Source organism: Azospirillum terrae (genome assembly GCF_053470425.1).
In genome coordinates, this window is record NZ_JBPXMR010000010.1 from 113,224 (window position 1) to 168,300 (window position 55,077).

General features: G+C 69.4%; 56 protein-coding genes (2 of these 56 cut by a window edge). 29 read left to right on the forward strand and 27 right to left on the reverse strand.

Features of this window, described 5'->3' with window-relative positions; translation table 11 throughout:
• From ACSVDD_RS22310 to ACSVDD_RS22330, 5 genes are all read right to left on the reverse strand, one after another.
• On the reverse strand, positions 1–425 hold the beginning of the coding sequence (locus ACSVDD_RS22310) for a cupin domain-containing protein (protein WP_448191599.1). Its footprint begins 790 nt before the window's first position; 425 of the gene's 1,215 nt are visible here — the first part of the coding sequence; the start codon lies at positions 423–425; the stop codon falls past the left edge of the window.
• A 21-nt stretch (positions 426–446) separates the two neighbouring features.
• Complete coding sequence (locus ACSVDD_RS22315) at positions 447–1,310, reverse strand: thiopeptide-type bacteriocin biosynthesis protein (protein ID WP_448191600.1); 864 nt, start codon at positions 1,308–1,310, stop codon at positions 447–449.
• Positions 1,216–3,417, reverse strand: coding sequence for a lantibiotic dehydratase (locus ACSVDD_RS22320; protein WP_448191601.1), 2,202 nt, complete (start codon positions 3,415–3,417; stop codon positions 1,216–1,218). Before ACSVDD_RS22320 ends, ACSVDD_RS22315 begins: the two co-directional genes overlap by 95 nt.
• Complete coding sequence (locus tag ACSVDD_RS22325) at positions 3,414–5,207, reverse strand: MBL fold metallo-hydrolase (protein ID WP_448191602.1); 1,794 nt, start codon at positions 5,205–5,207, stop codon at positions 3,414–3,416. The genes ACSVDD_RS22320 and ACSVDD_RS22325 overlap by 4 nt, the downstream gene beginning before the upstream one ends.
• A gap of 77 nt (positions 5,208–5,284) precedes the next feature.
• Positions 5,285–5,539 (reverse strand): hypothetical protein, encoded by a 255-nt coding sequence (locus ACSVDD_RS22330; protein ID WP_448191603.1) that lies wholly within the window; start codon positions 5,537–5,539, stop codon positions 5,285–5,287.
• Positions 5,540–5,793: 254 nt separating this feature from the next.
• Between ACSVDD_RS22330 and ACSVDD_RS22335 the strand changes: the two genes are divergently transcribed.
• Positions 5,794–7,008, forward strand: a complete 1,215-nt coding sequence (locus ACSVDD_RS22335) for a hypothetical protein (protein ID WP_448191604.1) — start codon at positions 5,794–5,796, stop codon at positions 7,006–7,008.
• Between the two features lie 29 nt (positions 7,009–7,037).
• Here ACSVDD_RS22335 and ACSVDD_RS22340 read toward each other — a convergent pair whose 3' ends face one another.
• The 5 genes from ACSVDD_RS22340 to ACSVDD_RS22360 all read right to left on the reverse strand — a co-directional run bounded on the left by ACSVDD_RS22340 (position 7,038) and on the right by ACSVDD_RS22360 (position 10,357).
• Entirely contained in the window at positions 7,038–7,469 is a 432-nt protein-coding gene (locus tag ACSVDD_RS22340) for a hypothetical protein (protein ID WP_448191605.1), read from the reverse strand.
• A 69-nt stretch (positions 7,470–7,538) separates the two neighbouring features.
• Positions 7,539–7,721, reverse strand: coding sequence for a hypothetical protein (locus ACSVDD_RS22345; protein ID WP_448191606.1), 183 nt, complete (start codon positions 7,719–7,721; stop codon positions 7,539–7,541).
• Positions 7,722–8,009: 288 nt separating this feature from the next.
• Positions 8,010–8,435: a ComEA family DNA-binding protein gene (locus ACSVDD_RS22350; RefSeq protein ID WP_448191607.1), complete on the reverse strand. Its 426-nt coding sequence runs from the start codon at positions 8,433–8,435 to the stop codon at positions 8,010–8,012.
• A complete protein-coding gene (locus ACSVDD_RS22355) occupies positions 8,435–9,457 on the reverse strand; it encodes a cation diffusion facilitator family transporter (RefSeq protein WP_448191608.1) in 1,023 nt (340 codons plus the stop codon). Before ACSVDD_RS22355 ends, ACSVDD_RS22350 begins: the two co-directional genes overlap by 1 nt.
• Positions 9,458–9,505: 48 nt before the next feature.
• Positions 9,506–10,357 (reverse strand): LysR family transcriptional regulator, encoded by an 852-nt coding sequence (locus ACSVDD_RS22360; protein ID WP_448191609.1) that lies wholly within the window; start codon positions 10,355–10,357, stop codon positions 9,506–9,508.
• 156 nt (positions 10,358–10,513) lie between these two features.
• Here ACSVDD_RS22360 and ACSVDD_RS22365 point away from each other — a divergent pair, with 156 nt between their 5' ends.
• The 4 genes from ACSVDD_RS22365 (at position 10,514) to ACSVDD_RS22380 (ending at position 12,844) form a co-directional block, all read left to right on the forward strand.
• On the forward strand, positions 10,514–10,738 hold the full coding sequence (locus ACSVDD_RS22365; RefSeq protein WP_448191610.1) for a hypothetical protein: 225 nt from the start codon (positions 10,514–10,516) through the stop codon (positions 10,736–10,738).
• 145 nt (positions 10,739–10,883) lie between these two features.
• Entirely contained in the window at positions 10,884–11,372 is a 489-nt protein-coding gene (locus ACSVDD_RS22370) for an HPP family protein (protein ID WP_448191611.1), read from the forward strand.
• Between the two features lie 237 nt (positions 11,373–11,609).
• Entirely contained in the window at positions 11,610–12,242 is a 633-nt protein-coding gene (locus ACSVDD_RS22375; RefSeq protein WP_448191612.1) for an MBL fold metallo-hydrolase, read from the forward strand.
• A 5-nt stretch (positions 12,243–12,247) separates the two neighbouring features.
• Complete coding sequence (locus ACSVDD_RS22380) at positions 12,248–12,844, forward strand: hypothetical protein (protein WP_448191613.1); 597 nt, start codon at positions 12,248–12,250, stop codon at positions 12,842–12,844.
• Between the two features lie 92 nt (positions 12,845–12,936).
• Here the strand turns inward: ACSVDD_RS22380 and ACSVDD_RS22385 are convergent, their stop codons facing one another.
• Positions 12,937–13,569, reverse strand: a complete 633-nt coding sequence (locus ACSVDD_RS22385) for a 3'-5' exonuclease (RefSeq protein WP_448191614.1) — start codon at positions 13,567–13,569, stop codon at positions 12,937–12,939.
• Between the two features lie 149 nt (positions 13,570–13,718).
• Between ACSVDD_RS22385 and ACSVDD_RS22390 the strand changes: the two genes are divergently transcribed.
• Positions 13,719–13,988, forward strand: a complete 270-nt coding sequence (locus tag ACSVDD_RS22390; RefSeq protein WP_448191615.1) for a hypothetical protein — start codon at positions 13,719–13,721, stop codon at positions 13,986–13,988.
• A gap of 18 nt (positions 13,989–14,006) precedes the next feature.
• On the opposite strand, the gene ACSVDD_RS22395 is transcribed toward ACSVDD_RS22390, so the two are convergent.
• Together ACSVDD_RS22395 and ACSVDD_RS22400 are read right to left on the reverse strand one after the other, a co-directional pair.
• Positions 14,007–17,150, reverse strand: coding sequence for an efflux RND transporter permease subunit (locus ACSVDD_RS22395; RefSeq protein WP_448191616.1), 3,144 nt, complete (start codon positions 17,148–17,150; stop codon positions 14,007–14,009).
• Positions 17,147–18,247: an efflux RND transporter periplasmic adaptor subunit gene (locus tag ACSVDD_RS22400; protein ID WP_448191617.1), complete on the reverse strand. Its 1,101-nt coding sequence runs from the start codon at positions 18,245–18,247 to the stop codon at positions 17,147–17,149. Before ACSVDD_RS22400 ends, ACSVDD_RS22395 begins: the two co-directional genes overlap by 4 nt.
• Positions 18,248–18,342: 95 nt before the next feature.
• Here ACSVDD_RS22400 and ACSVDD_RS22405 point away from each other — a divergent pair, with 95 nt between their 5' ends.
• The 3 genes from ACSVDD_RS22405 to ACSVDD_RS22415 all read left to right on the forward strand — a co-directional run bounded on the left by ACSVDD_RS22405 (position 18,343) and on the right by ACSVDD_RS22415 (position 20,790).
• Complete coding sequence (locus ACSVDD_RS22405; protein ID WP_448191618.1) at positions 18,343–18,972, forward strand: TetR/AcrR family transcriptional regulator; 630 nt, start codon at positions 18,343–18,345, stop codon at positions 18,970–18,972.
• 247 nt (positions 18,973–19,219) lie between these two features.
• Positions 19,220–19,741, forward strand: coding sequence for a Cache 3/Cache 2 fusion domain-containing protein (locus tag ACSVDD_RS22410; protein WP_448191619.1), 522 nt, complete (start codon positions 19,220–19,222; stop codon positions 19,739–19,741).
• Positions 19,742–19,863: 122 nt separating this feature from the next.
• A complete protein-coding gene (locus ACSVDD_RS22415) occupies positions 19,864–20,790 on the forward strand; it encodes a DUF5996 family protein (RefSeq protein WP_448191620.1) in 927 nt (308 codons plus the stop codon).
• 3 nt (positions 20,791–20,793) lie between these two features.
• Here the strand turns inward: ACSVDD_RS22415 and ACSVDD_RS22420 are convergent, their stop codons facing one another.
• From ACSVDD_RS22420 to ACSVDD_RS22435, 4 genes are all read right to left on the reverse strand, one after another.
• On the reverse strand, positions 20,794–21,975 hold the full coding sequence (locus tag ACSVDD_RS22420) for an extracellular catalytic domain type 1 short-chain-length polyhydroxyalkanoate depolymerase (protein WP_448191621.1): 1,182 nt from the start codon (positions 21,973–21,975) through the stop codon (positions 20,794–20,796).
• 84 nt (positions 21,976–22,059) lie between these two features.
• Positions 22,060–22,479 carry a ribbon-helix-helix domain-containing protein gene (locus tag ACSVDD_RS22425; RefSeq protein ID WP_448191622.1) on the reverse strand — a complete coding sequence of 140 codons (420 nt, stop codon included), beginning with the start codon at positions 22,477–22,479 and terminating at the stop codon, positions 22,060–22,062.
• Between the two features lie 59 nt (positions 22,480–22,538).
• A complete protein-coding gene (locus ACSVDD_RS22430; protein ID WP_448191623.1) occupies positions 22,539–23,603 on the reverse strand; it encodes a DUF808 domain-containing protein in 1,065 nt (354 codons plus the stop codon).
• Positions 23,604–23,685: 82 nt separating this feature from the next.
• Positions 23,686–23,949 (reverse strand): hypothetical protein, encoded by a 264-nt coding sequence (locus tag ACSVDD_RS22435; RefSeq protein WP_448191624.1) that lies wholly within the window; start codon positions 23,947–23,949, stop codon positions 23,686–23,688.
• Positions 23,950–24,147: 198 nt separating this feature from the next.
• Here ACSVDD_RS22435 and ACSVDD_RS22440 point away from each other — a divergent pair, with 198 nt between their 5' ends.
• Complete coding sequence (locus ACSVDD_RS22440; RefSeq protein WP_448191625.1) at positions 24,148–24,666, forward strand: hypothetical protein; 519 nt, start codon at positions 24,148–24,150, stop codon at positions 24,664–24,666.
• Positions 24,667–24,681: 15 nt separating this feature from the next.
• Here the strand turns inward: ACSVDD_RS22440 and ACSVDD_RS22445 are convergent, their stop codons facing one another.
• Positions 24,682–25,095, reverse strand: a complete 414-nt coding sequence (locus ACSVDD_RS22445; protein ID WP_448191626.1) for a cupin domain-containing protein — start codon at positions 25,093–25,095, stop codon at positions 24,682–24,684.
• 292 nt (positions 25,096–25,387) lie between these two features.
• On the opposite strand from ACSVDD_RS22445, the gene ACSVDD_RS22450 reads away from it, so the two are divergent.
• The 6 genes from ACSVDD_RS22450 to ACSVDD_RS22475 are packed head-to-tail and all read left to right on the forward strand — an operon-like array spanning position 25,388 to position 32,987.
• Positions 25,388–25,720, forward strand: a complete 333-nt coding sequence (locus tag ACSVDD_RS22450) for an acyl carrier protein (RefSeq protein WP_448191627.1) — start codon at positions 25,388–25,390, stop codon at positions 25,718–25,720.
• Complete coding sequence (locus tag ACSVDD_RS22455; protein ID WP_448191628.1) at positions 25,717–26,877, forward strand: acyl-CoA dehydrogenase family protein; 1,161 nt, start codon at positions 25,717–25,719, stop codon at positions 26,875–26,877. Before ACSVDD_RS22450 ends, ACSVDD_RS22455 begins: the two co-directional genes overlap by 4 nt.
• Before the next feature lie 2 nt (positions 26,878–26,879).
• Positions 26,880–27,788, forward strand: a complete 909-nt coding sequence (locus tag ACSVDD_RS22460; RefSeq protein WP_448191629.1) for an amino acid--[acyl-carrier-protein] ligase — start codon at positions 26,880–26,882, stop codon at positions 27,786–27,788.
• Positions 27,789–27,791: 3 nt separating this feature from the next.
• A complete protein-coding gene (locus tag ACSVDD_RS22465) occupies positions 27,792–28,754 on the forward strand; it encodes a DUF1839 family protein (RefSeq protein WP_448191630.1) in 963 nt (320 codons plus the stop codon).
• Between the two features lie 4 nt (positions 28,755–28,758).
• Positions 28,759–31,215 (forward strand): glycoside hydrolase family 2 protein, encoded by a 2,457-nt coding sequence (locus ACSVDD_RS22470; RefSeq protein WP_448191631.1) that lies wholly within the window; start codon positions 28,759–28,761, stop codon positions 31,213–31,215.
• Positions 31,212–32,987: an alpha/beta fold hydrolase gene (locus tag ACSVDD_RS22475; protein WP_448191632.1), complete on the forward strand. Its 1,776-nt coding sequence runs from the start codon at positions 31,212–31,214 to the stop codon at positions 32,985–32,987. The genes ACSVDD_RS22470 and ACSVDD_RS22475 overlap by 4 nt, the downstream gene beginning before the upstream one ends.
• Before the next feature lie 27 nt (positions 32,988–33,014).
• Here ACSVDD_RS22475 and ACSVDD_RS22480 read toward each other — a convergent pair whose 3' ends face one another.
• Entirely contained in the window at positions 33,015–35,189 is a 2,175-nt protein-coding gene (locus ACSVDD_RS22480) for an ATP-binding protein (protein ID WP_448191633.1), read from the reverse strand.
• Positions 35,190–35,654: 465 nt separating this feature from the next.
• Here ACSVDD_RS22480 and ACSVDD_RS22485 point away from each other — a divergent pair, with 465 nt between their 5' ends.
• Positions 35,655–36,056 carry a hypothetical protein gene (locus ACSVDD_RS22485; RefSeq protein ID WP_448191634.1) on the forward strand — a complete coding sequence of 134 codons (402 nt, stop codon included), beginning with the start codon at positions 35,655–35,657 and terminating at the stop codon, positions 36,054–36,056.
• A gap of 4 nt (positions 36,057–36,060) precedes the next feature.
• The gene (locus ACSVDD_RS22490) at positions 36,061–37,236 is read left to right on the forward strand and encodes a DNA polymerase IV (protein WP_448191635.1); all 1,176 of its coding nucleotides are present in this window, start codon (positions 36,061–36,063) and stop codon (positions 37,234–37,236) included.
• A gap of 12 nt (positions 37,237–37,248) precedes the next feature.
• Here the strand turns inward: ACSVDD_RS22490 and ACSVDD_RS22495 are convergent, their stop codons facing one another.
• The gene (locus ACSVDD_RS22495) at positions 37,249–38,454 is read right to left on the reverse strand and encodes an NnrS family protein (RefSeq protein ID WP_448191636.1); all 1,206 of its coding nucleotides are present in this window, start codon (positions 38,452–38,454) and stop codon (positions 37,249–37,251) included.
• A 61-nt stretch (positions 38,455–38,515) separates the two neighbouring features.
• Positions 38,516–39,028: a DUF2249 domain-containing protein gene (locus ACSVDD_RS22500; RefSeq protein ID WP_448191637.1), complete on the reverse strand. Its 513-nt coding sequence runs from the start codon at positions 39,026–39,028 to the stop codon at positions 38,516–38,518.
• A 186-nt stretch (positions 39,029–39,214) separates the two neighbouring features.
• Between ACSVDD_RS22500 and ACSVDD_RS22505 the strand changes: the two genes are divergently transcribed.
• The 4 genes from ACSVDD_RS22505 to ACSVDD_RS22520 all read left to right on the forward strand — a co-directional run bounded on the left by ACSVDD_RS22505 (position 39,215) and on the right by ACSVDD_RS22520 (position 42,222).
• Positions 39,215–39,940: a Crp/Fnr family transcriptional regulator gene (locus ACSVDD_RS22505; protein ID WP_448191638.1), complete on the forward strand. Its 726-nt coding sequence runs from the start codon at positions 39,215–39,217 to the stop codon at positions 39,938–39,940.
• A gap of 13 nt (positions 39,941–39,953) precedes the next feature.
• The gene (locus ACSVDD_RS22510) at positions 39,954–40,223 is read left to right on the forward strand and encodes a hybrid cluster protein-associated redox disulfide (seleno)protein (RefSeq protein WP_448191639.1); all 270 of its coding nucleotides are present in this window, start codon (positions 39,954–39,956) and stop codon (positions 40,221–40,223) included.
• A gap of 52 nt (positions 40,224–40,275) precedes the next feature.
• Entirely contained in the window at positions 40,276–40,479 is a 204-nt protein-coding gene (locus ACSVDD_RS22515) for a hypothetical protein (protein ID WP_448191640.1), read from the forward strand.
• A gap of 102 nt (positions 40,480–40,581) precedes the next feature.
• Positions 40,582–42,222 (forward strand): 3-(methylthio)propionyl-CoA ligase, encoded by a 1,641-nt coding sequence (locus ACSVDD_RS22520; RefSeq protein WP_448191641.1) that lies wholly within the window; start codon positions 40,582–40,584, stop codon positions 42,220–42,222.
• Between the two features lie 4 nt (positions 42,223–42,226).
• Here ACSVDD_RS22520 and ACSVDD_RS22525 read toward each other — a convergent pair whose 3' ends face one another.
• Positions 42,227–42,565, reverse strand: a complete 339-nt coding sequence (locus ACSVDD_RS22525) for a cupredoxin domain-containing protein (RefSeq protein WP_448191642.1) — start codon at positions 42,563–42,565, stop codon at positions 42,227–42,229.
• Positions 42,566–42,577: 12 nt separating this feature from the next.
• On the reverse strand, positions 42,578–43,522 hold the full coding sequence (locus ACSVDD_RS22530; protein WP_448191643.1) for a metallophosphoesterase family protein: 945 nt from the start codon (positions 43,520–43,522) through the stop codon (positions 42,578–42,580).
• Positions 43,523–43,702: 180 nt separating this feature from the next.
• Here ACSVDD_RS22530 and ACSVDD_RS22535 point away from each other — a divergent pair, with 180 nt between their 5' ends.
• The 4 genes from ACSVDD_RS22535 to ACSVDD_RS22550 all read left to right on the forward strand — a co-directional run bounded on the left by ACSVDD_RS22535 (position 43,703) and on the right by ACSVDD_RS22550 (position 49,448).
• The gene (locus ACSVDD_RS22535) at positions 43,703–44,272 is read left to right on the forward strand and encodes a sigma-70 family RNA polymerase sigma factor (RefSeq protein WP_448191644.1); all 570 of its coding nucleotides are present in this window, start codon (positions 43,703–43,705) and stop codon (positions 44,270–44,272) included.
• A complete protein-coding gene (locus ACSVDD_RS22540) occupies positions 44,262–45,068 on the forward strand; it encodes an anti-sigma factor family protein (RefSeq protein WP_448191645.1) in 807 nt (268 codons plus the stop codon). Before ACSVDD_RS22535 ends, ACSVDD_RS22540 begins: the two co-directional genes overlap by 11 nt.
• A gap of 61 nt (positions 45,069–45,129) precedes the next feature.
• Positions 45,130–46,299, forward strand: a complete 1,170-nt coding sequence (locus ACSVDD_RS22545) for an efflux RND transporter periplasmic adaptor subunit (protein WP_448191646.1) — start codon at positions 45,130–45,132, stop codon at positions 46,297–46,299.
• A 5-nt stretch (positions 46,300–46,304) separates the two neighbouring features.
• Positions 46,305–49,448 (forward strand): efflux RND transporter permease subunit, encoded by a 3,144-nt coding sequence (locus ACSVDD_RS22550; protein ID WP_448191647.1) that lies wholly within the window; start codon positions 46,305–46,307, stop codon positions 49,446–49,448.
• A gap of 6 nt (positions 49,449–49,454) precedes the next feature.
• On the opposite strand, the gene fghA is transcribed toward ACSVDD_RS22550, so the two are convergent.
• The 3 genes from fghA to ACSVDD_RS22565 all read right to left on the reverse strand — a co-directional run bounded on the left by fghA (position 49,455) and on the right by ACSVDD_RS22565 (position 51,671).
• Positions 49,455–50,309: an S-formylglutathione hydrolase gene (gene fghA, locus ACSVDD_RS22555; RefSeq protein ID WP_448191648.1), complete on the reverse strand. Its 855-nt coding sequence runs from the start codon at positions 50,307–50,309 to the stop codon at positions 49,455–49,457.
• Positions 50,309–51,418: an S-(hydroxymethyl)glutathione dehydrogenase/class III alcohol dehydrogenase gene (locus ACSVDD_RS22560; protein WP_448191649.1), complete on the reverse strand. Its 1,110-nt coding sequence runs from the start codon at positions 51,416–51,418 to the stop codon at positions 50,309–50,311. Before ACSVDD_RS22560 ends, fghA begins: the two co-directional genes overlap by 1 nt.
• Positions 51,419–51,485: 67 nt before the next feature.
• Complete coding sequence (locus tag ACSVDD_RS22565) at positions 51,486–51,671, reverse strand: hypothetical protein (RefSeq protein WP_448191650.1); 186 nt, start codon at positions 51,669–51,671, stop codon at positions 51,486–51,488.
• A gap of 478 nt (positions 51,672–52,149) precedes the next feature.
• Between ACSVDD_RS22565 and ACSVDD_RS22570 the strand changes: the two genes are divergently transcribed.
• Positions 52,150–53,529 (forward strand): ribonuclease J, encoded by a 1,380-nt coding sequence (locus ACSVDD_RS22570; RefSeq protein WP_448191651.1) that lies wholly within the window; start codon positions 52,150–52,152, stop codon positions 53,527–53,529.
• A 334-nt stretch (positions 53,530–53,863) separates the two neighbouring features.
• On the opposite strand, the gene ACSVDD_RS22575 is transcribed toward ACSVDD_RS22570, so the two are convergent.
• A complete protein-coding gene (locus ACSVDD_RS22575; protein WP_448191652.1) occupies positions 53,864–54,253 on the reverse strand; it encodes a hypothetical protein in 390 nt (129 codons plus the stop codon).
• A gap of 151 nt (positions 54,254–54,404) precedes the next feature.
• On the opposite strand from ACSVDD_RS22575, the gene sciP reads away from it, so the two are divergent.
• On the forward strand, positions 54,405–54,647 hold the full coding sequence (gene sciP, locus ACSVDD_RS22580; RefSeq protein WP_448191653.1) for a CtrA inhibitor SciP: 243 nt from the start codon (positions 54,405–54,407) through the stop codon (positions 54,645–54,647).
• Between the two features lie 243 nt (positions 54,648–54,890).
• On the forward strand, positions 54,891–55,077 hold the 5' portion of the coding sequence (gene recD2, locus ACSVDD_RS22585) for an SF1B family DNA helicase RecD2 (protein WP_448191654.1). 2,072 nt of this gene lie beyond the right edge of the window; only the first 187 of its 2,259 coding nucleotides appear in the window; it begins with the start codon at positions 54,891–54,893; its stop codon lies off the right edge, out of view.

Here is a 55,077-nt window from a genome sequence, read left to right on the forward strand (position 1 = left end):
TCGCCGGTGCGCAGCAGTTCGCTGTCGCGGCAGCGGATCTCGCCGACCAGCAGGCGGGCGTCGATCTTTTCCCGCTGCTCGAAGTCGTAGCGGCTGTGCAGGCTGGAGCCGGCGAACACCTGGAAGGCGCCGGAAAAGCCGTGCTGATGGATCTCGGTGGTGGCGTCCAGCCACGTCAGCGCGGTGATGGTGAAGCCCGAGCCCATGTAGACGGGGACCGGCGGCTGGCCGACCTGACCGGGGGTCTGCGGCAGCCACCGCGTCGCCGACAGGGTCCATCGCGCCAGATCGTCGAAGCCGGCGCGCTGGTGCAGCGCGTGGTCGCGCAGCGCCGCGGCGGCGATGGCGGGGAAGCGGTCGAGGTCGTTGCGGGCGGCGGTCCAGCGGTCCTGGATGTCGTCGCCGAGGCGGGTGAATGGGTCCATGGCGGTGCTCCTTGACGGGGGCTAAGGGGTGGCTGCGCGGAGAAGGGGGCGGTCGAACAGCGCCGGGCGGGCGGTCATGCCGGCGAGCAGGTGCCGGCGTTCGGCCTGGCCCAGGCGTAGGCGGTTCCAGTGGAACAGCGCGACGATTGCGAGGAAGCGCCGCTGTCCGCCTTGCAGCCGGCCGCCGCTCCAGGCGCGCCCGAGCGCGCTGGCAAGCGCCGCGTTGGCGCGGGCCATCCCGGCCAGGCCGCGGCGCAGCCGGTCGCCCTCGGCGTCGCGCGGGCAGAGGCTGGCGAGCCGGGCCAGCGACGGCGGGTGCAGCGGCGAGGCCGCCGGTGTCGGCGGCTGGCCATGCATCTCGGCCAGATGGCACCAGACGTCCCAGACCTCCTCGGGGTTGTCGGGAAGGGCACGGGCGAACAGGTCGTCGAGCAGGGCGAGGCTGAGCACCGTCGGCGACCACAGGCGCCCGTGCAGGGCCGGCGCGGCCAGCGCGTGCAGGCGGGCATCGGCGGCGGCGTGGCGGTGGAAGGCCGCTGCGGTCACAGGCCCGCCCAGCGCATGGATCTCCGGCTCGTAGCGGCTGGCAAACCAGCACTCCACGCCGCCGTCGCGGCGCAGGGACCGCAGCCGCGCGACCATGGCCGCGACGACCAGATCGCGCAGGCCGCGGCGCGGGAGGATGCGCAGGCGCAAGCCGGGTTCCTTGCACTGCCAGAACCACAGGCTGGCGGCGCCCTCGGCGCGCAGGAACTCGGCCGTTTCGCCGAACATCGCCAGCACCACCATCTCAGCCCCCGCCGCCGGCGCGGCGTTGAACTGCAGCCAGTCCTGCCGGCGCAACGCCGGCAGCGGCACGCCAGGGCAGTCCGATCTCGGTGGCATAGCGTCGTCCTTTCGCATCGGTGAGGAGGAAGCCATCGGCGGGCAGGGTCAGCACCAGCAGCGGCAAGTCGGGTCCGCAGCCCTTCAGCGCCGCGTCGAAGGCCAGCGGGCTGTCGCGGTGGATCAGGATCGGTGCGTCCTCGGCCGGGGTGAGGACCACCAGCTCGGGCAGGTGGTGGCGGGCGGCCAGGCGCTGCCACGCGCGAAAGCGGCTCGCCGCCGAGCCGACCAGCAGGGCGGTCAACTCCTCGCCGCGCAGATGCAGGCGGGACGGCCGCACGGCGGTGCCGCCGGACAGGCGGAGGGCCGGCGAGACGCGCCCGCCGGTGCGCTCGGATGGGAACGGCACCAGTTCCTCGGCCAAACCGGGGACATGGACGCGGCCGGAGCTGAACAGCAGCGCCTCGCTGGCCGGGTCGCCGCCGCCGAGATCGAGCACCGAGAACAGCGACACCACCAGCCGGCTGCCGTCTTCGGTGGCGACCACCATCTGGCCGTCGGCGGTGTCCGGGGTGGGAACCAGATGGCGGCAGGGCAACTGGTCGGGCTCGACGCCCCAGTAGTCGAGGACCGGCAACCGGCCGAGTTGCGGCCGCGCCAGGGTGTTGTGGACCGTGCCCTTCGGCGGCACCAGTTCGCACGCCTGTGCGCCGCGCGCCTGGGCCGTCTCCGTCACCGTGCGGGCGGCCCAGGCAACCAGCGCCCGCCAGCCGCCGGTGGTGCCGAACAGGCCGGTGAAACGGCCGAACGCCAGGGCCGGCTCGGCGCTCGACCCGGCGATGGCGGCCTCGCCGGCGCCCAGCCGCAGCATCAGCGTCCCGGCGGCGGCGGACGAAACGAAAGAGGCGGCGGGCGGCGCATCGAGCCGGCCGTCACCGCCGAGAGCGTGTTCGAGGTGCTCGATGCGGGCGAGCGCATCATGGTCCGCCCCCGCCGCGGCGAGCAGGTCGCGCCAGTCCGCGCCGGGCGAGGGAGGCTGGGCCTCGCCGCCCTCCAGCCGGCGCCGCGCGTAGAGCCGGGCGGCCATGGCGGTGACCGACTGTCCGGCCTCGAACCGCTCGGCGTCGGCCAGCGCGTCGGTGAGTCGACGGCGCCAATCGGTCCCCAGGGTAACGCGGAAGGGAAGGGCGGCGTCGCAACGCAACCCCGCGGCGGCCGGCTCCGGCACCCCGAACTGTCGGGCCATGCCCCGCAGTCCATCGAGAAGCCGCTCCTGCGCGGTCAGGATCGTGGGGGCGGAGGCGTCGCCGTCCACCGCGCGGCAGATCCGCCGGGTTTCGGCGACCATCCGGCGCCAGGCACCGCGTTCCGGTTCGGCCAACTGGTCGCCGGCCCGCTTCAACGCCTCCCATACGGTGGCGAACCGGCGCGGAAAGGTCACGCCGCCGACCAGCAGGCCGGCGTCCAGCAAGCCGCGGCAGCAGGCGGCTCCGGCCAGCCGGGCGCATTCGGCGAAGCGGCGCGGCCGTCCGTCCGCCAAGGCGGCGATGGCGGCATCGAGCGCCGGGGTGCCCCTGGCGGCGCGCCAGACGTTCCCCTGCTGGAAATACCAGTGGGGTTGCGGCGTCCCGCCCCGCCGCAGGGTTGGGTTGAGTTTGAAGCGCCCCCGCATGGCGTAGGCCGGGCGGCTTGTCAGCGCGGCGAACAGCGCCGCGAAGGCGGCGAGGTCGGGGGTGACGCAGCGACGGCCGGGCACGGGCACTATGGCGGTGTGCGTCCCCCAGGCGGCGAGCGCCGTTCCCGCCCACAATCCGTAGGGGGTGGTTCGCCACACCGCACGGGCCAGATAGCGGTAAAGGGTGCGCTCGGTCTGGCGGCTGCGCTTGTCGCGGTCGGGCGTCATCGGCCGGGCCGCGAGGCGGCGATAGGCGGTCGGGTTGGCCAGCGCCAGGGCGGCGGCAAATCCCGGATCGTCGATGGTGGCAGTGGCGAGCCGCCGCTGCTGGCGGCGCATCGCCTCGGCATGCAGGCCGGCGAATGCCTCGTCGGTGACGGCACCGCGGGCGGCGTCCGCCAGGGCGGGATCGCTCAAGCCGCACAGGGTTTCGATGGGCCACAGCGCGGCGCGCACCACGACCCGCGGCGCCAGTTCGTGAGGCGCGGTCATGGCTGCACCTCCGCCGGCATGGCCTGAAGGGCCAGCTGCGTGGGCAGGCGCCGCTCGATCTCCGCGGCGAAGTGGGATTCGAGCGCCAGACCGCGAGCCCAGTCCCACATCAGCTCGGCGAAGGCCGTGTCGGCGAGGCCGTGCTCGGACAGCCACGCGCGCATGCTGTCGGCCCGCTCCAGGCCATACAGCGTGCGAAGCTGGTCGGCCAGCCGTTGCGCCGCCTCGGGCGCCACCGCCAGCCCGAGAGCGTCGAGGGCATAGGGGGCGAGGATGCGCAGCAACACCTTCTTGCGCGCCAGCAGCAACTCCTCGCCGCTGGTCGCCACCCCGGCCGCGTAGGGCCACGCATGGTCGGGCCGGCGCTCGATGGCGGGGACGGAACCGTCGAGGCGCAACCCGTCGCCCGGCCGCAGCGTCAACACCGAAACCGGCGACGGTACCGGCTCGTCTTGCCACGTCGAGCGCCGCGCCGCGGCGGCGACGAGCGTCTCTGGCAGCGGATCGGTGTGCGGGTCGCCGGCCGGGGCCGAGCCGTCGAGCACCGGTCCAAGCCCCTGCCGCCAGTACCACGGGGCGCCACCATCGGCATAGCCGACGAGGTGGCGCGCACCCCAGCACTCGGCGACGTCGAGCGCCTCGTCCGGGCCGTTCATCAGCGACTGGCGCACCGAGCGCAGCGACGGAGGCACGAACAGGGCGTACCGCGTGACCGAGCTGCCGACCAACTGCGCGGGGTAGACCGCCCAGTTGCGGTAACCGCAGAAGACGACATTGGCGGGGCCATGGGTTAGGCACGCCGCCTGCGCCACCGCGCGGGTGTCGCCGAGGGCGTCGCGCCCGGCGTCGGCGGCGAAGGCATAACGCCGCCCGCCCGCCTCGACGAGGTAGAGGTTGCCGGCGTTGCGGACCTCGGGATGCAGCACTTCGGCGGCTGACGGCTGCTCGCCGTGGAAGGGCAGGGCGGTGACGCGGCAATCGCCGATCATGGTCTGGGCGTGCCACCCCAGGGTTTCGACCCGGCGGAAGCCGAGTTCGCGCAGCCGCGCCGCCATGGCGATGGACAGGGCCGACTCGCGCGCCACCTCCGGCACCAGGATGCGGGTGTCGGGGGCGAAGCGCAGCAGGGTGCCGGGATGGAAATGGTCGGGATGGGAATGGGTGATCAGGATGGCGTCCACCGGCCAGCGGGTCTGCGGCATCGGCCGGTAGCCACGGGCGTGCGCCGGGTCGCCGGGCAGCAGGAACGGATCGACGAGGATGCGGGTGCGCCCGGAATTGACCAGGACGGTGGCGTGTCCGACGAAGGTCAGCGGCGCGTCGGGAACGGGGGCCTCGGCGGTGACCGGCGTGAAGGCGCCGGCGGCCTCCAGCCGGTCGAACAGGGCGCGGGCCGGACCGGTGCGCGGCGGCTGCGCCGCGACTTGCCACTCGGAGATCCAGGCGGCCAGCTCGGGGACCAGACCGGGCGGCAGCGCCACCGTGGCCCGGCGCTCGGTGGCGGCGTCGGAGACCGACAGCGCCGTCGGCACCACCAGGGCCGGGTCGGGATACAACAGGTCCGGCTTCAGCCGGGTCGCCGTGTCGTAGCAGTCGCCGAAGCCCTCGGGCGCCGCCAGTGCCGCCCAAAGATCGCCGTGGGAAAACGGCCGCGGCACGCGGTCGAGCACGCGAGCGGCGCGGTCGCACAGCGTCGCTTCCATCCGTCCCGAGATCATGCTGCCGTAGGGCGTGTCGTCGCTGTAGGCGAGACTGAGCAGGATGGTCTCGCCGATCTGGCGGCTGGCCATTGGTCCCTCATCAGGCGGTTGGGAGACAGCGGGAGCCGGCTCATGACGGACCGGCTCCCGCGGGGGACGCGTCCCGGTCAGCGCAACCGGAACAGGTTCCGAGCGATGGGGAGCTTCGGCCCACCCGGCGGCTTGGGGCTGCCGCCGCACATCACCGTCTGCTCCATGCGCGGTTCGCCGAGCTTGGGAATGAGCGGGCTGATCGTGGTTTCCCCGAGAGGGCGGATGGCGATCCCGCCCGAGAGCGCGCCGGAGCGCAAGTCGGCGCCGCCGACGACGGTTTCCAGGTCCTCGATTTCAATGCGGACGGGTTTGGCTTCCTTCGACTTCATCACACTCTCCGTTTGCTGGGTTCGAACCGGCGTCTTGCCGGGCCGGTCACGTCCTGTTCGACGCGACGACCAGAGCTTAGGAGGGGTGAGAAGCCCCCGATGTTAGCCAGCCCACATTTCACCGAGCCTTCTGCCGGAGGCGATACGGGCGAGCCGGTGAACGCTCCTTCCCGCGTTTTGTGAGTGCCGACACAGCGCCGGTACGATGGGGCGTGTTCTCCTCGCCCGCGCCCGCCTCAACCGAAGGACGCCCCATGGAAGCCTTTACAAAACTCGGCGACGACGTGCTCCAACGCTGGTCGGCGAAGCGCTTCGACCGCGCCGCCTTCCCGGCCATCGCCGCCGCAGCACTTGCCGATCACGCGCTGCACAGCCGCTTGACCCATGAGGACATCATCCAGGATGTGCTTGCCGATCCGCGCTGGCCCGTGCAGTTCGGGTCCGCCTTCGGGCAGCCGCCGTTGAACCTCTATGTCGGCCCCGGCTTCTACATCGAGGTGCTGACGTGGATGGACGCCACCACCGACATCCACCAGCACAACTTCTCCGGTGCTTTTCAGGTGTTCGCCGGGTCGAGTCTGCACAGCCGCTACGACTTCGATCTGGCCGAGCGCATCGACCCGCACATCGTCCGCGGCGCCGTGCGGTTTGGCGGTGCGGAGTTGCTGAAACAGGGCGACATCCGCGAAATCCGCAGCGGTGCGGGGTTGATCCACGCCCTGTTCCATCTGCACCACCCCTCGGTCAGCGTCGTGGTGCGCACCGACGATGACGCCAGTGGACCGCAATTCAGCTATATGAAGCCGTGGTTCGGCATCGATCCCTTCCACAAGCCGGAACCGTTCGCCACGCAGACGCGCCTGCTGGTCATGCTGGCCGCGCAAAAGCACCTGCGCCTGCCCGAATTTGCCCGAACGGCGCTGGCAAGCGGCCATCCCTGGCTCACGCTGCGCACGTTGGAGGCCGTCGCCCCGGTGCTGGATGCGGCGACGCTGGCCGACCTTGCCGACACCGCCGCCCGGCGCACCGGAGCGTGGGTGCGCGACACGCTGCCCTGCCTGACGGAGTTGCGGCGGGAGGCCAACATCGCCGCGCGCCGTGCCGCGATCACCGACGCGGATCACCGCTACCTGATGGCGCTGTTGCTCAATCTGCCGCACCGCGACGCCATCCTGGCGATGATGAACGCCCGCCATCCGGGCGAGGACCCGGTCGCCCGCATCGTTCGGACCATCGGAGCCCTGGCGGCGGAACAGCGCGTCGGCCTGCAACTCGACGCGGTGTCGCTGGCGGTGCTCGACGGGTTGCTGCGCGGGCACGGGCTGGATCGGATCGTCGGCGACCTGTCGCGCTGTTACGGCGCCCGCGAGGTTGCGGCGAGCCGCCCGGCGCTGGAGGCGCTGTGCGACGAATTCCACCGCTCCAGCCTGCTCGGTCCACTTTTTACCGGTGCCGGTGCCGCGGGGTGATCCTGGGCGGATAGACCGAACCGCGTGCTTCAGCGAGCCGGGACGGCCCGCCATCCGGTCGGGCATTCCGGCACGTAAGGGTAATAGCCCGGCGGACTCGGGCAATAATAATAGGAGGGCTGCGGCGGCGGCGGAGCCACCGGCGGCAGATACGGATCGGGGTACGGATAGACCGGCACCGGGTAGAAGTACCAGACACCGCCGACGATCCACCACCAACCCCGGCGCCCGTCGTGGTGGCCGTGGTACCAGCGGCCACCGCGCCAGCGGTCCAGGTCATGCTCACGGAAACGCGCAATGTCACGATCGCGGAAGTGCTCCTCGCGCCGGTGCTCTTCGATCCGCCGCTCGTCGCCCCGATGCTCGCCCCTGTGCTCGTGCCAGCCCTGAGCGTAAGCCGGGACGGCGATGCCGAGAATCACCGCGAGAGCGAAACCTCCGCAGAGTGCATGGGCTTTCATGTGTCCTCTCCTGCTGTCGGCGCATGGCGGCTTATGAATGGATGAATAGAGCCTTCGGCGCCGTCCGCGCTAGCGGAAGTGGCGATGCCCCCATCCCCAGCCGCGCCCACCGTAGACGCCGACGCCCCCGTAGACCGGCGCCGGACCAACCACCACCGGCCCCGGATAGGCAGGGTAAGGCTCGTAGACCGCACACCCGCCCAGTGCGAGGACGCCGCAGATCAGGATGATCGTTGTTCGGACGAATTTCATGACTTCAGCCTCTGTCAACGGTGCTTCGTACGCTCAAGTACACGAACGCCCGCTGCTGGCCCTTATTCCGCCCGCTGGAAGCCATCTCTCGGAAATAATTGTAACAAACGGTAACATGACTTCGGCTCACCGAAGATCTGGTGTTCGAGGATGTCGGTGCATGCAGGCCGCGCGGAGCGCGGTTTTCCGGTCGCGACGACGCGGTGATCCGACGATCTGGGTGAAGGCGCCGGACCCGCCGTTAAATCAGGCGGGTCCGGCACGAAAGCGTCGCTTCATGAGCGGTCGTTATTTCTTCATTTGAACGGCGGCAACTTTGTCTTTTATGTCATTGTAAACGTTCTGGGGAACGATCTTCTTGGTAATGAGCTCATCCTTGCTCTTGTAGGGCCGGTTCTTGATGATCGCATCCGCGCGAGCCTCGCCGATGCCGGGCAGCGTGTCCAATTGCTCCTTGGAGGCCGAATTCAGGTCGATAAGCGCGCTCCTGGTCGTGCCTGCCGACGTGTTGGCCGAAGGGGACGACGTCGTTGAGCCAGAGTTCTGATTTGCCGAAGTGGCGCCCGGTTTCGCGGCAGGAGCGTTGCTGGGCGGCGGAGCCGTTGCCGTCGAATTCTTGCTGGTCGACGGGCTGGTTGACGGCGATTGGGCCATGACAGGGAAAGCCAGGACCAAGCCCAGCATCGCAACAGTCGCAAAGCGCAGCTCTTTCATCACACATCTCCTCCAGGTCTTCGAGACGGGTCGTTTTCCCGCGCCCGCTCAACGCTGCATGTCCTTGCAAAGATCCCTTCTGCTTTCGTCTCCACCACCTCCGGCACAAATCGCGTGCCGTAGCTGGGGCGTACGATCACCATCACCATCTCCGGATGGGCCTCCCGCACACGCCGCTCGATCGCCTCGGCCGCACTTTCCACCTGGGACGACGTAAGCGTGTCGGAGAAGTCCACGCCGACGATGCCCACCACCTGATGCGGCGCGAGATGCACCGTCAACTGAGTGCGCGCGTGATCGACGCCGGGGTGCGACGCCGCGATGGCTTCCAGCGCCCGGCGCAACTCGGGGCGCGCCGCTTCACCCATGAGCAGCCCCTTGGTCTCGCGCGCCAGCAGCGTCGCCGTGACGGCCAGCACCAAGCCGATGGCGATCGAGGCCGCACCGTCCAGCATCGGATTGCCGAGGATCTCGGCGCCGACCGTTCCCAGGAGGGCGATGAACAGGCCAAGCAGCGCCGCGCTGTCCTCGAACAGCACGGTGAAGGTGGTCGGGTCCTTGCTCTCCCGCACTGTCTGGAACCAGCCTCGGCTGCCCTTCACAGCCCGAAGGGCCTTGTACGCCACCCGCCAGGAGGCGCCCTCGAACAGCATCGCCAGCCCAAGCACGATGTAATTGGCCAGCGGGTTGGTGATGTGGACGGGGTTGCGGATGTGGGAGATGCCCTCATACATGGAAACGCCCGCGCCCAGGGCGAACACCAGCAACGCGACGATGAAGCTCCAGAAATACAGCTCCCGGCCATGCCCCAGCGGGTAGGCGTCGTCCGGCGGCTGGGCGGCGCGGCGCATGCCGTACAGCAGCAGGCCCTGGTTGCCGGTGTCGACGAGGGAGTGGACTCCCTCGCTCAGCATCGCGGAGCTGCCGGTGTAGATCGCCGTTGCGAATTTGGTCAGGGCCACCAGAAGGTTGCCGGCCAGCGCCGCATAGATGACCTTGCGATTTCCCAAATGCGCCGCCATTCCAACTCCTTCCCGGGTTGCGGCCGGATATCTCTCTCGCCCCTCTGGCTACTCCCCCAGCTCCATCCCTGCGACACGCACGCGCAGGCCGGAGAAGGCGGCCTCCAGCACACCGGCATCCGCATCCGTGGGATGGATGGCGTAGATGGGCAGCCGGTAAGGGCGCACCTCCTCCAATATGCGGGCCGAGCCGGCCTCGACCAGCGGCTCGGCCAGCGCCTTGGGGAAATGCCCGGTCCCGCCGCACTGGACCAGGTAGTCGAGGCCCAGCGTGCCCATCGCGATGGACAGCGGCGGCATCGGAGCCTCGACATTGTGGAGCTGGTACTGACGGCGGAAATCGTCGCCCCAGTCGATATGGACGTAGTCGCCGGCCCCGCTGTCCTGCCCCTCGACGCTCAGCAGCACCATCTCCTCCTCGCACAGGAGCTGGACGCGCAGCCCCGGCGCGCTGCGAGCCGTGTAGGCGACGGCAAGGTCCAGCGTGCCCTCCTGCACCGCAGCGATCAGGTTGGACGCCAGTCCGACCTCACAGCGTAGCGCGATGTCGGGGGCGTTGTGCCGCATCCACGGGATCCAGCGGTGCAGCAGGCGGTTCCACAGGCCGGCCTCGCTGCCGATGCGCAGCAGGGCGCGGTGGCCGGCGGGCAGGGCGGCTTCCTGCCGGGCGCGTTCCCAGATGCGCACCAAGGCGATGGCGTGGCGCTGGAACTGCATGCCGGTTGGAGTGAGGCTGGCGCCGGTCTTGTTGCGCACGAAAAGGCGGCAGCCCAGCAACTCCTCCAGCTGGCGGATGCGCGTGCTCACCGTCGATTGGGTGACGTGCAGCCGCTCCGCCGCGGCGATGAAGCTGCCGGACGTGACCACCTCCAAGAAGGTGCGGGCGAGGTCGAGATCCATGCGGCGCACGGCCTTTTTATAGAAAATATCGATTTCATCTATCGAATGAATTCGTTTTCGTCAAGTTTCGACGCGGCTTATTCTCCGCCGCGCTTGCGCTAGGCGGTGGCCACGGTGCCGGCGATGTGTGATTTCCGACCAGGAAGGACCGAAGGAATGTCCGTTCAATCCATGGAAGCCGTGTGCCGCGCCGACACGCCCGCCGAGGAGGCGGAGGCAACCGGACGCCGCTTCGACCACCCCTTCATCGTCTTCCCGGCGCTCGTCCTCCTGCTGATCATGCCGTTGGCGATCGTGTTCCACCCTGTCTGGCTGCCGACCATCGCTGAGGTCGGCGTCGCCATCATGTTCATCGCCATCTTCCGCATGAGCCGCATGTGACCGGCGCCGTGCTCGATTGGCATCCGGAGGACGCTCGGTCCCCGGAGGCCGGGTTCGTCGTCGCCCTGCTGCTGCTGGCCTGTGCTGCCGGGATGCTCGGCTGGGTGCGGACGCCATGAGGCGGCTCGGGATCTACCTTCGTAGAATGAAGGGAGAGGAGCGGTCGCCGGCCCGACCGCCCTTGCGGGACGTGGCGTGGTCCTGGGTCGGCAGCAGCGCCGGGATCGGGGCGATTACCGGCATCTCCGTCTTCAGCAAGCTGCCGCTGCTGGTGGCGCCGCTGGGAGCCACCTGCGTGCTGATTTTCGCCATGTCCGACAGCCCGCTGGCGCAGCCGCGCAGCGTCGTCGGCGGCTATCTGGTGTCGGCGCTGGTGGGGGCGGGGGCGGCGCTGTGGCTCGGCAGCGGGCCGTGGGTCGGCGCCTGCGCGGTCGCCACCGCCATCGCCGTCATGCAGGTAACCCGGACGCTGCACGCGCCCGCGGGTGCGGTGCCACTGCTTGCACCGACCGTTGGGGTCGAGGGCGTGCCCCTCGTCGCCTCGGTGCTGACCGGAGCCTTGTTGCTGGTCGGCATGGGGCTGCTGGTCAACAATCTGCGTCACGGCCGTGTCTATCCGCGCTACTGGATCTAGCGGACAGCGAGCTTCCCCCGAGAAAAGGGGCACCGGATTGTGCGGTCCGAAGCTCGGCCTGCTCTGGAGTGATGAGCGTGGCCGGAAAGCGGAAACCTGCCGCGGCAGGGCGCGCCCGCCAACCCGACAGAACCCCATGGACGCCATTACAGATTGCTCTCCAACGGCGCTTGTCGGCGGACCGGGGGCGCCCTAAGGTTCGGGCGTGGTTCACGGCTTTCTTGGCAAGGGATCGGCATGAAGTACGCCATCGTTCCGGTGACGCCTTTCGAACAGAATTGCAGCCTCCTCTGGTGCGAGACGACCATGAAGGGAGCCGTCGTCGATCCCGGCGGTGATCTCGACCGCATCGTCCGTGCGGCGGCGACGCACGGCGTGACCATCGAGAAGATCCTGGTGACGCACGGGCACATCGACCATGCCGGCGGCGTCAAGCCGCTCGCCGACCGCCTCGGCGTGCCCATCGAGGGGCCGCAGCGCGACGACCTTTTCTGGATCGAGGGCATGCCGCAGCAAAGCCAGATGTTCGGCTTCCCGCCGACGCCGGTCTTCACGCCCGACCGCTGGCTGGAGGACGGCGACACCGTCACCGTCGGCAACGAGACGCTGAGCGTCTACCACTGCCCCGGCCACACGCCGGGCCACGTGGTGTTCCACCACGGGCCGTCGAAGCTGGTGGTGGTGGGCGACGTGCTGTTCGCCGGCTCCATCGGCCGCACCGACTTCCCCAAGGGCAACCACGGCGACCTGATCCGCGCGATTCGCGAGAAGCTGTTCCCGCTGGGCGACGACACCGCCTTCATCCCCGGACACGGCCCGATGTCCACCATCGGCGAGGAGCGCCTGTACAACCCGTTCCTCAACGACTGACGGCCATGAGCCAGACGACGAGCTCAGCCGCCGCGCGGCCCGCCCCGATACTACGGCACCGCCGGTTGCGGCGCGCGCTGTTGGCGCCTCTGCTGGCGCTGGCCGCGGTCGTCGTGCTGTTTGAGGAACTGTTCTGGGACCAACTCCAGGCGCTGGTCGCCCGGATCGCCCGCTGGGCACCCATCGCGCGGATCGAGGCGTGGGTGGCGGGCCGTGACCGCTGGACGCTGCTGGCGCTGTTCACCGTGCCGGTGGTGGCTCTGTTCCCGGTGAAGCTGGCGGCGCTGTGGCTGATGACCTCCGGCCATGTGGCCGGAGGCCTGGGCGTGCTGATCGGCGCCAAGGTGACGGGCACGGCCTACGCCGCGCGGCTGTTCGTGGTCGGGCGGGAGAAGCTGCTGTCGATCCGCTGGTTCGCCCGCTGCTACGCCTTCGTCACCTGGGTGCACGAGGTGATCCACACCGGCTTCGAGCGGACCGGCATCCCGGCGCTGGTGCGGCGCAGCCGGGCGGCGCTCCAGCGCTGGCGCGCGGGAGCCGGGCAGGGCGCCCTCGCCCGGCGCATCCAGGCGATGAAACGCCGGATCGCCGGGCGCGGTTAAGGCGATTGCGTCAGCTTTCGCGCCAAGTTGGCACGTGAGCGGCGGGTTTGCCGGCGAGCATCTCGCGTAGAGCCGCGCCCCTTATTTGCGCGTCACTCGAACGCCGCGCCGCGGGGGCCGATATCGCCCAGCGCCATCTTGAAGAAGGCGTCGGCCGTCAGGTCGGCGTCGAGCAGGGCGCCGTGATGGGCGAAGCGGTCGCTGCGGTCCAGCCACAGCCGGTCGCACAGCGCGTCCAGCGAGCCCGAGGCGCCGGGGAAGGCGTCGTGCGACATTTCCTTGGTGCAGATGAACCGGCTGCTCTCGAAGGTGTCCGTCCCCCACGCGGCCCGCCCGCAGCGGGAGAACTCGTAGTTCAGGAAGTCCATCTCGTTTTCATAGGCGTGGGCGACCAGCAGGTCGCCGCCCAGGAAGGCCAGCAACTCGTCCGCCACCTGCGGGAAGCGGGGGGCCGTCTTCAGGTCGGCCGGGCGGATGCCGTGCACCTTGATTGCATCGGGGTTGAGCGGCGCGTCGGGGTTGACCCGCACCTCCCAGGTCCGGGCCTTCGTCCAGGCGGCACCGTCGCGCAGGATCTCCACGCAGCCGATCTCGATGATGATGCCGGGCTGCCGCAGGCCCTTGGGCGCCTTGCGGATGTCGGCGAGGCTCGGCGTCCGCCGTCCGGTCGTCTCGATGTCGATCGCAACCAGCCGATCACGCCCTTCCCATGGCCGCGTGGTCATCCGAGTCTCTCCTTCTTGTGGTCCGTCAAGTGGTACCGGGGACCGGGCGCAACGTCGAGACTTGAAACGCTTTTGTCGTGCCTGGGAGCGCGAATGGTGACATATGGACGGCCCCCGGCGCTGGTGCCGGTTTCACGGAGACGAACAGGATGCCGTTGACGGATCTCGACCGCGCCATCGAAGCGTACCACAGCGCGGAGCGGGCGTTGGGCATTGCCCAACGCAAGGGAACGCAGGCCGACAAGGCCGCCGCCGCACAGGCCAAGCGGCTGGCGGCGCAAGCCGTCAAGGACGTTGCGGCGACGGTGACGGTCGCGCCGCTGCCGGAGCGCCAGCGGCGCGACCTCAAGCGCATACTCGACTATGTGCGCCTGACCTCCAAGGGCAAGCGCAGCGGCGGCGAGGGTGGCGCGGAGTAACGCGCGGCGCCGCCGGTATCAGTCCGACGCCCCCGACATGGCGCCCACCGCCCCGTGCGGGACGGCGCCGGCTTCCTGCTGTGCCGGCGCCTTCACGCGGAACCACGCGGCGTAGAGCGCCGGCAGGAAGAAGATCGTCAGCACCGTCGCGCCGGTCAGCCCGCCCATAATGGCGACCGCCATCGGCCCCCAGAAGGCGCTTTGCGCCAGGGGGATCATGGCGAGGATGGCGGCCGCCGCGGTCAGCGCGATGGGGCGGGCGCGGCGCACCGTGGCCTCGACGATGCCCTCCCAACGCGAGCGGCCCAGGCGCACGTCCTGCTCGATCTGGTCCACCAGGATGACCGAGTTGCGCATGATGATGCCGGCCAGCGCGATCACGCCCAGCATGGCGACGAAGCCGAAGGGCAGGTTGAACAGCAGCAGCGAACAGGTCACCCCGATCAGCCCCAGCGGTGCGGTGAGCAGCACCATGAAGACGCGCGAGAAGCTTTGCAGCTGGAGCATCAGCGTCGCCACCATGATCAGCAGCATCAGCGGTAGCATGGCGTTGATGGAGCCCTGGCCCTTGGCGCTCTCTTCGATGGCGCCGCCCATGGCGATGGCGTAGCCCGCCGGCAGCGTGGCGCGCAACGCGTTCAGCTCGGCGTCCAGCTGCAGGCTGACCACCGGGGCCTGGACGCCGCCGGTCACGTCGCCCTTGATGGTCATCGTCGTCTGACGGCCACGGCGCCACAGGACCGGCTCCTCCAACTCGTACTTGACGGTGGCGACCTGGCTCAGCGGCACGGCGTTGCCATTGCCGGTGCGGATGTTCAGCTCGCCCAGGTGCGACAGGTCCATGCGCTCCTCCGGCGTGGTGCGCAGGACGACGCCGATCAGCTCCGTGCCCTCGCGGTACTGCGTGATCGGCAGGCCGTTCAGCAGCAGTTGCAGGGCGGTGGACAGATCCTGCTTTGAGATGCCCAGCGCGCGCGCCTTGGCGATGTCGACCTCCAGCCGGGCGCGCTTGGACAGCTCGTCCCAGTCCAGATGGACGTTCGCTATGTTCGGGTGGGCGCGCATGCGGTCGCGCACCGCGTAGGCGATCTTGCGAATGGTCGCCGGGTTGTCCCCGGTGACGCGGAACTGAACGGGGTAGCCGACCGGCGGCCCGTTTTCCAGCCGGCTGATGCGCACGCGCGCCGCCGGGAAAGCGGTCTCCAGCCGCGCCTCCAGCCGGTTCAACACCTCCTCGCGCTCCTCCAGGCCCTTGGTCATCACCACGAACTGCGCGAAGTTGGCGTTCTGGAGCTGCTGGTCGAGCGGCAGGTAGAAGCGCGGCGAACCGCCGCCGGTGTAGGCGACCCAGTAATCGACGCCGGCATCGGCGGCCAGCAGCGTTTCCATCTTGCGCACTTCGGCGCTGGTCGCCTCGAAGGACGAGCCCTCGGCAAGGCGGATGTCCATCAGCAGCTCGGGCCGGCTGGCGCTGGGGAAGAACTGCTGCTGCACGAAGCCGAAGCCGACCAGCGCGCCGAAGAAGGCGGCGACGGTCACGCCGATGGTGACCCAGCGCGCGCGGACGCACGCCTCGACCATGCGGCGCAGGATGCGGTAGGCGCGCGTGTCGTAGATGTCGTGCTCGTGGCCCCCATGCTCATGGCCTTCATGCAGCACGTGCTTCGGCTTGGGCAGCAGCTTGTAGCCGAGGTACGGCGTGAAGATCACCGCCACCACCCACGACAGCAGCAGCGACAGCCCGACCACCCAGAAGATGGCGTTGGTGTATTCGCCCGCCGCCGACTGGGCGAGCCCCACCGGCACGAAGCCCGCCGCCGTCACCACCGTGCCGGTCAGCATGGGAAAGGCGGTGGAGGTGTAGGCATAGGCACCGGCCCGCAGCCGGTCCCAGCCCTGCTCCATCTTCACCACCATCATCTCCACGGCGATGATGGCGTCGTCCACCAGCAGCCCCAGCGCGATGATGAGCGCGCCCAGCGAAATGCGGTGCAGGTCGATGCCCAGGATCTGCATGGCAACCAGCGTCAGAGCCAGCACCAGCGGCACCGCCAGCGCCACGACGATGCCCGTCCGCCAGCCCAGGCTGACGAGACTGACCAGGATGACGATGCCCAGCGCCTCGGCCAGGGATTCGGTGAATTCGCCGACCGAATGCTCGACCACACTGGGCTGGTCGGCGACCTGCGCCACGTCCATGCCGATGGGCAGCGCGGTCTCGATCTTCGCCATCTCGGCCTTCAGCGCCTCGCCCAGGTGCAGGACGTTGCCGCCCTTGGCCATGACGACGCCCAGCCCCACCGCGTCGCGGTTCTTGTAGCGCATGGTGGAGCGGCGTGGCTCGACATAGCCGCGCCTGACCTCGGCCACGTCGCCGATGGTCAGCATGCGCCCGCCGGTCTCAACGGGGATGGCGCGCACCTCCTCGGCCTTGTCAATGCCGAGATCGACGCGCACGAACACGCGCTGCGAGCCGGTCTCCACGTCGCCCGCCGCGGCGATGGCGTTCTCGCGCTGAAGCGCCTGGATGACCGTCTCCACCGGCAGCCCGAAGCTGGCGAGTCGCTGGCTGGAGATCTCGACGTAGATGCGTTCCTCCTGCGGGGCGATCAGCTCCACCTTCTCCACGTCGGGCAGGTGCAGCAGTTTCGCCCGCACGTCCTCCGCCACCTTCTTGAGCTGGGCGGGGGTGAAGTCCTCGCCCATGAAGGCGTAGATGGCGGAGTAGACGTCGCCGAACTCGTCGTTGAACGAGGGGTCGATCACGCCGTCCGGCAGGGTGTGGCGGATGTCGCCCACCTTCTTGCGGGCCTGATACCACAGGTCGGCCACCTTGCGCGGCGGCGTGTGGTCCTTGAGCTGAAGGAAGATCACCGACTCGCCGGGCTTGGAATAGCTGCGCGCGAAGTCGTAGTAGGGGACCTCCTCCAGCTTCTTCTCGATGCGGTCGGTGACGAACTGCTCCACCTCGCGGGCGGTGGCGCCGGGCCACTCCGTGCGGATGGTCATCACCTTGAAGGTGAAGGACGGGTCTTCCGCCCGGCCCAGGTTCTTGTAGGCCAGCGCGCCGGCCAGAACGCTGGCGAGGATGAAGAACAGCACCAGCGTGCGGTGCTCCAGCGCCCACGCCGACAGGTTGCCGCGGTTGTGCTTGTTGCTCATTGCCCCGGCTCCGCCCAGACGCTGACCTTCTGCCCGGCATCCAGCTTGTGAACACCGGCGGTGACCACGCGCTCGCCGTCCCTCAACCCGCCCGCGACGATGGCGAGGTCGCCGGCGTAGGCCGCCACCATCACCGGGCGCAGCTCCAGCCGGTCGGCGGCGTCCCCGGCCACGACCCACACGGCGGCGCTCTGGCCGCTCTGCGTCACGGCGCTCAGCGGCAGCCGGGCGATCATGCCGCCGCGCTCCAGCCGGGCGCTCAGCGTCGCGGTCATCCCCAACTGCACGACCGGCGGCGGGTTCTTCAGCGTGATGCGCGCCTGATAGGTGCGGGTGCCGGGATCGGCGCTCGGGCTGATTTCGCGCAGCGTGCCGGGGATGCTCAGGCCGGGTTGCGCCCACAGCTCCACCGACAGGGCGCGCTGGGGCAGGCCGGCGACCTGCTGTTCGGGGATGTTGGCGATGGCCTCGACCTCGCCCAGCTTGGCGACGCGCAGCGCGGTCTGCCCCTGCGCCACCACCTGCCCCGGCTCGGCGAGCACGGCGGTGACCACGCCCGGCCCATCGGCCAGCAGAGTCGTGTATTGCTGCGCGTTGACCAGCACGCGCTGCTGCGCCTCGATCTCGCGCACGCGGGCCTCGGCCTTCTCCAGCGCGGTCTTGCGGCGGTCGTATTCCTGCCGCGTCGTCCAGTCGCCCTTGCGCAGCTGGGCGTAGCGGTCGAAATCGCCGCGCGCGTTGGCGACGTCGGCCTTTGCCGATTCCAACTGCGCCTGCGTGGCGCGGACCTGTAGCTGAATGTCGGCGGGGTCGAGCTTCGCCAGCGGTGTCCCCGCCTCGACGCGGGTGCCGACCTCGACCAGTCGGGCGACCACCTTGCCGGCAACGCGGAAGCCGACGTCCGCCTCGATGCGCGGTTTGATGACGGCGGGGTAGCGAACCGTGTCGTCGGCGGGCTCCAGCGCCACCGTGGCCACGCGCACGGGGCGCGGTGGCTGCGGTGCTGCGGCGGCGGTCTTCTCGTCCTTGCAGGCGGACAGCGCCACCGTTCCCAGGAGCAGAATGGCCGTCAGCCCATACACCCTTCGCCGAACCATGGCACGCTCCCCGCTGGACTGGACTGTATCGTACTGATACACTCCTATGCCGAAGCCCGACGTCCGTCAAGAGTGAACGATACAGTTCAGTGCAGATGAGTTCAGAATCTCTCTCCCAGCTGTCCGATCCCCAGCCGCTCGATCCGAAGACCGAGCAGATCCTCGCCGCCTCGCGTGAAATTTTCCTGGAAGTGGGGTACGCGGCCACCTCCATGGATCTGGTGGCGCAGCGCGCGCGGGTGTCGAAGACGACCCTCTACACGCGCTTCCCGTCCAAGGAGGAGTTGTACGTCGCCACCATCTCGGCGGAGTGCGACCGCAGCGGCGTGCGCTTTTCCCCCGACGCCTTCGACGATCTGCCGCTGGAAGACGCGCTGCGCCACATCGGCGGCCGCTTCGTCGACCTGATCTGGTCGGCGGCGGCAATCAAGATGCACCAGTCCGTGACGGGGGAGGCGACGCGCGTGCCCGAGGCGGCGCGGCTGTTCTTCCAGGCCGGACCGGAAAAGGCGATCGCCAGCTTCGTCGCATTCTTCGAACGCGCGGTGGCGCGCGGCGCCTTTCAGACCGACGATCCGGTCTTCGTCGCCATGCAGTTCCTCGCCGCCTTGCAGGGCGGCCCCTACTGCGCGCTCAGCCTCGGCCTGTGCGAGCCGCCCACGGAGGAAGACCGCGAGGCCTTCGTCGCCAAGGCGGTCGCCCTGTTCGTCCGCGGAATCCGCTAACCGGGGCGTTGAACGCAGACTTCAACGCGATGATGATCCTGAGAACAAGGCTCGTCCTTTGGCGTGCCGGCACGTCTGCCTTACCGCTATTTGAGCAGGCTCCAAAATCATTTTGGCTTTTGCTGCGTCATCACTTGACAAAGACGTGAGAGAGTTCTTCACTTTTTGCCTGGAGCAATCATAACCATGGGCCTCGCCACCCGATAGGTGTCACATCGAGATGTTGTGAGGCCGGAAGGAGGCAGCAATGAAAACATCCACACTCGCACTGTTGCTGCTGGTTTTTGTTGCCGAAGTCACGGTTCAGCCACCTGTACGAGCGTTTGCTGGACCTGCAGAAGATGTGCAGGCGGCGATGCAGCTTCTCAAGTCGAAGGCCGCGACACTGGGCGCCCCCAGCCTCAAAGGGGAAGATCCGGTCGCTGGGAAAGCTGTTCCTGCTCTGTACTTCGGCGAGACCAAAATGAACAACAATTTCTCGCTGGTTGACGACGTTCAGAAGGAAAAGGGTGGCACGGCCACGATTTTTGTTAAAAGCGGAGAGGAATTCGTTCGAGTGGCAACGAACGTCAAAAAAGACGATGGCTCACGAGCAATTGGTACGGTGCTGGACCCGAAAGGAAAAGCCATCGCAGCTCTTGCAAAGGGAGAGAGCTTCTACGGCGTCGTCGACATATTGGGCAAGCCGTACACCACCGGCTACGAACCAATTCGTGATTCGCGCAACAACATCATCGGCGTATATTATGTCGGATACGTGAAGATGTAGCGGCGTGCGTCAAGCGGAGTGGCCGCGTACCAGACGATCCGCTTGACGCGCCCCCGGCTTCCGCAAGCCATAGTCGCCGCCGATCTGTTGCAGTGGGGAGAATGGATCGGCGGAGAACACCCATGTGGCCGGACATCCCCTACCAGCCCTGGCGCGAGACCTGCGCGGCGCTGCACCTCTACACGCAGATCGTCGGCAAGTACCGCCTGGCGCGCACCCCCTGGGCGAACCACTCCTGGCACGCCACGCTGTACGTGAACGCGCGCGGGCTCACCACCGCGCTGGTCGCCGATGGAGCCTTGGGGGTCGAGATCGCCTTCGACCTCATCGACCATACGGTGGTTGGATACGCCTCGGACGGCCGCGTCGGGCGGTTTGCCCTCGCTCCGATGTCGGTCGCCGATTTCCACAGGCAATTCCTCGGCTTGCTGGGTTCGCTCGGGGCGACACCCCGGCTGCATGGCCGGCCCAACGAGCTGCCCGACCCGGTGCCGTTCGCCGAGGACCGGGCCGAGCGCCCCTATGAAGCGGACGCGGTGCGGCGCTTCTTCCAGGCGCTGGTGATGGTCGATGGCGTGTTGAAGCGCTTCCGCACGGGCTTTCTGGGCAAGGCCAGCCCGGTGCATCTGTTCTGGGGCAGCTTCGATCTGGCGGTGACGCGGTTCTCGGGCAGGGCCGCCCCACGGCACCCCGGCGGCGTCCCGGCTCTGCCCGACGACGTGACGCGCGAGGCCTACAGCCATGAGGTCTCCTCCGCCGGATTCTGGCCCGGCGGCGGACCCATCGACTTCCCGGCCTTCTACTCCTATGCCTACCCGGCGCCCGAGGGGTTCGCCGAGGCGCGGGTGGAACCGGGGGAAGCCCGATACGACCGCAGCCTCGGCGAATTCCTGCTGCCCTACGATGCCGTGCGCCGGGCGGACAACCCGGAGGCGACGCTCTTGGCCTTTCTGGAGAGCACCTACCGGGCGGCGGCCGACCTCGGCGGCTGGGACCGCAAGGCGCTGGAATGCGCCCTGGGGGAACCGCTCCGGCCGCGTCCGGTGTAGGGCCTACGCGGTTCGGTGCTCGAAGAAGAAGCGCAGCATCTCCCGCGTGGCGTCCGGCCCGCGCGGGTCGGTGTAGGAGCCGGAAGGGCTGCCCCCCGCCCACGCGTGCCCGGCCCCGTGGATCGTCCAGTGCTCGCACAGAGCCCGGCCGGACGCGTCGGCGTGGATGGTGCGGCTGTAGGCATGGCCGCCCGGCGCTTGGCCGCGCTGCACCGTGGGGCGCAGCCCGTTCGTCGACGCCGTGGACTGGGCGGCGACCGCGTCGCCGTTGCGCGGATGGACGGTGGTGTCCTTGTCGCCGTGAAAGACGATGGTCGGCACGGCACGGCCGCTCCGGCCATTGCCCGCTGCCCCCTGCTGCATGGCGGCGAAGGCGGAGGGAAGGTCGCGCGCCGCTCCGACCGGCAACCCCGAATGCACCCCGACCGCGGCGTAGAGATCGGGATACGCGTTCCCCATGATGGCCGCCGCCGCCCCGCCGGCCGAGAGCCCGGCGATGTAGACACGGCTTGGGTCCACGGGGTGGTCGCGCATGATCTGCCGGGTGATCCCGGCGATCAGCGAGGGCTCCCCCCGGTCGCGCCGCTGGTCGTCGGGGCTGAACCAGTTCCAGCACTTCTGGGTGTTGGCCGAGGACGGCTGCGCCGGGTAGGCGACGAGGCAGCCATGCTCCTCGGCGAGCGCGTTCATGCGGGTTCCTGCGGCGAAGTCGTCGGGCGACTGGGTGCAGCCGTGCAGCATCACGATCAGCGCCATCGGCTGGCCGGTGCGGTTGGCGGGAACATAGAGCTTATAGTCCCGCGTCCCGGCCGTGCCGGTGTACGACGCCGTGACGAAGGAGGCGCCATCGGGCAGGGGATCGGGGGCGGGCCGCAAACCGGCCGGCATGCCTCCGCGGGCGGCCCCCCGGGCGGCAAGGTCGCGCAGAGTGTCGCCCAGGCCGGACAGGGGCTTTGTGCGCAGCCGGCCGGCAAAGGTGGCGGCGGGCCGTGTCGGCTGCGGGGCCTCCGCGTCGAGCGTGACGGGTTCCACATCGATGATGGTGGACGAGTCGCCGGTGCCGGCCGGTTCGGCGGCACCCCCGCCGTGCAGCAGGCGCTGGATGAGGGCGGTCGCCTCGGCGAGCTTGCCGGCGTTGGTGAGGCGGGTCGCCTCGGCCATCTCAGGGGGGAGTCGGAAATTCATGTCGGTGCTTTCTGTGCTCGAAAAACTGGGCAAGCGTCCCCGTGGAGAGACACTGTGCGTCTCCCCTTTCAGGTCGGAGAGCGGTTACTGCATGCGGTCTGCCAGGGCGGCCTTGACGGCGGCGCTGGCGTGCAGCGCCCCCAGCACGGCCAACGAGGCGATGGTGGCGCGGGCGAGGTCCGGGGTGACGTCCTGGGCGATGCTGGCAAGGCCAAGGACGCGGATGTCGAGCATCTGCCCGGCATCCCGTGCCGCTTCGAGATCCGCGCGGGTGAAGTGGCGCAGGCCGAGGTCGACGCTCTTGCGCGTCACGGCCTGCCGGACCACGTCGGCGTGCCGGTCGATCTGGTTGCGGATGGCGGTGCGGATGAAGTCGGTGCGGTTCGAATAGAACCCTTCCTGCACCAGCAGGTCGATGTGGCCCAGATCGACGAAGCCGAGATTGATCGTGATCTTCTCGCTGTCGGTCGCCTTCGGCCGCATCTCGTGTACGTTGTCGGCCATCTCTGCTCCATCCCATAACCATCCAACTGGATGGTAAAGTGGGGTGGCCCGTGAGCCTTTCAAGGCCTTGCCCGACTCGCCCCCTTCAGCGTCGCCAGCACCGGCGCCGCGACCTTGTGGACCAGGGGGATGAGCAGCGCGCCCACCGCAAGACCAAACAGGCCCGCGCCTGCGGCGGACACCAGCCATTCGGCCGCCGCGCCGGCCGCCGGGACGGCTTGGCCAGCAACCGCGGCGAGGGCGTGGATGGCGTGCCCGATGGCCGGCACGCCATAGCCCTCCATCCCGTGGATGATGATCCCGCCGCCCACCCAGAGCATCGCGGCGGTGCCGACCACGCTGAGCGCCTTGAGGAGAAAGGGCATGCCGAACACCAGACCGCGGCCGATGCCCTGGGTCAGCGGACGCACGGTCCGGTCCGCTCCGTTCGGCTGGGAGGTGCCGCGCGGCCGCAGGCCGAACAGGCTGGAGACGGGGCTGTCGTTCCGCGCCATGGCCACGCCGACGTCGTCGGCCTTCACCAGCAGGGCCACGGCCCCGTAGACCAGCACGGTGATGCCGACCCCGACGATGCCGAGGATCAGCGCCTGGATCCAGAACGAGGAGGTTTCGGCGGCGACCGTCGCCAGGGTGATCGCCATGATCTCGGCCGAGAGGATCAGGTCGGTCTGGATCGCGCTGCCGACCTTCTCGTCCTCCATCTGGCCTGGGGGCTGGCCGGGAGATTGGTCGGCATCCGACACGTCCTCGCTTTGGCCGTGGGGTGTGGCGTGCAGCGCCTCGTGGATTTTTTCGGCCCCCTCGTAGCACAGGAAGGCGCCGCCGAGCATGAGCAGGGGCGTGATCGCCCACGGCGCCACAAGGCTCAGCACCAGGGACGCCGGCAGCAGGTACACCAGCTTGTTCTTCAGGGAACCCAGCGCGATCTTGCCGATGATGGGCAACTCGCGGTCCGCGGTGAAGCCGACCACGTAGCGTGGCGTGACCGCAGCGTCATCGACCACGACGCCGGCGGCCTTGGCACCCGCCTTCGCCGCCTGCGCGGCAGCATCGTCCAGGGACGCGGCGGCGACCTTCGCCAAACCGACGACGTCATCGAGCAGTGCGATCAATCCGGTGCTCAAGGGGGCGGCTCCGTCGGGCTGCGTGCGCAAGCACCGTAGCCCGAGGATCGTCGCCCGGCCAGAGGCCTCATGACCGGCCCGGCTAGCGCTGGGATCGCCAGAACCGCGCCCGCGCCAGCGTGTGGGACAGTTGCTGCTGCTGGAACAGGCGATCCACCCGCGCCCGCAGGACCGGATTGTAGCGGGCGTCGCAGACCAGGGGGGCGGCGGCCGATGGCAGCGCGCTGCTGAGGAACAGGGCGCTCGGCAGCCATTCCCCAACGTGAGGCGCCACCTTCACGGTGGCCGGCCGGACCGTGGGTTCGATGACGATCCTCGCCTGGGCGGGCGCGCTGGGCACCGTCATGCCGAGGGCTGCCAACAGGCCCACCATAAGAATGATCGCGCGACCGCTGAGTTTCTCCCACATGCCTGCCTCCCTGCCGGGTGCACCGTACCAGACAATACCTGTCGCTCTTGAGCGGCCCGCCAAGCGGCCGTCCGAAAATTGCAGGACGAGTCGCGGACGTGTAGTGTGCCGCCTCGTGCAGGCGGGGGCGATGCGGTGGCCGAGTATTTCCTCTATGTGATTGCGGAAGACGCCAGCGAACGGCCGGTGTGCGTGGCGTCGTCGGCCAATCCCGCGAAGCATCTCCGGCAGTTGCAGTCGGGCAATCCGCGCCGGCTCGTCGTCCGGCTTGCGTATCGATTTCTGTCCGGCCCCGCGCCCGCCCAGTACGCGGAGGAGTTCGAGCAGGCCATCCTGCTGCTGACTCCCGGCCGGAGCGGTGCGTGGCGCGACGCTTCGGCCGACGAGATCGATCCGTTGATCTGGCGCCTGTCGCGCCAACTCGCCCGGCCGCAGCAGGGGCGTCTGGTCGGCGCGAAGCGCGGCTTCGAAGCCTTCGGAGCGGAGGATCTGCCGGACCGCTTCCAGCTGTCCGCCGTCCCGGAACCGGAGATCGCCCGCTGGCAGGAACAGGCCGACCGTGCCGGCGCGCTTGATTACGGCACGCCCGTCCGTCCAAGCGCGGAAAGCCGGATGGCCATCGACGCGGCCGTCGAGAGTATGCCAACTCCCTGACGCCTACTGGGACGCCTACCGGGACAGCAGTCCGCGCACCACCCTCTTCAACGCGCCCAGCGGTCCGGGGTGCTTCTGGATCGCGTAATATTTCCGCACGGTTTCCCGGATGTCCCAGGTGCCGGTGAAGCCCTTGGGGATCACCAGGGCGTCGCCCTGTGCGTATTCTTGTGCGCTGCCGCTTTCGGGCGTGATGACGACGCGGCCGGACAACAGGATGCAGAATTCGTCGTAGGGCCAGTCGGACATGGCGACGACGCCCGGCGTGCACTCCCAGACGCCGCAGGCGAACCGCTCGTTGGCCGCGTCGAAGACGTTGACGCACGCCTCGCTCGGGTTGCCCGAGAGGATCGCCCCGAAAACGGCCGGAATGGCGGTGCCGTCGCGGTCGATGACACCGCGCTCCAGGGGCACAAGGCGGTTTTGCACGGCTCTCCTCCTCGTCGTGCTGCGCTCAAACCGGGCCTTAACACCGGCGCGGCGTGAACGGCGCGGACTGCGTGCCTTCCCTATCCGATTGGGGCGGAACAAAGTCATATTCACCACCAAATTGTACTAACGTTGGTACAGGTGTGTACCCATATGAATAGCACATTCGATGTCAGGTATTACGCACGTCGGAATCCCAAAATTCCCTCCCGGAAGCTGAATGTAATTTTGAACAATCCGCGGGAAATAATGTTAACAGCGCACGGGTTACCGGATTTTGGAGGCAAAATTCATGCGTGTAACTGCATGGCCGGCAATTGAAAATGAGGCATTTCCGAACATCGGCGCAGCGGCGGACTCGCTGGCGGACTCGATGGATCTGACGATCCGGGAGATCCTCGCCGAGAGCGGCTGGCTTGCCGCCGATGTCGCCGAATTATCGGACGAGGATGATCTGTACGCTGCCGGCCTCACCTCGCATGGCTCCGTCAACCTGATGCTGGCGCTGGAAGAGCGCTTCGACATCGAATTCCCCGAACATCTGCTGCGCCGCCGCACCTTTGAGAGCATCGCCGCCATCCGCGCTGCCGTCACCAGCCTGCGTGCCGGGACATCCGGCCCATGACCCCCTTGCTCAAGCGGGCGCGCGACATCGGCAGTCAGATCGCCGCTCGCCACGCCGATGCGGTGGACCGCGACGCCCGCTTCCCGGCCGAGACGTTCGCCGCGCTGAAGGCGGAGCGGCTGCTGGGCGCCATGGTGCCGCGCGACTACGGCGGCGAGGGCGCCGGCTTGGCCGACATCGCGGCGCTTTGCCACGAACTGGCCCAGCACTGCCCGTCCTCGGGCATGATCTACGCCATGCACCAGATCCAGGTGGCCTGCATTGTCCGGCACGGGCAGGAGGCCGCGTGGCACCGCGACCTGCTGGGACGGCTGGCGGAGGAGCAACTGCTGCTCGCCTCCGCCACGACGGAGGCAGGCATCGGCGGCGACGTGCGCAGTTCATCCTGCGCGGTGGAGGCCAGCGGCGGGCGCTTCCGGCTGGAGAAGCACGCCACCGTCATTTCCTATGGCGCCGACGCCCAGGGCATCCTGGTGACCGCCCGGCGCGCGCCGGACGCGCCGGCCTCCGATCAGGTCATCGTCGCCGTCCTCAAGGACGATTGCCGGCTGGAGGAGACGGTCGGCTGGGACACGCTGGGCATGCGCGGCACGTGCAGCCTGGGCTATCGCCTGTTCGCCGAGGCCGGGACGGAACAGATCCTGCCGCTGCCCTACGCCGACATCTCGGCGCGCACCATGCTGCCGATCACGCACATCCTGTGGGCCAGCATGTGGCTGGGCATCGCCACAGACGCGCTCAACCGCGCCCGTGCCTTCGTGCGGGCCGAAGCGCGCCGGAAGCCCGGCTCGACGCCGCCGGGCGCCTTGCGGGTGGCCGAGGCGACGACGCTGCTGAACCAGATGCGCGCCACCATCGTCGCCGCCATCCGCCAGTACGAGGAGGCGCAGGGCGAGCCGGACCGGCTGACCTCCATGTCCTTCGCCATCACCATGAACACGCTGAAGGTCGGGGCGGCGCAGGCTCTGGTGTGCATCGTCGAGCAGGCGCTGCTGGTCTGCGGGCTGAACGGTTACCGCAACGACGGCGAATACAGCGTGGCGCGCCACCTGCGCGACGCCCACTCCGCGCCGCTGATGATCAGCAACGACCGGATTCTCGGCAACACCGCCAATCTGCTGCTGGTCCACAAGGAAAACATAGGGTTGTTTGGATGAGCATGGACACGCATACCGCCTTCCGCGACGCGCTGGTCCGGCATGGCCTGCTGATCCCCATGGGAGTGGAGGGGCTGTACGGGCGCAGCGGACTCTTCGAGGATGTGGTCGAGCGCTTCAACGCCCTCATCTCCGAATGGGGCCGTGACGACGGAGCGGAAGTGATGCGCTTCCCACCCGCGCTCAACCGCCGTCATTTCGAGCAGAGCGAGTACCTGAACAGCTTCCCGCAGCTTGCCGGCACGGTGCACAGCTTCACGGGCGACGAGCGCGACCACCAGACCCTGCTGCGCAGGCTGGCCGCCGGGGAGGACTGGACCGGCACGCAGACCGCCACCGAGGTGGTGATGACGCCGGCCGCCTGCTATCCCGTCTACCCGGCCTTCGCGGCGCGCGGCAGCCTGCCGGAGCGGGGGCGGACCGCCGACGTGTATTCCTACTGCTTCCGCCACGAGCCGTCGCTCGACCCGGCGCGCATGCAGCTGTTCCGCATGCGCGAGTACGTGGGCCTGGGCACGCCGGGCCAGGTCATGGAGTTCCGCCAGGGCTGGCTGGAGCGCGGACGGATGCTGATGGAATCGCTGGCGCTGCCGGTCGCCATCGACGTTGCCAACGACCCGTTCTTCGGGCGCGCCGGGCAAATGCTGGCGGCCAACCAGCGCGACCAGGGCCTCAAGTTCGAGCTGCTGATCCCGATCACCAGCGAGGAAAAGCCGACCGCCTGCCTCAGCTTCAACTACCACCAGGACCATTTCGGCCTGCTGTGGGACATCCGCACGGCGAATGGTGACATCGCGCACACCGCCTGCGTCGGCTTCGGCATGGAGCGCGTGGCGCTGGCGCTGTTCCGCCACCACGGCTTCGAGGTCGCCGAGTGGCCGGACGCCGTGCGGACGGTACTGTGGGGATAGCGGATGCAGGCCGGTTCCTTCCACCTCCCGAACACCTTGCTCGCCCCCGACCGCGCGTGGCCGGAGACCAACTGCTACATCGATTTGTGGATTCAACTGCTGTGCGCCCAAGGCTTCGAGCCGTTGGCAGGGCTGGGCTTTACCGTGGCGCAGGACTTCGAGGGCGACCAGTTCACCTTCTTCAAGTTCCCGCCCGAGGATCTGCGCGCGCTGTACCGCCTGGAGGTGCAGGAGTTGGCGATCTACGACAGCGTCGAGGCGCACGCGGCCGAACAGCTTCGCCGCGACCGGCCGGTGCTGGTGGAGGTGGACAGCTTCTACCTGCCCGACACCCGCGGCACCGCCTACTACACCCAGCACGTCAAGACCACCATCGCGCTCAACAGCCTCGACACAGAGTCGCGACGCCTGGACTATTTCCACAACGCCGGCCGCTTCACGCTGGAGGGCAAGGACTACGACGGCGTGTTCCGCCGTCTGGCCCACCTGCGCGACAACCAGGACGTGCTGTTCCCCTATGTGGAGTTCGTCCGCCGCAACGGCCCGGCGCCGCAGGGCGCGGCGCTGCTGGACGGTGCGCGGGAGTTGCTCGTCCACCATCTGCGCCGCCGGCCGCAGCGCAACCCCATCGCCGCGTACCGCGACATGCTCCCGGTGCACCTGGAACGGCTGGCCGAGCGGCCCATGGAGTATTTCCATCTCTACGCCTTCAACGTGCTGCGCCAACTCGGCGCCAACGCCGAGCTGCTGGGCAGCCACCTGTGCTGGCTGGGTGGCCAGGGGGAACGCGGGCTGGCCGAGCCGGCCGAGTCCTGCAACACGCTGGCGGCGACCGCCAAGGCCATGCAGTTCCAGCTCGCCCGCGCGGTGCACCGGCGCAAGTTCGGCGACTACACCCCGCTCCTCGACACCATGGAGCGCGCCTACGACACTGCCGTCGGCAGGCTGGTGCAGTGCTACGGGTGAGTCCATGGCACGCGTTCTCCGCGTCACCGGCCGCACGGCCGTTGCCATTGATGCCGGGTGGGAGCTGACCGCCACCGCCCCCGGCGCGGTGGCGAGCCCGGCCGGGTTGGAGGGGGGCCGCGACTGGCTGCCGGCGCCGGTGCCCGGCACGGTGGCGCAGGCGTTGCGCGACGCCGGCCGCTGGACGCTGGAGTCCCCCGCACCGCTGCACGGCCAGGATTTCTGGTACCGCACCCGCCTGCACGGCGAGGGCGAGCGCACGCTGGTCTTCCACGGCCTCGCCACGCTGGCCGAGGTGTGGCTGAACGGCGAGCGGCTCCTATCGTCCGACAGCATGTTCCTGGCGCACGCGGTGCCCGTCCGCCTGACCGGCGAGGATGAGCTGTGCCTGGCGTTCCGCGCGCTGGCGCCCGCCCTCCAGGGCAAGCCGCGCGGACGGGCGCGCTGGCGGCCGCGGATGATCGAGACACAGGCGTTGCGCGGCGTGCGCACGACGCTGCTCGGCCATATCCCCGGCTGGTGCCCGCCGGTGCACGCGGTGGGGCCGTGGCGCCCGGTGGAGTGCGTCGAGGAAAGCGGCCCGTTGCGCGTCCGCCACGCCGACATGCGTAGTGTGGTGGAGGGCCTCGACGGCGTGCTGGCGCTGACCCTGTCGGTGGACTGGTGCGGCGTTTCCGGTGCCCCGGCGTTCGTCGAGGTGGCCGGCGTCCGTGCCCCGCTGGCATGGAGCGATCCGCACACGCTGCACGGCACGGTGCGGGTCGCGGACGCGGAGCTCTGGTGGCCGCACACTCATGGGCGACCGACGCTGCACCCCGTGCGGGCCGGGGTGGGGGAGGCGCGCATCGACCTCGGCCGAATCGGATTCCGCAAGATTACGCACGAGGACGGTCCACGCTTCGCGCTGCGCATCAACGGCGAGCGGGTGTTCTGCCGTGGCGCCTGCTGGAGCAGCGCCGACATCGTGTCGCTGCCCGGCACGCGCGCGGCCTATGCGCCGTGGCTGGAGCTGATGGTGCAGGCCGGCATGAACATGGTGCGCGTTGCCGGCACCACGGCCTATGAGAGCCCGGCCTTCTTCGATCTGTGCGACGAGCTGGGCCTGCTGGTCTGGCAAGACTTCATGTTCGCCAACTTCGACTACCCCGCCGACGAGGGGTTCCTCGACGCTGCGCGACGGGAGGCGGCGCAATTCCTCGACCGCGTGCAGGCGTCGCCGTCCCTGGCCGTGCTGTGCGGCGGCAGCGAGGCGATGCAGCAGGCGGCCATGCTCGGCCTGCCGCGCGCCTCGTGGGCGCAGCCGCTGTTCGACACGGTGTTGCCGCAAGAATGCGCGCGCCTGAGGGCGGACGTGCCGTACGTCGCCAACGCGCCCAGCGGCGGGGCGCTGCCCTTCGCGGCGAACGCGGGCGTCACCCATTACTATGGCGTCGGCGCCTACATGCGCCCGCTGGAGGATTCGCGGCGGGCCGAGGTGGGCTTCGCGTCGGAGTGTCTGGCCTTCGCCAACGTGCCGGACGCGCCGATGCTCGCCGGGGTGCCGGCCGTGCACGATCCCCGCTGGAAGCAGCGCGTGCCGCGCGACATCGGCGCGCCGTGGGACTTCGAGGACGTGCGCGAGCACTATCTGCGCCGTCTGTACGAGGTCGATCCGCCGACCTTGCGCTATGAGGACCCCGACCGCTACCTGCGCCTGTCCCGCGCGGTGACCGGCGACATCATGGAGGCGGTGTTCACCGAGTGGCGGCGGGGCCGCTCGACCTGTGCCGGCGGGCTGGTGTGGATGTTCCAGGACCTCTGGCCCGGCGCCGGCTGGGGCGTGGTGGACTCTGCGGGCACGCCCAAGGCGGCCTGGCACGCGCTGAAGCGCGTCTTCCGCCCCGTGCAGGTGCTGCTGACCGACGAGGGCGTCAACGGGCTGGCCGCGCACCTGATCAACGAGACGGCCCGCGACGTGGCGGCGACGCTGTCGGTGGTCTGCCTGCGCGACGGCGCGGTGCCCGTGGCGCGCGGGCGGCACGACCTCACCCTCCCGGCGCGCGGTGCGCTGGAACTGGCGGTCCCGGCGCTTTTCGACGCCTTCTTCGACACGACGTATGCGTATCGCTTCGGCCCACCGGCGCACGACGCCACAGTGGCGACGCTGATCGGCCCGGACGGCAACCCGATTGCCGACGCCTTCCACTTCCCGCGCCCGCCGGAGCGCTCCGACCTGGGCCTGACCGCTGAGGTGCAGCGCGCTGAGAATGGGTGGGTTCTGCGCCTGCGCAGCCATCGGCTCGCGCGCGCTGTTCACATCGAGGACGACGGCTACCGCGCCGAGGATTCGTGGTTCCACCTGCCGCCCGAAGTCGAGCGGACGGTGCGGCTGCTGCCGCGCCGCGGGACGGCGGGCATACCCGACGGCGAGGTGCACGCGATCAACAACCGATATCCGGTACGTTTCAAGGGGATGGCATGACGCCAGTGGTGTTCGAGGGCTGCTTTGGATGGCTGCACCCGGCGGCGGGCCGGCGCGGCGTGGTGCTGTGCAGCCCGCACGGCAACGAGGAACTGTGCGTGCACCGCACATGGCGAACCCTCGCCGAGCGGCTGGCGGAGGCGGGCCTGCCGACCTTGCGCTTCGACTATCCCGGCGCCGGCAATTCGGCCGGTGGCGACGAGGACCCGGAACGGGTCCGCGCTTGGCTCGACGGCATTCACGCCGCCATCCGCCAACTGCGCGCCAGCACCGGCGTGCAGGAGGTGGCGCTGGTCGGCCTGCGCCTCGGCGCCACGCTGGCGGCCATGGCGGCGGCGGAGCGTGGCGGGGTGGAGCGGCTGGTGCTGATGGCCCCCTGCGCCTCGGGCAAGGCCTACGCGCACGAGGTCAAGGCCATGGCGCGGCTGGCCGGCACGCCGCAGACCCAGGCGGACGCCGTGGAATTCGCCGGCTTCCTGCTGACGGCGGAGACGCTGGCGGCGTTGCGCGCCCTCGATCTGGCGGGGCTGCCCGCGGCGCCGGCCGGGCGGGTGCTGCTGCTGAACCGCACCGACGTGCGCGAAGGAGGGCGGCTCGCCGACCGGCTGCGCGCGCTGGGCGCCGCGGTCGAGGAGGAACCGTTCACCGACCTCGCCGCGCTGATGAACAGCGTGCATCGGGCGATGCTGCCGGAGGTTCCGCTGGCCCGTGTGACCGAATGGCTGAGCGCCGACATGCCTGCGGGCGAAACCGCGGGAACGCCGCCCGCCCCGGCCCGGATTCCCCCGGCCATGTTGGAGGTTCCCGGCGCGGTGGAGACACCGGTGCTGTTCGGCCCCGGCGGCAGCCTTGCCGGCATCCTGTGCGAGCCGGCAACGCGCACCGGGCCGGACCGGCCGGCGCTGCTGCTGCTGAACAGCGGCGCCACGCACCATGTCGGCTCCGGCCGCATGTCGGTGATGCTGGCGCGGCGGCTGGCGGCGCGCGGCTTCGCGTCCCTGCGCATGGACATCGCCGGCCTGGGCGACAGTGCGCCGCGCGCGGGGCGGTGCGACAACCTCATCTACTGCGAGGATTCCCGCGGCGACACGCGGGCGGCGCTCGACTGGCTGCAAGCGCGGGGGTACGCCCGTGTCGTCAGCATCGGGCTGTGCGCCGGCGCCACGCTGGCGCTGCACACCGCGCTCGGCGACCCGCGCGTGGTCGGGCAGGTGCTGGTCAACCCCGGACGCTTCTTCCTTGGCCGTGGCGAAACGTCGGAGGCGGTGATCCAGGCCGCCGCCAAACGCACCCGCGACTATGTGCAGATGATGGCCGACCCGCGGGCGTGGCGGGCGGTGCTGCGCAACGACCGCAAGGTGGCGCGGGTCGCCCGCACGCTGACGCGGCGCGCGCTGGACGTGCTGCGGGTGACGGTGCAACGGGTGCGTGGCCGCGTCCTGGGCACCGGCCATGCGGCGGGCGACGTGGCGCAGTGGTTCCGCCGCCTGTCCGAGCGCGGCGTCGACACGCTGCTGCTCTACAGCGCAGACGACATCACGCTGGGCGAACTGGAAAGCCGCCTGGGGCGCGGCGCCAAGCGCTTGAGCGGCCTCACAGCCCTGCGCCTGGAGACGCTGGAGGGCGCCGATCACAGCCTGATGCTGCGCACGGCTCAGGAGCGGTTCGCCGCACTGCTCGAAGCGCACCTGACCACAGCGTTTACCGCCGGCACCGAGCGGTCCCGGTACCGGGAATCCGCCGGTTCGCCCGCCCGGACCTTTGGGCTTTGAACTGTCTGCCGGCGAGGGAGTGCGCGCTCAGGCCGTCATCAGGTCGGCTCTCTCGTTTCGCTGCCCGTTGACGCCGGTGGGGAGCAGACGGCGCACGATGCCGGAGAAGTCCGAGAAGTTGTAGGGCTTGCGCAGGATGGTGAAGCCCTCGGCCGTCGCGTCGCGTGCCGAGCCGCTGTAGCCGGTGGTGAGCAGGATGGGCAGGCTCGGCTCATGCTCCCGGACAAGCCGCGCCAGTTCCAGCCCCGTCATGCCGCCGGGCATGATGATGTCGGAGAACAGCAGGTCGATGGGCATCCCGCTGCCCAGCACCTCCAGGGCGGCCTTCGCATCGGCGGCGTGCACGACATGGAAGCCCAGGGTCTCGATCACCTGCGACGTGGCCTCGGCGATCTGCGGGTTGTCTTCGACCAGCAGGATGGTCTCGCGGTTTCCTTCCGCCACCGGCTTGGCAACCGTTTCGGGGGTTTCCTCCGCGGCCTTGGCAACGGCCACGCGGCTGCGCGGCAGCAACAGCGTCACCGCGGTTCCCCGGCCGGGCTCGCTGGCGATGGTCGCGAGGCCGCCCGCCTGCTGCGCGAAGCCGTACACTTGGCTGAGGCCGAGCCCAGTGCCCTTGCCGATGTCCTTGGTGGTGACGAACGGCTCGAAGACCTTCGGCAGGATGTCCGCCGGAATGCCGCAGCCGTTGTCCGCCACGGTCAACATCACGAAGTCGCCGCGCAGGCCGCCGGCCTCGGCCTGACCGTTCAGCGTCACGTTGCGCGCTTCCAGCGACAGCGAACCGCCCTGGGGCATGGCGTCGCGGGCGTTGACGCCCAGGTTCAGAACGGCCAGCTGCAGCTCGCTCAAGTCCACGTGCACCGGCCAGAGGTCGGGCGCCACGTACGACATCACCGAGATGTTGCCGCGCAGCGAGTGGCGCATGAGGTCGAGGAACTTCGGCAGCTGCTCGCGCAGGTCCAGCGCCGTCGGCGCCACCGTCTGGCGGCGCGAAAAGCTGAGCAGTTGGCGGGTCAGGCTCTCGCCGCGCGTGGCTGCGGTCTCGATGGCGTCCACGGCGCGCCGCTGGCGCGCGTCGAGGGAGCCCATGCGCAGCAGAACCAGACTGCTGGCCATGATCTGGAGCAGGTTGTTGAAGTCGTGCGCGACCCCGCCGGTGAGCTGGCCCATGGCCTCGATCCGCTGGGCGCGCCGCAGCGCCTCTTCGGCCGCCTCGCCCCGTTGCAGCGCCTCGCGGACCTGGGCATGGGACGCCGTCTCGCGCCGCGCCCGACGCCACGCCACGGCGGCGGTCCCGCACAGCAGGAGCCCCATCGGCATGGTGAACAGCGCACCGTGCAACAGGGAGGTGCGCCAGCCGGCCATGGCATCGCGTGCGGGCATGGAGAGGAGCGCCGCGACCGGCACGCCGTCGAGCCGCCTTGCGGCGACCAGCCACTCGGCGCCGTCCCGGTAGAGGCCGTCCGCTCCCTCCTGCACCGCCCGGTGCAGGGCCACATCCGCGGCGTGCCGGGGCTGCGCCGACCAGCCATGCCCTTCGGCCGGCAGGCTCAGCAGATAGCGCCCGTCCCTCTGGACCAGGATGATCGCGTTCTGGCTTGGCCCCGCCATCTCTTGGAACGTCTGAAGGAATTGCTTCATGGGCTGCGCGGCGACGACCACGCCGGCGAAGCCGCCGGAGACGTCGGCAATCCGCAGGGCCACGCCGACGCTGCGCTCCGCCTCGGCCCCGCCAAGGGCGAGGGTGGCCACGCCGACCTCCGCGCCGGTGGTGCGCAGGGTTTCGAAAACCGCCTGGTCCGAGATGTCGAGGCTCCGCGGCGCCGGAAAGAGGGCGCTGCTCGCCACGGCGCGGCCGTTGCGGTCGAACAGCCAGATCGTCTGGCCAGGGTGCCGCTGGGCGAGGGCTCGCAATGTATCGTGCACCGGCTTCTCGGCTTTCGGATCGCTGGGCGCGCGCAGGCGCACCACCATGTCCGACGCGCGTTCGCCGATCATGCGCTGGCGGTCGAACTCCCGCTGCACAACGGCTTGGACGCGATCCGCGCGGCGGCCGAGCGCCCCTTCGCCGGCCTTTAAAGCATCGCCGTACGACACCACCGCCCACACGGCATAGAGCAGGAGTGGACAGAGCAAGGAGGCCGCAAGCAGCAGGTGGAGCACCGGAACGGCGGCAAACCGGGGTGTCTTCACTCTCATGTCCATCTCCACGGCGTGCGGAGCGGCTTCCGACCGAATTATCCCAAGATCGTTATGGAAACCGGGTCGGGTCACGCGCTCGGCGCCATTTCCCTAATTGGTTAACGAAAACGATGGGAAGCGTTGCACAACGGGGCTGCTGCCAGCAACTGACCCTTTGCTGTAGAACTCCGCCAAGTCGTCTATGCACCGCCGAAATCTTGCGCCGCAGCTTCGATGTTTGTCTGGGTGCCATTGGCGCAAGGCCATAGAGTAGGCTGGTGTCGGGGAAGGCCGAAAAAGCCGCGCCGGAAGCCGCCAGCCTTTCAGCGGCTGTTAACAGAACGTTCCGTCTGCTACGTTTATGGCAGGGTGCAATGATCCGGCTCCGCGTCGGATTTTGGAGGTGATGGATGTCTGCACGCGGCTTGGCGTATGGAGTTTCCGAGGCTTCTTCGGCCTTGCAGCTCTGAACGGTGTCAGACCGTGTATAACCCGATCGACTGGCCGCAGATCAGCCACCACGTCCGCTTCGTGAGGGCCAAGGGGCGTTGCGAGCAGTGCGGCCGGCCGCACGGGCACGAGGTGCGCTGCCTGCCGGACGGGCGCTGGTTCGACGTGGAGGCGCACAGCTGGCGCGACGGGCAGGGCCGCCCGGCGCCCTGGCCGGACGTGGTGGACTACGCCCGCCACCGCACGACGCGGGTGGTGCTGTCGGCCTGCCACAAGGACCACGACACGGCCAACAACGATCCCGACAACCTGATGGCGCTGTGTCGCCGCTGCCACCTGCGCCATGAGCGCGAGGTGCGGCGGAGCCGTTTCCGCGTCACCATCCTGCTGCGCCGCGCGTTGGGCGACCTGTTCCAGGGCCTGTATCGGTACTGAGTCCATGGCCGACGACATCGCCGTTTGCCGCGACTGCGCCGCCGCTCTGCCCCGGCGCACCGGCCGCTGCCCGAAGTGCGACGGCCGGCGGGTGTTCGCACATGCCGAATTGCACGCTCTGCCCATCGGCCACATCGACTGCGACGCCTTCTACGCGACCGTCGAGAAGCGCGACCGCCCCGACCTTGCCGACAAGCCCGTCATCGTCGGCGGCGACCACCGCGGCGTGGTAGCGGCCTGCTGCTATGTGGCGCGCATGGCCGGCGTGCGCTCCGCCATGCCGATCCGCGAGGCGCTGGACCGCTGCCCCGACGCCGTGGTCCTGCCGCCCAACATGGCGAAGTACCGCGAGGTCGGCCACCGCGCGCGGTCGCTGATGGAAGCGTTCACCCCGCTGGTCGAGCCGATCTCCATCGACGAGGCGTTCCTCGACCTCACCGGCATCGAGGCGCGGCTCAGCATCAGCCCCGCCCAGGCGCTGGTCGAGCTGGTCCGCCGCTTCGAGCGCGACTTAGGGATCACCGCGTCCATCGGCCTCAGCTACAACAAGCTGCTGGCGAAGATCGCCTCGGATCTGGACAAGCCCAGGGGGTTCTCGGTGATCGGGCGGGCGGAGGCGGTGGGCTTCCTGGCGGCGAAGCCGGTGGGGATCCTCTGGGGTGTCGGGCCGGCGCTGCGGCAGCGGCTGTGGGCCGACGGCATCCGCACGGTGGGCGACCTGTCGCAGCGCGAGGAGATCTGGCTGGTGCGGCGCTATGGCGCCATGGGCCGGCGGCTCTACCGCTTCTCGCTGGGCGAGGACACCCGCCGCGTCGAGCCCGAAACCCCCAGCAAGAGCATCTCCGCCGAGGAAACCTTCGACTGGGACATCGGCGACCTCAAGGTGCTCAAGCACGAGCTGCGCCCCATCGCCGAGAAGCTGGCGATGCGTCTGGAGAAGGCCGGCGTGCTGGGCCGCAACGTGGTGCTGAAGCTGAAGACGGCGGACTTTCAGACGCTGACCCGTTCCCAGCGCATCAGCCCGACCCGCTCGGCCGAGGCGCTGTGGCGGGCGGGCTGCGAGCTGCTGGACCGCGAAGGGGGGGAGGGGCGGGAGTACCGGCTGATCGGCATCGGCTGCGCCGAGCTGGTCGATCCGCGCACCGCCCCCCAGCCCGACCTGTTCGGCGCGCCGGAGTAGGGCGTCGCCCCCTCAGCCCGGCCGTCCATCGGCGCGCGGCCCGGTGAGGATCGGCGCGTAGACCCAGACGTACAGCAGGAACCCCAGCGTCCACAGCGCTCCGGCGGCGTGCACCGCGCCCGTCCAGGCGCCGTCCGGCAGCATCGGCAGCAGCGTGCGCACCGTGGCGGCCAGCTGTACGAGGACGTAGGCGGCGACCGTCATCCGCGCCACCACGATGGCGCGCCCGGTGTGGCCCAGGGCTGCGCGGGTCATCACCGCCAGGATCATGGTGGTGAAGGCGCCGGCGGTCAGCGCGTGCAGCCACGCCCGGCCGAGCGGCAGCCCGGCGGCGTACTCCAGCCCCTTGAGCGTGAGGGCGATGACGATCCAGGCATAGCCGGCGTGCAGGATCCACAGCACCGGCTCGGACAGCGTGCGCAGCCCCTTCCAGCGCGCCAGCCGCACCCCGTGCGCCACCGCCGCAGCCAGCGCCAGCAGGCCGGCGAGCTGGCTGCCGGGGAAATGGATGTCGGCGGGGATCAGCAACAAGGTCAGCACCAGCGCCGCGTACTCGACGGCGGGCAGGGGCTTGATGACGAGGGTGGGGTCTTTCTGGCGGAGCGCATTCTGCGTGAAGCTCGGCACGATGCGGCCGGCGACCACGGTGACCATTTGCAGGACGACACCGATCGCCAGCGTGATGCCCAGCGCTGCGGTGCCCTGGGTGACGCCCATCCATTCCAGCCGGAACAGCGCGTTGGCGGCGGTCAGCAGGGCGAGAAGCAGCAGGAAGGCGGTGTTGCGCGCCTTGCCGGCCTTGATCAGCGGCACGGCGACCAAGGCGCCGAACGCCGGCAGGAAGGCGAGGTCCACCAGCGCCGCGAACCCTGAATCCGCCACCACCGGCAGCGAGGCGGCGCGCCCGGCGAGGTACAGCGCCACCAGCGCCATCAGCGGCCGCCCCTTGACGGCGGCCGAGCCGGTCCAGCTGGGGATCGCCGTCAGCAGGAATCCGGCGATGGCCGCGGCGGCGAAGCCGAACAGCATCTCATGCGCGTGCCAGCCGGACGGTGGGATGGTGCCGCCCAAGCCGAACGCCCCGGTGACAACGCACGCCCACACCGGTACGAGCACCGCCGCGGACAGCCCCGCCAGCAGGAAGAAAGGCCGGAACCCGTAGGCGAAGAGGACCGGCGGCGCTTTCGCCGGGTGATCGTCGAAGACGTTCGTGCTCATGGGCGCGTTCCTTGGAAATCTGAGCCCCTCTCCCTTTGCGGGAGAGGGGAACCTTGTCGGATCAGCCGCACATGCCGCCGCAGCACGAGCCGCCGCGGCGCGCCACCAGACGCTCGAAGGCGAGGCGGTGCATGCCCGGCGGCGGCACGAGGCCGCGCATCAGGTCGAGCACGTCGGCCTCGGTGGTGCCCGGCGGGCACTCGGTGATCTCGACCACCAGGGAGCCCTCGGCGGTCGGACCCAGCTCGGTGCCGGGCGCGGTGGCCACGACGGTACCGCCGCGCTGAATGCACACGAAGTACGACGAGGCGTCGGCCGTGCCGTCCGGCTTGGAGATGCGCACGCGCCACACCTCGGGGCCGCGCTCCAGGTATTCCCAGCCGAAGCTGTCGCCGAAGTGCATCTGGAGCTGCATGTAGAGCGGGCGCGGGTCATGGTCGTTGACCAGCGTGAACGCCTGGCCGGGGTTCAGCCGCTGCACCGTCTGGAAGATCAGCGGGTGGCGCTCGTAGGGCGGGATCGCCTGAACGTCGATGACGGTCTCGCCGGCGGCCGGCTGGAGAGTGGTCTGCATGGTGCTCCGCGGAGGTGTCGGTTGCGGGAAGGATGCCCGAGGGGTACCGCGGCGCCGGAAAAGCGTCTTTGTTCCAGCACAAACTTCCGGCGCGGCCAGTTCGCGGTTGCGCGCGGCGGTGCGTTGCCAACATCTTGTCGGGCCCTTTCTGGTAACTTCTGCCCCGCAACCCTTGCCGGAGCCCCCATGGCCGGTCCGCTCGCCCCCGATCCCGCCGTGCTGCACGGCATGCGGCTGTTCGCCGGGCTGGAGGCGGCCGACCTCGCCGACGTGATCCGCTTCGCGCAGACCCGCCGCGTGGCGAAGGGCGCCAAGTTCTTCAGCCAGGGCGACCCGGCGGCGACCTGCCACGCGCTGATCGACGGGCGGATCAAGATGGTGCAGACCGGCGCGGACGGGCAGCAGGTGGTGGTGCGCTTCATCGGCCCCGGCGAGACGTTCGGCACGGTGGCGGTGTTCACCGGAGCCAATTTCCCGGTGGACGCCATCGCCATGGCCGACTGCGTGGAGGTCTCCTGGTCGGCGGCCACCATGACCGACCTGATGCTGCGCCATCCGCGCATCGCGCTGAACGCGCTGGGCATCGTCGGCGGGCGCTTGCAGGAGGTGCAGAACCGCCTGCGCGAGGTGTCCACCGAACGCGTCGAGCGCCGCGTCGCCCACGCGCTTCTGCGCCTCGTCCGCCAGGCCGGACGCCGGGTGGAGGGCGGTGTGGAGATCTCCTTCCCGCTGACCCGCCAGGACGTGGCGGAGATGACCGGCACCACGCTGCACACGGTGAGCCGCATCCTCAGCGCGTGGGAGGTGCATGGCATCGTTGAAAGCAGCCGTCAGCAGGTGATGATCCGCCAGCCGCACCGGCTGGTCGCCATCGCCGAGGACATGCCGGTCTCCGACGAGGACCCCGCCTGAGCGGAGTTTGCGCGTGCGCAAAGACCGCGTCGTGCGCCGGATCTATCGTCCGCCCATGACCGAGCCGCCTTTCCCCATCGCTGACGTGCTGATCGCCGACGTGCTGGAGCGATGGCCGCAGACCCTCGCCGTCTTCCTCAAGCACCGCATGGCCTGCCCCGGCTGCGCCATGGCGCCGTTCATGACGCTGGGCGAGGCCGGGCAATGCTACGGCCTACCGGCCGCCGATCTGGTGGACGAGGTGCGGCGCGCCATCGACGGCGACACCCCCACCACCCTGTGACGAAGCGCCGCGCCGGCCTGTTGCCGTTCTCGTGACCAACGGGAGCGGGACCATGGACCGGGACTTGCTGAAACGCGTCGCCGACGCCCTGGGCGACGTGCGGCTCTACGAAAAACACCACACCGGCGAGCTGATCGCCATGCGCCTGCGCGACCTTCTGACCGACCTGCCGGGCTTCGGCCCCGACGCGGTGGACGACAAGCTGACGGACTTGGCGAAGGCCGCCGTGCGGGCCTGCGAGGAGGGAAAGGTTTAGCCGTCCCGAATCGGTTGCGCGGCTGATCCGGCGGTGTCAGATTGACGTATACGTCAACTACGAGCGGCCCACGAAGGCCGCCGACCCAAAGGGAGGTTCGCCATGCTCGGTCTGATGCAGCAGCGCCCGCTGCTGGTTTCCTCGCTGCTCGCCCACGCCGCCCGCCATCACCCGCTGGCCGAAGTCGTCTCCAAGACCGTGGAGGGAGACGTCCACCGTTACACCTACGCCGATGCGGAGCGCCGCGCCCGCCGGCTGGTGCGCGTGCTCCGGTTGCTCGGCGTCGGTGAGCAGGACCACGTCGGCACGCTGGCGTGGAACGGCTTCCGGCATTTCGAGCTGTACTACGCCGCGTCCGGCATGGGAGCGATCTGCCACACCATCAACCCGCGCCTGTTCGCCGATCAGATCGCCTTCATCATCAACCACGCCGAAGACCGCGTGCTGTTCGCCGACACCAGCTTCGCCAAACTGGTGGAAGGGCTGGCACCGCGCGTGGCGGGCACCGTCAAGGCGGTGGTCATGATGACCGACACCGCGCACATGCCGGACATCGCCCTGCCGCCGGGCATGGCGCTGCACTGCTACGAGGACCTGATGGCGGCGGCGGACGAGGATTACGTCTGGCCGGAGTTCGACGAGAACACCGCCAGTTCGCTCTGCTACACCTCGGGCACCACCGGCGAGCCCAAGGGCGTGCTGTACAGCCACCGCTCGACCGTGCTGCACGCCATGGCGATCGCGCTGCCGGACGTCATGGGAATGAGTGCCACGGACCGCATCCTGCCGGTCGTGCCGATGTTCCACGTCAACGCCTGGGGCACGCCCTACGCCGCGCCGTTGATCGGCGCCGCGCTGGTGTTCCCCGGCCCGCATCTGGCCGGCGAGCCTCTGCAAACGCTGATGAACGACGAGCGGGTGACCTTCGCGGCCGGCGTGCCGACCATCTGGCTTGGGCTGTTGCAGCACCTGCGCAGCAGCGGCACGAGCCTCGACACGGTGAAGCGGCTGGTGATCGGCGGTGCCGCCTGCCCGCGCATGCTGATGGAGGCGTTCGGCGACGAGTACGGCGTGCGCGTCGATCACGCCTGGGGCATGACCGAGGTGAGCCCGGTCGGCACCTACAACACTCCCAAGGCCAGCAACGCCGCCGTCCAGGGCGAGGAGCGCATGGTCACCCGCATGAAGCAGGGGCGTGCGGTGTTCGGCGTGGACATGAAGATTGTCGGCGGCGACGGCCGCGAGCTGCCCTGGGACGGCGAGAGCTTTGGCGACCTGTACGTCCGCGGGCCGTGGGTGTGCAGCGGTTACTACAACGTGGAGCCGGACGGGCTGTCGCACGACGAGGCGGGCTGGTTCCGCACCGGCGACGTGGCCACCATCGACGCGGACGGCTACATGGAGATCACCGACCGCTCCAAGGACGTCATCAAATCGGGCGGCGAGTGGATCAGCTCCATCGCGCTGGAGAACATCGCCGTCGCCCACCCGGATGTCGCGGAGGCCGCGGTGGTCGCCGCACGCCACCCGAAATGGGATGAACGGCCGTTGCTGGTCGTCGTGCCGAAGGCGGGCAGGGCGCCCGACCCGGCGGACCTGCTGCGCTTCTTCGAGGGCAAGGTGGCGAAGTGGTGGATTCCCGACGCCGCGGTGGTGGTGGACGACCTTCCGCACACGGCGACGGGAAAACTGCTGAAGACCTCGCTGCGCGACCGCTTCCGCGAGCATTATCTGAACGGGTGAACGTTCATTCTGCGGTCACCACGACCGAGCCGGTCATGTGCGGGTGCAGCGAGCAGAAATAGGCGTACGTCCCCGGCTCGGTAAAGGTGAAGGAGAAGCGTTCGTCGGTGTCGAGCACCGGCGACTTCCAAGGGCGGTCGCTGCCGGCGATCTTGTGCGGGATGTCGTCGGCGTTCAGCCACGTCACCACGGTTCCCTTGCGGACCGTGATGAGCGGCGGGTTGAAGGTGAAATTGTCGATCCGCACCACCTGAGCGGGCTCGGCCGCTCCGGCCGCGAGCGGTGCCATGAGGCCGAGGGCGACGCCGAGCGCCACCCCCGGCAGCCGATGGGATGCAAGCATGGCCGTCTCCCCTCAGGTGCCGCCCGCCAGCGGCGTGTCGATGAGCGCCAGCGGCGCCTTGCCCTGGACGTAGTCGATCCGGCTGACGCCCAGCATCCGGCGCAACTGGTCCGCCGGCACCTTCATCGGCCCCGGCGAGGGCGCCGTGCCGGGGGCGGGCTGCGGGAAGGCGGTGGACATGGCGGTGTGGAAGGCGACGGAGCCCTCGACCTTTTGCATCACCTGATGGATGTGGCCGTTCAGCACGGTCACCGAACCGAAGCGCCGGAGCGCGGACAGCGCGCGTTCGGAATCCGCCGTGCCCCAGCCCCACTCGGGATAGACCGACCACAGCGGGATGTGCGCCAGCACGACGATGGGCGTGCTGGTCCCGCGCCCCTTCAAATCGTCCTCCAGCCAGGCGAGCTGTTCGTCGCCGAGGTTGCCCAGGCCGCCGGCCCTCAGGTTCATGACGTTGACCAGCGCCAGGAAATGCACGCCGCCCTCGTCGAAGCTGTACCAGCCGGTCCCGCGCGACTCGCGGGCGTAGCGCTCGCGGAAGGCGGCGCCGGTCTCGTCCAGCATGTCGTGCTCGCCGGGCACCACATGGATCGGGCCGGCCTTCATCTCTTTCAAAAGCTGGTCCGCCGTGTCGAACTCGGCCGGCTTCGACAGGTGGGTGACGTCGCCGGTGTGGACCACGAAGCTGGGCCGCACCGGCAGCGCGTTGATGCTGTCGATGGCGGCGCGCAGCGTGGCGCCGACGTCCGGGTTGGCCTCCTTGTTGAAGCCGATGTGGCTGTCGCTGATCTGCACGAAGCTGAAGCTGTCGGGGGTTGCGGCGGCCGCCTCGCCGATCATTCCGACGGAGCGCGGCACGCCGCCGCCGACCGTCCACACCACCCCCGTGCCCGCCCAGGCCATGCATTTCAGCACGGTGCGGCGGTCAAAGCCCTGCGTCTCATCATTTCTGGACATGTCCGATCCTCCCGGTTTGGTGGCTCTGGCCTGTCCTACTGGCGACGGCGTCGGGTTATTCCCGGATGCCCCCTGTGACGATGGTGCGGCGTGCGTTAGCGTGGCCGGGAATAAACGGGGGCTGTTTTCGGTACGACCCGGCATGGGCGCCGTACCGCCACGCAGACCGAGGGGCCGCCCTTGCCGGACCGCAGCCAGACGACACGCTTCGAAGAGACCGTCCTGCCGCACCTCGACGCCGCGTACAATCTGGCGCGCTGGCTCACCCGCAACCATCACGATGCGGAGGACGTGATGCAGGACGCCTTCCTGCGCGCCTACCGGTTCTTCGGCGGCTGCCGTCCGGGTGACGTCCGGCCGTGGCTGCTGCGCATCGTGCGCAACGCCGCGTACGACTGGCTGCGCGCCAATCGCCCGGCGGAGGTGCGCGGCTTCGCCGACCTCGATCCCGGTGACCCGGACGGCGCTGCCTGCGTCGAAGACGCCTTCCACGACCCGCCCGACGACCCGGAAACCCTGGTGCTGAAGGAGGCGGAGCGCCGGCTCATCAACCGTCTGATCGCCGATCTGCCGGTCGAGTACCGCGAGGCGATCGTTCTGCGCGAACTGGAAGACCTGTCCTATCGCGAGATCGCCGAGATCGCCGGCGTGCCGATGGGAACCGTCATGTCGCGTCTGTCGCGGGCGCGGCGCCTGCTCCAGACCGCATGGACCGAGGCGAACGCTGCGGAGGCCGGTCGTGGATTGTAGGGAAACCCGGCACCTGATCGACGCCGGCATCGACGGCGAACTCGATCTCACCACCCAACTCGCGGTGGAGGCCCACCTCGCCGGTTGCGACGCCTGCCGGGCCGCCGACACCGGGCGCCGGGCGCTCGTCCACCGCGTGCGGGCGGGCGCCGAGACCTTCGCGGCGCCCGATGCTCTGCGCCGGCGCCTGCTCGCGTCGCTTCCTGGGGCGGAACCGGAAAAAGCGGAACCGGAACGGGCGGGACCGCCGCCGGTGCCGTGGAACCGGTCCTGGTCCTTGTCCTGGTCCTGGGCGTGGCTGACCGGCGGCCTGTCTCTGGCGTCGGCGGCGCTGGCGATGGGGCTGACGCTGGCCGTCGTGCTGCCCGGCCGCGGCGACGGGCCGGTGCCGGAGCTTGTCGCCGCGCACGTGCGCTCGCTGATGGCCGATCACCTGACCGATGTCGCCTCGTCCGACCGGCACACGGTCAAGCCCTGGTTCAACGGCCGCATCGACGTCTCGCCGCCGGTGCCGGATCTGGCGGAGCACGGCTTCCCGCTGGTCGGCGGCCGGCTCGACTATGTCGCCGAGCGTCCGGTGGCGGCGCTGGTCTACCGGCGTGGCCGGCACGTCATCAACCTGTTCGTCCGGGCCGACCCGGCGGCCGAGGCCGGCACCCCGAGCCTTGCCGAGCGGCACGGCTACAATCTGCTGCGCTGGAGCCAGCCCGGCCTCGTCGTCTGGGCGGTGTCGGACCTCAATCGCGAGGAGCTGGAGAGCTTCGCGCGGCTGTGGTCGAGCGCAGCCGCACCGTAAGATCCGGGAGCACAACAGGGGGCCGGGCTGTTGAGCGCTGGACGCTTGCGGAGATCCAGCCATGCCCCCGTTCCGCCTTTCCCTCGCCACCCTATGCGCTCTGCTGCTGGGTGCGGCGGCGGCCATCGCGCAGCAACCGCCGGGCGGGCCGCCGCCCACGGTGACGACGGCCCCGGTCGAGAACCGCGACGTGGCGCCGGCCTCGACGTTCATCGGGCGGGTCACGGCCATCCAGTCTTTCGACGCGCGGGCGCGCGTCGAAGGGGCGCTCGAACAGGTGGCGTTCCACGAGGGCCAGGACGTCCGTCCGGGCGACCTGCTGTACGCCATCGAGCAGGGGCCGTACCAAGCCGCTCTCGACAGCGCCAAGGCACAGCTCGCCAGCGCCGAGGCCAAGGTGCGCGAGGCCGAACGTGCCTACGCCCGCGCCGAGGAGCTGCGCCAGCGCGGCAACGTCTCCCAGGCAACGCTCGATCAGGCGCTGGCCGACCGCGACGCGGCGCAGGCGCAGGGCATGATCGCGCAGGCGCAGATCCGCACGGCCGAACTGAATCTCGGTTACACGCGCATTTCCAGCCCCATCGCCGGGCGCGTCGGCGCCACCGCGGTTACGCAGGGCAACCTCGTCAACCCGGCGACGGGCGTGCTGGCGACGGTGGTGCAGCTCGATCCGATCCGGGTAGTCTTCTCGGTCAGCGAACGCGACCTGTTGGCGACGCAACGCCAGCTTGGCATCCAGTCGCCGGCCGAGGCGGTGGACAGGTTCATCCCCACCTTGCGCTTTTCCGACGGGTCCGAGTACCCGGAGACCGGCCGGCTCGAGTTCGTCGACAACCGCATCGACCCGCAAACCGGCACCATCGGCATCCGCGCCCTGTTCCCCAATCCGCAACGCCTGCTGCTGCCCGGCCAGTACGTCAGCATCCTGATCCGCCGCGATCAGGCCGAGCAGCGCCCGGTGGTCCCTGTCGCCGCCGTGCAGCAGGACCAGCAGGGCCGCTATGTGCTGGTGCTGGACGAGAACAACCGCATCCAGCAGCGCCGCATCGAGGCCGGCCAGCAGATCGAGCAGGTGCTGGTGGTCGAGAAGGGATTGAGCCCCGGTGAGACCGTGGTGGTGGACGGTGCGCAGAAGGCGCGGCCGGGCATGGTTGTGCAGCCGGTGCCGGCCGTGCAGACCGCCGAGAGGCCGGCGAACGAACCTTCGAACAGCAACCGGGCGAAGGACTGACTCCGATGTTCTCCGCCCTGTTCATCCGGCGCCCGAACCTCGCCATCGTCATCGCGGTGGTCACCCTGATCGCCGGCTTGCTGGCGCTGCTCGCCATTCCCGTGGCGCAGTACCCGCCGATCTCCCCGCCCTCCGTCCAGGTCTCCGCCACCTATCCCGGCGCCAGCGCCCAGGTGGTGGCCGACAGCGTCGCCGCCCCCATCGAGGCGCAGGTGAACGGGGTGGAGGGCATGCTGTACATGGCCTCGACCAGCACCGACACCGGCGCCTATTCGCTGACCGTCACCTTCGCACCCGGCACCGACCCGGACATCGCCGCCGTCAACGTGCAGAACCGCATGTCGCTGGCCACCGCGACCCTGCCGGCGGAGGTCAGCCGCCAGGGTGTCACCGTGCGACGGGCGTCCACCAACATGCTGATGGCGGTGAACCTGTACTCGCCGGACAATCGGTACGATTCGATCTACATCTCCAACTACGCCAGCATCAACGTGCGTGACGCCATCGCGCGGGTGCCGGGCGTCGGCGACGCCCAGGTGCTGGGGGCGCTGAACTACAGCATGCGCATCTGGATGGACCCGGACCGCATGACGGCGCTGGGCATCGCCGCGTCCGACGTGGTGGCCGCCATCCAGCAGCAGAACATCCAGGCCTCGGCCGGGCAGATCGGCGCCCCGCCGGTGGACGGCGGCCAGCAGCAGCAACTGACCATCATCGCCCGCGGGCGGCTCGACGACCCGCGGCAGTTCTCCGACATCATCGTCCGCACCAACGAGAACGGCGGCCTCGTGCGGCTCGGCGACGTGGCGCGGGTGGAGTTGGGCGCCCAGACCTACACCTCGTCGTCCAAGCTGAACGGCTCGCCCGCGGCGACGCTGGTGATCTATCAGTCGCCGGGCGCCAACGCGCTGGACGTCGCCACCGCGGCGCGCGCCGAGCTGGACCGCCTGTCGCAGCGCTTCCCGGAGGGCATCGCCTACGCGGTGGTCTTCAACACCACCAACTTCGTCACCGCGACCATCGAAGAGATCGTCCTGACGCTGGGCATCACCTTTTTGCTGGTGGTCGCCGTCATCTATGTGTTCCTCCAGGACTGGCGCGCCACGCTGATCCCGACGCTGGCGATTCCCGTGTCGATCATCGGCGTCTTCGCGGTGCTGCTGGCGCTGGGCTACAGCGCCAACACGATCACGTTGTTCGCCCTGATCCTCGCCATCGGCCTCGTGGTGGATGACGCCATCGTGGTGGTGGAGAACGTCCGCCGCGTGATGGAGGAGCACCCCGAGCTGTCCGCCCCCGAAGCGGCGCGGGTCGCCATGCAGCAGGTGAGCGGCGCCATCGTCGCGTCCACCCTGGTGCTGGCTGCGGTGTTCATTCCGGTGGCGTTCCTGCCTGGCATCACCGGGCAGCTCTACCGGCAATTCGCGGTGACCATCTCCGCGTCGTTCATCATCTCCGGCATCAACTCGCTCACATTGAGCCCGGCGCTGTGCGGCCTGCTGCTGCGCCCGCCCGGCCGCCCCTGGCGCCCCTTGGAGGCGTTCAACAGCGGGTTGGAGAGAGTGCGCGGCGGTTATACCGGGCTGGTCGAGCGGCTGGGGCGGCGCCTCATCGTCGGGCTGGTCGCCTTCGCGGCACTGACCGCGGGTGCGTTCGTGCTGCTGCGCGCCCTGCCCACCGCCTTCCTGCCGGCGGAGGACCAGGGCTATTTCTTCGTCAACGTGCAGCTTCCCAGCGCCGCCGCGCTCACCCGCACCGAGCCGGTGATGACCCGCGTCGCCGCCATGGTGAAGGAGACGCCCGGCGTGGCCGACACCATCGCCGTGACCGGCTACAGCATCCTCAGCGGCCAGGCCTCCAACGTCGGCCTGATCATCGCCGCGCTGAAGCCGTGGGCGGAGCGCAACTCCGACCAGACGGTGGACGCCATCCTCAATCGCCTGCGCCCGCGCTTCGCCGCCGAGCCGCAGGCCACCATCGTCGCCTTCAACCCGCCGTCGATCCCCGGCCTGGGCGCCACCGGCGGCTTCGATCTGCGCGTCCAGGCGACCGGCGGCCAGCCGCCGCAGGAACTGGGCGCCGCGCTGCGCGGCCTGCTGTTCGCCGCCAACCAGGACCCGGCCTTGCGCGCGGTGTTCAGCACCTACAACGCCGACGTGCCGCACCTGTTCGTCGATCTGGACCGCACGCGGGCGTCGCTGCTCGGCGTCACGCCGGGCGACGTGTTCACCACGCTCCAGGCGCATCTGGGCTCGGTCTATGTCAATGACTTCAACCTCTATGGCCGCGTCTTCCAGGTGAAGGTGCAGGATTCCGCCAACTACCGCGACACGGAACAGGCGATCCAGCAGCTCTACGTCCGCAGCCGGACCGGCGAGATGGTGCCGCTGCGCAGTCTGGTGACCGTGCGCACGACGCCGGCCCCGGACAGCATCACCCGCTACAACCAGTTCCTTTCGGCCTCGGTGAACGGCCAGGGCGCCCCCGGCGCCAGCTCCGGCCAGGCGCTCACCGCCATGCAGGAGGTGGCGAACCGCACGCTGCCGGCCGGCTACGCCACGGAGTGGACCGGGCTGTCCTACCAGGAGAGCCGGGTCGGCAACCAGGGCATCATGGTCTTCGCTCTGGCGATCCTGTTCGGCTACCTGTTCCTGGTGGCGCAGTACGAGGACTGGCTGATCCCGCTGGCGGTCCTGCTGTCGGTGGCGGTGGCGGTGCTGGGAGCCGGCGTAGCGCTGTGGCTCACCGGCATTCCCGACGACGTGTACGCGCAGATCGGCCTGGTCCTGCTGGTCGGGCTGGCGGCGAAGAACGCCATCCTGATCGTCGAGTTCGCCCGCGAGCAGCGCGCGGCCGGCCACCCCATCGTCGAGGCGGCGGTGACCGGCGCGCGCCAGCGCTTCCGCGCCGTGCTGATGACCGCCTTCGCGTTCATCCTCGGCACCGTGCCGCTGCTGGTGGCGACCGGGGCGGGGGCGGCCAGCCGGCGTTCCATCGGCACGACGGTGTTCGGCGGCATGGTGGCGGCGACGGTGGTCGGCATCGTCTTCGTGCCGATCCTGTTCGTCGCCTTCCAGCACCTCACCGAACGCCTGCACCGCCGCCCGGCCGCGGCACCCCCAACCACGTCGCCACACCCGGCGGAGTGAGGGAGGTTATGCGGTCAGCAACCGCGCGTGGTGGGCGATGTGGTCGCCGACGAAGCTGGCGATGAAATAATAGCTGTGGTCGTAGCCGGGCTGCCGGCGCAGCGTCAGCGGAATGCCCGCCGCGCGGCAGGCCTCCTCGAACAGTTCGGGCTTCAGCTGGGTGTCGAGGAACTCGTCGGCGGTGCCCTGGTCGATGAGGATCGGCGCCCGCCACGGCGATTCCGCGGCCAGCGCCGTGGCATCGTACGCCAGCCACGCCTCAGAGCGCGGCCCGAGGTAACGGCCGAGCGCCTTCTCGCCCCACGGCACCCGCGACGGCGCCACGATGGGCGAGAACGCCGACACCGAGCGATACCGGCTGGGGTTGCGCAGCGCGCAGACCAGCGCCCCGTGTCCGCCCATGGAATGGCCGAAGATCCCCTGCCGCCCCATGTCCGCCTCGGGGATCGTCCGCGCCACCCAGTCCGGCAGTTCCTCGGTCACATAGCGGTACATGCGGTAGTGCGCCGACCACGGCGCCTGCGTCGCGTCCACATAGAACCCGGCGCCCGAGCCGAAATCATAGCTCTCGTGCTCGCCGGGCAGATCGAGCCCGCGCGGGCTGGTGTCCGGCGCCACCAGGATCACCCCATGCTCGGCGGCATAGCGCTGCGCCCCGGCCTTGGCGGTGAAGTTCTCCCAGGTGCAGGTCAGGCCCGAGAGGTAGGTCAGCACCGGGCACGGCCCGCGCTCGGCCTGCGGCGGCAGGTAGACCGCGAGTTCCATGGGCGTGCCGGTGGCGTCGGACTGGTGGCGGTACACCGCCTGCGTGCCGCCGAAGCACGCGTGCTTCTTCAGCAACTCTGTCATCAGCCCGGCCATCAGAAGGTCACCACCGTGCGGATGGATTCACCCTTGTGCATCAAGTCGAAGGCGTCGTTGATCCGATCCAGCGGGACGACGTGGGTGATCAGGTCGTCGATGTTGATCAGCCCGTCCATGTACCAGTCGACGATGCGCGGCACGTCCGTCCGCCCGCGCGCCCCGCCGAAGGCCGAGCCCTTCCACACCCGCCCGGTGACCAGCTGGAACGGCCGCGTCGTGATCTCCGCCCCCGAAGGAGCCACGCCGATGATCACGGACACGCCCCAGCCCTTGTGGCAGCACTCCAGCGCCTGACGCATCAGCGTCGTGTTGCCGACGCACTCGAAACTGTAATCCGCCCCGCCCTTGGTCAGCGACACCAGATAGGGCACCAGATCGCCCTCGACCTCCTTCGGATTGACGAAGTGCGTCATGCCGAATTTCTCGGCCATGGCGCGGCGCTCGGGGTTGATGTCGACGCCGACGATCATCTCCGCGCCGACCATGCGCGCACCCTGGATGACGTTCAGGCCGATGCCGCCCAGCCCGAACACCACCACCCGCGCGCCCGCGTGCACCTTTGCGGTGTTGATCACCGCGCCGATGCCGGTGGTGACGCCGCAGCCGATGTAGCAGACCTTGTCGAACGGCGCGTCCTCGCGGATCTTCGCCAGCGCGATCTCCGGCACCACGGTGTAGTTGGCGAAGGTGGACGTGCCCATGTAGTGCCACACCGGCTTCCCGCCGACGCTGAACCGGCTGGACCCGTCGGGCATGACGCCGCGCCCCTGCGTCTCGCGGATCGCTTGGCAGAGGTTGGTCTTCTGGCTCAGGCAGTACTCGCACTGCCGGCATTCCGGGGTGTACAGCGGGATGACGTGATCCCCTTTGCGCAGGCTGGTGACGCCCGGCCCGACCTCCACCACCACGCCCGCCCCCTCGTGCCCGAGGATGCAGGGGAAGCGCCCTTCGCTGTCCAGGCCGGACAGCGTGTAGGCGTCGGTGTGGCAGACGCCGGTGGCCTTGATCTCCACCAGCACCTCGCCGGCCCGCGGCCCTTCGAGGGTCACCGTTTCGATGCTCAGCGGCTTCTTGGCCTCGAAGGCGACCGCGGCGCGCACGTCCATGCTGCTTCCCCCTGATTGCAGTGTTCAGTTGGCTGTAAACATTGCGCGTGTGCGCCGCACTGTCCAGTCAGCCCGCGCCGCCGTCGCTGGAGGTGTTCGGCTCCTCGGCGCGGCGGCGCAGCTCGTCGGCGGTCAGCCCGGCGGGGGTGGCGCCATCCAGCGTGCCGTCGCCGGGCGTGCGGTCGGGGTCCTGGCGCTGGTCGCCGGGCTTGCCAGCGGGCTTTTCCGGGGGCATTTCGGTCTTCTCGGCCATGCGGGGGCTCCCTTGTCGGTTTCCCATTCTCAACACCGGCACGGGAAAGTTCGGCACGCGGCTTGAAATATTTGTTCGCAAGTGTTACATGTGACCCTGTCGCGGCGAGAAACGCCCGCGACGGACTTCCTCATCCAGACACCAATTCGGATTGGCAACGCCCTTTTGGTTTCCTTTTGGGCGGCGTGCCCTCCCCCTTCTCTCCGGCCCGGTGTGGTCAGGCCGCCTCGATCACTCCCGCGATCCTGGCGCCGGTTCCCGACCTGGAGAGATCCCTCTTTCGCATCGATGAGCGATGCACGCCCGTCCGGCAGCGTTGAATGCCGGCATGCAACAACGTCGAGAGTGAATGACCTTCGAACCGAAGCGGCGCCGTAGAGCGCCGAATGGACCCGTGCGCCCGCAGACCGCGGCACACGGAGGCAACATACTGCCGCCGACCGCTACCTCTACCCCCAGCCGGCGCCCGCGCGGCCCGGTGCCCGGCAACGACGAGATCCTGTTCCTTCCCCTGGGCGGCTGCTCGCGCATCGGCATGAACATGGCGCTGTACGGTCACGCCGGGAAATGGCTGATCGTCGACGCTGGCGTCGCCTTCATGGGCGACGAGGCGCCGGGCATCGACGCCATCCTCGCCGATCCGACCTTTATCGAGGAGCGGATGGCCGACGTCGTGGGCCTTGTGGTCACCCACGCGCACGAGGATCACATCGGCGCCATCCACCATCTCTGGCCGCGCCTGCGCTGCCCGATCTACGCCAGCCCCTTCGCCTCGCACGTCATCCGCGAGCGCCTGAAGGAGACCGGCGCGCTTCGCGACGTCACCCTGCGCACCTTCAACATCGGCGACACGCTGGATCTCCGCCCGTTCAAGGTGCAGAGCATCGCGGTGACGCACTCGATCCCCGAGCCGATGTCGCTGGCGATCCGCACGGCCGCCGGCACGGTGCTGCACACCGGCGACTGGAAGTTCGACCCCGACCCGCTGCTCGGCCGCACGGCCGACTTCGCCGCCTTCAAGCGTCTCGGCGATGAGGGGCTGCTGGCGATGATGTGCGACAGCACCAACGCCGACGTCGATGGCTCCACCGGTTCCGAGGCCCAGGCCCAGGCTGGCCTGATGGAAGCGTTCGCCGGCCGCAGTGGGGCCATCGCGGTGACCGGCTTCGCGTCCAACGTGGCACGCATGAAGGCGGTGGCCCTGGCGGCGAAGGCGCACGACCGCAAGGTGGTGCTGGCCGGCCGTTCCATGCTGCGCATGGAAAAGGCGGCGCGCACCTGCGGTTTCCTGGACGACATGCCGCCGTTCCTCAGCGTGCAGGAGGCCTCCTGGACCGACCGCCGCAATCTGGTTCTGCTGTGCACCGGCAGCCAGGGCGAGGAGCGCGCGGCCCTGAGCCGTATCGCCCGCAACGACCACCGCGACCTGTGGCTTCAGCACGGCGACACGGCGATCTTCTCGGCCCGCGCGATTCCGGGTAACGAGGAGGGCATTGGCGCCGTGCAAGACCATTTGCGCGCCATGGGCGTCGAGGTCATCACCCCGGCCGACGCGCCGGTCCACGTCTCGGGCCATCCGAAGCGGGACGATCTGCGCCGCATGTACGACCTCGTCCGCCCGCGCTTTGCGGTGCCCGTGCACGGCACCATCACCCACCTGGAGGCGCACGCCCGTCTGGCCCGCGAGTGCGGTGTCGAGCGCGCGCTGGTGCCGGAGGATGGCGACATCGTCCGCTTGTCCGCGGAGGGTACGGCGGTGGTCGGCCACATCGAGGCCAAGCGCCTTGCCAACGACGGGCGGAACCTTTTGGCCTGGGATGAGTCGATGCTGGACGAGGCGGCTCTGCTCGCCGCCTGAACTGGCGAGTGGAGAACGCTGAAATCGGACGCTTGACTTCGGGTCGCGGTTGTCGCAGGCTATCAATCAGACGGAACAAAGACTGAGGTCGATGGGAAATCTGAAAAGCCAAGAACTGGTTCCCGGTCATCCGGCCGGTGAATACTGTAAGGCCGTAGCTTGGAGGGTGAGTAGTATCATGACTCCACCGCAGCTTACTTGGTGACATCGTTCTCTTGTGAACGACTGAATAGAATTACACGTCCGATGGGACGTTAGGAACGCGGAGTCCTTAGACAATCCGCAGAAAGCCCCCGCCGATTTGCGGGGGCTTTCGTCGTTTCGGCGTACTCTTTCAGGCCAGATCGTCCATGGCCTGCTCGACCGATGGGTACAGCGCCTCGACCAGCGAGCCGTCGGCCCGCACCGGCGCCCGCAGCAGCCCCGCGGCCTCGATGGCCTGGGCCAGGGTGAGGCCCGACACCTCCACGAAGCCGCCCGCGTCGCCGTAGCAGCCGACGATCCAGTCCTTCGCCTGGGGATCGCCGTCCAACTCGTTGTTGGCGGAGATCATTACGTGCGCCTCGTGATCCGACGCGCGGAACCACGCCATGCAGCCGTCGCCGGTGTCCAGCGCCTTGAACGCCGCATCGGTCAGCGCCTCGCGCACCGCCGGCCGGACACCCAGCGCCTGGGCATCGACGGGGTGTGCGTGTTCGCCGGAGCCGGTTGCCGCATCGTCCATCCGTCCCCCCTCATTTTTCGGTCTGCCCCAAACTGGTAACAGCCGACGGCCGGCAAACCGCCATGTTGCCGGCGGATTCCCCGGCGCCGGTCATCTTTCAGAAAGGAGTAATCCCTACAAAAGGGGCAGAATTACCACCTTTGGACCGAGCATGAGGATCACCGACCTGACGCTGGCGACGCTGCCGGCCCCCGATACGCGGCGCTGGGTGTCCAGCCGCAAGCAAGCCGTCGTGCTGGCGGTGCGCACCGGGCTCATCACCATGACCGAGGCGTGCGAGCGCTACAGCCTGTCGGTCGAGGAATTCCTGTCGTGGGACGCGCTGTTCTCGCGCGGCGGCCGCAAGGCGCTGCGGGTGACCAAACTCCAGGACTTTCGCGAAGGCGCCACCTGAGGCGGTCTGCGCGCTTGCTCTCGCCGGCCGGTCGCTCTCGGATTGAATTCTTCGTTGGAGAGGCGCGCCCGCACGATGCCGAGCGGATGAGACGCTTGGCAAAAATGCGTTTCATAGCGTTTCACTCCGTCTCATCCACCGCATAAAAAGCCCTGCCGGCCGTATCGTACGGCCGGCAGGGCTTTCGTCGAGCCTGCGTCAATGCAACTTGCCACGGTTCGTTTCGAGCCGCCGTGCGCCTATATGACGGGCACGCAGACCTCGTTCGAACCCATGGCCACCATCGTCCCTGAACACTCCGAACGCGACAGCGTCGCCGGCTCCGTCGAGCGGGTCACATTCCACAACGCCGAAACCGGTTTCTGCGTGCTGCGAGTCAAGGCGCGCGGCCGGCGCGACCCGCTGACGGTGGTCGGGCGGGCGGCGGCCA

Coding starts and splice junctions, on each gene's coding strand:
- ACSVDD_RS22520 (WP_448191641.1), top strand. CDS start 40,582: ATGCTCGGTCTGATGCAGCAGCGCCCGCTGCTGGTTTCCTCGCTGCTC.
- ACSVDD_RS22410 (WP_448191619.1), top strand. CDS start 19,220: ATGAAAACATCCACACTCGCACTGTTGCTGCTGGTTTTTGTTGCCGAA.
- ACSVDD_RS22385 (WP_448191614.1), bottom strand. CDS start 13,569: ATGACCACGCGGCCATGGGAAGGGCGTGATCGGCTGGTTGCGATCGAC.
- ACSVDD_RS22480 (WP_448191633.1), bottom strand. CDS start 35,189: ATGAGAGTGAAGACACCCCGGTTTGCCGCCGTTCCGGTGCTCCACCTG.
- ACSVDD_RS22475 (WP_448191632.1), top strand. CDS start 31,212: ATGACGCCAGTGGTGTTCGAGGGCTGCTTTGGATGGCTGCACCCGGCG.
- ACSVDD_RS22565 (WP_448191650.1), bottom strand. CDS start 51,671: ATGGCCGAGAAGACCGAAATGCCCCCGGAAAAGCCCGCTGGCAAGCCC.
- ACSVDD_RS22315 (WP_448191600.1), bottom strand. CDS start 1,310: ATGCCACCGAGATCGGACTGCCCTGGCGTGCCGCTGCCGGCGTTGCGC.
- ACSVDD_RS22530 (WP_448191643.1), bottom strand. CDS start 43,522: ATGTCCAGAAATGATGAGACGCAGGGCTTTGACCGCCGCACCGTGCTG.
- ACSVDD_RS22380 (WP_448191613.1), top strand. CDS start 12,248: ATGAGCCAGACGACGAGCTCAGCCGCCGCGCGGCCCGCCCCGATACTA.
- ACSVDD_RS22335 (WP_448191604.1), top strand. CDS start 5,794: ATGGAAGCCTTTACAAAACTCGGCGACGACGTGCTCCAACGCTGGTCG.
- ACSVDD_RS22525 (WP_448191642.1), bottom strand. CDS start 42,565: ATGCTTGCATCCCATCGGCTGCCGGGGGTGGCGCTCGGCGTCGCCCTC.
- ACSVDD_RS22460 (WP_448191629.1), top strand. CDS start 26,880: ATGGACACGCATACCGCCTTCCGCGACGCGCTGGTCCGGCATGGCCTG.
- ACSVDD_RS22470 (WP_448191631.1), top strand. CDS start 28,759: ATGGCACGCGTTCTCCGCGTCACCGGCCGCACGGCCGTTGCCATTGAT.
- ACSVDD_RS22450 (WP_448191627.1), top strand. CDS start 25,388: ATGCGTGTAACTGCATGGCCGGCAATTGAAAATGAGGCATTTCCGAAC.
- ACSVDD_RS22360 (WP_448191609.1), bottom strand. CDS start 10,357: ATGGATCTCGACCTCGCCCGCACCTTCTTGGAGGTGGTCACGTCCGGC.
- ACSVDD_RS22550 (WP_448191647.1), top strand. CDS start 46,305: ATGTTCTCCGCCCTGTTCATCCGGCGCCCGAACCTCGCCATCGTCATC.
- ACSVDD_RS22400 (WP_448191617.1), bottom strand. CDS start 18,247: ATGGTTCGGCGAAGGGTGTATGGGCTGACGGCCATTCTGCTCCTGGGA.
- ACSVDD_RS22560 (WP_448191649.1), bottom strand. CDS start 51,418: ATGGACGTGCGCGCCGCGGTCGCCTTCGAGGCCAAGAAGCCGCTGAGC.
- ACSVDD_RS22350 (WP_448191607.1), bottom strand. CDS start 8,435: ATGAAAGAGCTGCGCTTTGCGACTGTTGCGATGCTGGGCTTGGTCCTG.
- ACSVDD_RS22505 (WP_448191638.1), top strand. CDS start 39,215: ATGGCCGGTCCGCTCGCCCCCGATCCCGCCGTGCTGCACGGCATGCGG.
- ACSVDD_RS22545 (WP_448191646.1), top strand. CDS start 45,130: ATGCCCCCGTTCCGCCTTTCCCTCGCCACCCTATGCGCTCTGCTGCTG.
- ACSVDD_RS22465 (WP_448191630.1), top strand. CDS start 27,792: ATGCAGGCCGGTTCCTTCCACCTCCCGAACACCTTGCTCGCCCCCGAC.
- ACSVDD_RS22415 (WP_448191620.1), top strand. CDS start 19,864: ATGTGGCCGGACATCCCCTACCAGCCCTGGCGCGAGACCTGCGCGGCG.
- ACSVDD_RS22575 (WP_448191652.1), bottom strand. CDS start 54,253: ATGGACGATGCGGCAACCGGCTCCGGCGAACACGCACACCCCGTCGAT.
- ACSVDD_RS22330 (WP_448191603.1), bottom strand. CDS start 5,539: ATGAAGTCGAAGGAAGCCAAACCCGTCCGCATTGAAATCGAGGACCTG.
- ACSVDD_RS22405 (WP_448191618.1), top strand. CDS start 18,343: ATGAGTTCAGAATCTCTCTCCCAGCTGTCCGATCCCCAGCCGCTCGAT.
- ACSVDD_RS22495 (WP_448191636.1), bottom strand. CDS start 38,454: ATGAGCACGAACGTCTTCGACGATCACCCGGCGAAAGCGCCGCCGGTC.
- ACSVDD_RS22325 (WP_448191602.1), bottom strand. CDS start 5,207: ATGGCCAGCCGCCAGATCGGCGAGACCATCCTGCTCAGTCTCGCCTAC.
- sciP (WP_448191653.1), top strand. CDS start 54,405: ATGAGGATCACCGACCTGACGCTGGCGACGCTGCCGGCCCCCGATACG.
- ACSVDD_RS22340 (WP_448191605.1), bottom strand. CDS start 7,469: ATGAAAGCCCATGCACTCTGCGGAGGTTTCGCTCTCGCGGTGATTCTC.
- ACSVDD_RS22515 (WP_448191640.1), top strand. CDS start 40,276: ATGGACCGGGACTTGCTGAAACGCGTCGCCGACGCCCTGGGCGACGTG.
- ACSVDD_RS22395 (WP_448191616.1), bottom strand. CDS start 17,150: ATGAGCAACAAGCACAACCGCGGCAACCTGTCGGCGTGGGCGCTGGAG.
- ACSVDD_RS22420 (WP_448191621.1), bottom strand. CDS start 21,975: ATGAATTTCCGACTCCCCCCTGAGATGGCCGAGGCGACCCGCCTCACC.
- fghA (WP_448191648.1), bottom strand. CDS start 50,309: ATGGCCGGGCTGATGACAGAGTTGCTGAAGAAGCACGCGTGCTTCGGC.
- ACSVDD_RS22355 (WP_448191608.1), bottom strand. CDS start 9,457: ATGGCGGCGCATTTGGGAAATCGCAAGGTCATCTATGCGGCGCTGGCC.
- ACSVDD_RS22425 (WP_448191622.1), bottom strand. CDS start 22,479: ATGGCCGACAACGTACACGAGATGCGGCCGAAGGCGACCGACAGCGAG.
- ACSVDD_RS22500 (WP_448191637.1), bottom strand. CDS start 39,028: ATGCAGACCACTCTCCAGCCGGCCGCCGGCGAGACCGTCATCGACGTT.
- ACSVDD_RS22375 (WP_448191612.1), top strand. CDS start 11,610: ATGAAGTACGCCATCGTTCCGGTGACGCCTTTCGAACAGAATTGCAGC.
- ACSVDD_RS22390 (WP_448191615.1), top strand. CDS start 13,719: ATGCCGTTGACGGATCTCGACCGCGCCATCGAAGCGTACCACAGCGCG.
- ACSVDD_RS22365 (WP_448191610.1), top strand. CDS start 10,514: ATGTCCGTTCAATCCATGGAAGCCGTGTGCCGCGCCGACACGCCCGCC.
- ACSVDD_RS22320 (WP_448191601.1), bottom strand. CDS start 3,417: ATGACCGCGCCTCACGAACTGGCGCCGCGGGTCGTGGTGCGCGCCGCG.
- ACSVDD_RS22345 (WP_448191606.1), bottom strand. CDS start 7,721: ATGAAATTCGTCCGAACAACGATCATCCTGATCTGCGGCGTCCTCGCA.
- ACSVDD_RS22370 (WP_448191611.1), top strand. CDS start 10,884: ATGAAGGGAGAGGAGCGGTCGCCGGCCCGACCGCCCTTGCGGGACGTG.
- ACSVDD_RS22435 (WP_448191624.1), bottom strand. CDS start 23,949: ATGACGGTGCCCAGCGCGCCCGCCCAGGCGAGGATCGTCATCGAACCC.
- ACSVDD_RS22490 (WP_448191635.1), top strand. CDS start 36,061: ATGGCCGACGACATCGCCGTTTGCCGCGACTGCGCCGCCGCTCTGCCC.
- ACSVDD_RS22455 (WP_448191628.1), top strand. CDS start 25,717: ATGACCCCCTTGCTCAAGCGGGCGCGCGACATCGGCAGTCAGATCGCC.